Here is a 57,671-nt window from a genome sequence, read left to right on the forward strand (position 1 = left end):
TCTTGCTCGCCGAGATCGCCGTCGACAGCGAGCTCGTTGCCGTCGAACTCGACGTCGACAGCGACGTCACCGAACTGGTCGTGCTCGACAGACCCGTCGACAGCGAGCTCACGCCCGTGGAGAGCGAACTTGCCGTGGTCGACGTCGACGTGGACAGCGACGTAACCGTGCTGTTGGTGCTCGACAGGCCGGTCGACAGCGAGCTGATGCCCGTGGAGAGCGAACTCACGCCAGTGGACAGCGAACTGACCGTCGTCGACGTCGACGTGGACAGCGACGTAACCGAGCTGTTGGTGCTCGACAGACCGGTGGACAGCGAACTGATGCCGGTCGAGGTCGACGTCGAAAGCGAGTTCACGGCCTGGTTGGTCGCATCGAGCTGCGAACCGTTGATCGCATCGGTGCTCGTCGCATCCACACGGCCCGCCGCCACGTTCGTGATCTGACGCTCTGCGCCCGGCGCACCCACGCTCACCACGCTCGACGGCGTCGTGCCCGCGTAGCTGTAGGTGACGCCGCCGATCGTGCCGGTCGCCGTCGGGTTGGCCGCGGCCGTCACCGAACCGCTGCCCAGCGCCACCGAACCCGCGTTCGCAGCCGTCGCGCCCGAGCCGATCGCCACGGTGTTGGCTCCCGCCGCGTTCGAGCTGTTGCCGACCGCTACGCCTGCCGCACCCGCCGCCGTCGCACCCGTGCCCGCCGCCAGCGCGTTCACGCCCGTGGCGCCGTCGTTGTCGTAATTGGCTTGCTGCGTGCCGTTGTCGTTCACGCTGTAGTAATGTGTCGCGCCCGTCGAGAGTGAGGCGACGGCCTGGTTCGTAGCAAAGAGTTGCGAACCGTTGACCGCGTCGGTGCTCGTATCGGTAATACGGCCTGCCGCGACGTTCGTGACTTGACGTTCAGCGCCGACTGTACCCACGCTGACAACGCTCGTCGGATTCGTGCCCGCGAACGAGTAGATCGTGCCGTTGATCGTGCCGGTGGCCGTCGGATTGGCTGCGGCCGTCACCGAGCCGGTTCCCAGCGCGAGGCTATTTGCGTTCGCGGCCGTGGCGCCTTGGCCGAATGCCATCGCGCCAGCACTTGAGGCAGTCGCACCATCACCGATCGCAGTCGTGCCAGCGGCCAATGCGACCGAATTCCCGCCGAGCGCAAGCGAACGGCCACCGACGGCATGCGCGTTGACGCCAAACGCAATATCGTTGATGACGGTGGTGCTGCCTTTTACACCCGCGACCGCATTCGTACCGGCGGCGAAGGAGTCCGTGCCGTTCGTTTGCGCCCCCGTGCCAATGCTGACGGACCGCAGGCCCGCTGCTATCCCGGACGCACCGATTGCAGTTGCGGATGTTCCGGAAGATGTAGCGTTTGTGCCCACGACGACCGCATTCACGCCTGATGCCAGTGCGCCGTTACCCACCACAAGCGCATTCGTGTTGTTGCCAACGGCGCTAGTGCCAATCGCCATTGCACCGACGCCGCTTGCAATCGCGCTCGCACCCAAAGCGTTCGAACTCGCCCCAGAGGATGTGGCGTTTAGGCCCAAGGCAACCGCACTCGCGCCTGATGCCAGTGCGCCGTTACCCACCACAAGCGCATTCGTGTTGTTGCCAACGGCGCTAGTGCCAATCGCCGTTGAACCGACGCCGCTTGACCGTGCGCCCGAGCCGATGGCCGTGCCGTTTTCGCCAGTCGCAACCGCGTGCGGACCGAAAGCTTTCGAATTTGAACCACTCGCGGTCGAATTTACACCGAGCGCCATACTTGCCGTTCCCGATGCCGTCGCCAGTCCGCCAAATGCAACTGCGCCCGTCTCCGTAGCATGCGCTCCGTGACCGTAGGCCGTCGAGTTAACATCCGTAGCACGGGCATCGGACCCCATAGCTGCACCGAAAGCACCTGTGGCGAGCGCCCCAAACCCGATCGCCGAGCTATCCGCTCCGCTCGCCCGCGCACCGGACCCGAGCGCAGAGGCATTCGCGCCGGTTGATCGCGCCGACGTGCCGATAGCCGTCGCACCTTGCACCGACGCGGTCGCGCCGAAGCCGAGCGCTGTGCTATTCATGCCAGACGCGGTACTGACCGCACCCAATGCGGTGGCGCCTGAGGACGACGCAGTAACGCCGCAGCCAACCGCAACAGTATTGAACGCCGACGTTGTCGTTGTATCTTTACATCCGGTGCCCGGAATATTGACAACTTGCGCTTCGGCGTCCTCCGTCAGCATCACAGTGCCGCCAAACAGCATGGTCGTCGCAATTGCCATGACCGTAAGCGGCACATGGTTCACCCGATATCCGGAAATCCCCGATTTGGTTACGACACTGCTGGTACCTTTACCGCGCGCCGAATCCAGTTCGGATACCGCGACATATGCGCCCAGCGACTCGTTCCACACCGTTCGATAGATTGTGTTCATCTAGATCACCTGGTTAAAGTGCTTTTTGTTTTTCCACCCACACTGCTCAGGAATGCAGAATTACGAAGCCGCTTTCTGACAGCGAAGGCAATGCCCTTCTTTTAGTTCTCTACCATCCATGCACGAATACCGCGCCCGTGCATGCAGCCCGCATCGACGAGATGGTCGGTCAAGGAGGCGGCGTTCATCGCGCCCTGCGGATCGGTGGCAGCATGCGCGTCATAGCACCGCCGATACACCTGCGTCGCCGCTGCTTCCCGCCCATGCAGGCCGGACGAAAGGCCGACGTCATATGCGCTGACGGCCAGTTCGTAATGCCGGGATACGTGTTGGGCGATAAGCGCATGTACCGATCGGCGGAACCATTCGATACGCGAGCGCACCGTTTCGGGATCGATATCCCGGTCGCAAGCCGCGTCATGCACGAGCGCGCCGAGGCCGATCAGAATCACGCCCAACGTCTTGCCGGCGGCTTCGGGCCGGTACCCGCGTCCGACAAGCGGGTCCGCCCGCCTCCCGTGCAAAACGGTCATCCGTGCCGATGCGCCCATGCGGCCTCCTCGTTCCCGTTTTCTCGGCCGCCTTGCACACCCGCGCCGGAAAACGCATCCCTGACAAACCACCCCTGCACCCATTTCGCTCCGCATTGCTGCGCACGCGTCATGTCCTCCGGTTGCTCCACGCCTTCCACGACGACGTACTCAGCCAGTTCCGATGCGAGGCGCACGAGTCGCTCGAGACGCGCCAGATGGGCTTCGCCGTATCGCGCGGCAACGACGAACGATGCGTCGATCTTGATGACGTCAGGCGTTCGGATCTCAATGGCGGTCTCGACGCCATAGCCCACGCCAAAATCGTCTATCGCCACCCGGCAACCGGCTTGCTGGAGCCGTTGGGCGAATCGTCGGCCTTGCTCCGGGTCCAGTCGTGCCGTTTCCGTGATTTCCACCACCAGCCGCCTGGCAACCTCCGGCGTGCGTTCGATCAGCTGCAGCACGGCCTCCCACGCAATGTCGACCACCGCACTTCGGCCGGAGAGGTTGATCCCCAGCCGAACATCGGGCGACGCACGCAGCAACGTCACGGCCTGCCTGAGCACATGCCGATCGAAGGCGCGGATGAGTTGAAGCCGCTCGAGCGGCGGAATGAACTGGGCCGGATGCAACAGATTCCCACGGGCATCGACCACCGTTGCAAGACATTCGCAATACAGGACGTCGCCATTCCCCGAAACGTGGCGAATCGGCTCGCGACGCAGCAGCACGCGTGCGTCGCGCATCGCCCCGTACACTTCCCCTGCCCAATCCATATCATTCATCTTCTTCTCCGAATCAGTTTCGACTGGGTAATTCGTTGTATTCGAAACACGACAAGCGACACTCCGGAGGAGCGCAAAAGGGTTCCCTTTTGTCACCCCTTTCAGTGCTCAACATCCTCTTTACTCCACGGGGCTTTCCCGGCGCATCAGGATTTTTTTATCAATTTGGCACAAGGGAACCTAAGGGCACGCTTCAACTCTGCGACCGTTGCCCCAGCTGACGACGCAAGGCATCCCCGCCCCGCTGTATTTATCGGTGAGCCTGCTCAATGTGCGTGGCATGCGCGTCGCCATACGACTGCCTAGGACCGGTCTCGCTGGCTTCCCGGAGTTGCCCGCCAACCTCGTCGACCTCACTTCATCGCTGCACTATGTCGAGGAACCGGCCGTTGCCCCGGCTGTGCTCGCCGGCCCCGCAATCGATGTGGTCTGGAACGCGGTCGGGATCGACCACCGCCAGATCGTTATCTGGAACCCGGCACCGTGAGCGACCTCAACGCCGCCGGACTTAGAAGCTCTAACACAATGAGTTTTGCAGCTGTCGCCAGCAGATGATGCAAGCGGCGATTTTCATGAACGCCTCGTGTATGGCCGCGAGGCGTTCGAACCGGATTCGCAGGCGTCTGAAGTTGTGCAGCCATGCGAAGGTGCGCTCGACGACCCACCGGGTCTTTCCGAGGCCACTGCCGTGCGGCTCACCCCGCCGGGCGATCTGCGTGGCGATGCCGGCAGCGCGTAGTGGCTTGCGATATTTGTCGTGATCGTAGCCGCGATCGGCCTGCACGACGACCAGCTTGGACAGCGGCCGTCCCCGCTTGCCACGAATGGGCGGGATCGCCTTGATGAGGGGCAACAGTTGGGTGACGTCGTTGCGGTTGGCGCCCGTGAGGATCAGCGCGAGCGGGATGCCCTGCGCTTCGGTCACGAGGTGGTGCTTTGAACCGGGTCGCGCCCGATCGGTGGGATTAGGTCCTGTTTTTGACGTGATCCCACTGCACGAATGGAGGACGAATCGATGACCACTCGCGACCAGTCGATGCGATCGGCTGCTCGAAGTTTCGCCAGCAGCACCTCGTGACCCTGACCCAAGAAATAGTCCGGTGCAAAAGTAGAGAAATTCGGCATGATGTGTCCCTACCCACAAACCCACATCGCTACCCATACTTCGTGAGGAAATTGTGCGGGACGTCAACGGCCGTCGCAAGCACGCCGTCACCCATAAACCGCTTTAAAATCAGCGACCTACAGGACATCAACGGAAGAAGCCGGAATGGCCCGGAAGGCCCATGTGGCGGAAGGCAGCAGGAGTCGAACCTACCCAGGAGCGGCTGACGCCCCTAACCGGGTTTGAAGCCCGGCCGTACCACCGGATACGAATGCCTTCCGCAGGGAAAAAACCGAAAAGAACGACGAGCGCCTACGCCTGAATACCCACCCAACCGCTGTCAGGCCGCAGGTAGTGAAGATCGCGGCGGAAGCGAGTATACCCAACCCGATCGAAGAACTCGAGAATCTGGATCGCGCGCTTGCGACCGAGCCCCGTCGCATCGCGGAACGTCGCGGCATCGAGCCCGCCGCCGCGCGACGGTGCGAGATGTGCGACCAGTTCCGCCAGTTCGCGCGCGACGTCCGCATGATAGAACAGGTCGCGCACGACCTGATGCACGTCGCCGCGCCGTGCGAGCTTGCGCAGCAGCGTGCGCACCGCGTCCTCGGCAGCGCCCGTGTCGCGGGCCAGGTCGCGCACCCACGGCGGATCGAAGCGCCCCGCGTGGATCAGCGGCAGCAGTTGCTGCGCCAGCGCTTCCTCGCGCGGCTCGAGGCTCACGGAATGCGACGGCAGATGCAGCCACGGCCCGCTGCGCGCGACTTCGCCGCCCGCCGCCAGCGCATCGACGAGCGCGCGCCACAGCGCATCGCCGACGAGCGGCGCAGCCATCCGCCGCAAGCGTGCGGCGTCGAGCCCCTGCTCGTCGGGCACGCGCTCGTGGTACGCACGCAGCGTATCGACCGCCCGCGTCTGCAACGCACGCCAGTGCGCATGCGAAATCACCGCACCTTCGTTCGACGCGGCATCGCGTTGTCCGATCGCCAGCGCATCGTCGGGCAACACCAGCGCATCGGGTGCGAATCCCGTCAGATGTGTGAGCGTCGCGCGCGCAATGCCGAGCGGCGCCTGCGCGAGCAGCGCATCGAGGCGTCCTTCGTCGAGCCACGCCGCGAGCGCATCGAGCCATGCGCGGCGCGCAGGCGTGCGGCGCTTGCGTGCCGGCCCGAACGGATCGAGCACCCGGCCGCCGCCGACGGTACGCGTCGCCTGCGGATTGCGGACGATGAAACGGTCGCCCGGCAGCGCGAACACCGGCTCGTCGAATACCAGTTGCACGCGCATCCGCTGGCCGGCCGCGAGCGTGTCACCGTCGAGCAGCGCGACATGGGCCACGCGATGCAGCGTGCCGAGATGCACATGCAGCGGCGCCCAGTGAGTCAGCGTCAGCCCCGCGTCCGCGAGCAGCGTCAGGTCGACGTCCAGACGCGGCGACGTCGCGACGAGCCGCGCATCGGCGACGGTGTCGCCGCGCTCGACGTCGGCCTTGTCGACGCCGGCCAGGTTCAGCGCGCAGCGCTCGCCCGCGCACCCGGCCTCGACCGGCCGGTTCTGCGCATGGATGCTGCGCACGCGGGCCGCGTCGCCCGTGCGCACGATCGCGAGCGTGTCGCCCGTCGCGACGCGGCCCGCGAATGCGGTACCGGTCACGACGGTGCCTTGCCCGGCGAGCGTAAACACGCGATCGACCGCGAGCCGGAACAGCCCGTCGTCGCGACGCGCACGCCACGCGGTCGCCGCATCGGCCAAGTGCTGCTTCAACGCGGCGACGCCCGGATCGCCGGCCACCGTGGCACGCGTTTCGAAGATCGGCACGCCGGCCAGCGTCGAATCGTGCAACCACGCGGCGATCTCGTCGCGCGCCTCGGCAACGCGTGCGGCATCGACGCGATCGCATTTCGTCAGCGCAACGGCGCCATGCGTGACGCCGAGCAGTTGCAGGATCGCGAGATGCTCGCGCGTCTGCGGCATCACGCCGTCGTCGGCGGCAATCACGACGAGTGCGAAGTCGATGCCGCATGCACCGGCCGCCATCGTGTGAATCAGTTTCTCGTGGCCCGGCACGTCGATCAGGCCGAGCACGTCGCCGTTGTCGAGCGGCGTATACGCGTAGCCGAGCTCGATGGAGATGCCGCGCGCCTTCTCTTCCTTCAGCCGATCGGTGTCGACGCCCGTCAGCGCCCGCACGAGCGTGGTCTTGCCGTGGTCGATGTGTCCAGCGGTCCCGACGATCATGCGGCCGGCCCCGCGAGCGGCACGCATTGCGCGGCGAACGCCGCTTCGTCGGCCGCTTCGAGGCAGCGCAGATCGAGCCGCAGCGCGTTGTCGCCCACGCGGCCGATCACCGGGCGTGGCCATTCGCGCAGGCGTTTTTCGAGCTGCACGAGCGCGCGGCCGCTGCGCTTGCCGTCCGCGGCGCGAACGACGAGCCCGGCGCTCGGCAATTGATCGACCGGCAGCGCACCGCTGCCGATCTGGCTGAACATCGGCTCGACCGTCACGTCGAAACCGCTGCCGAGCGCCGCCTGCAACACCGGGCGCATGCGTTCGGCGGCTTCGGCGATGTCGCGCTGCGGGCGCGTCAGCAGACGCAGCGTCGTGAGCCTGTCGCGCAGGAATTCAGGCGACTGATACAGGCGCAGCACCGGTTCGAGTGCCGCGAGCGTCAGCTTGCCGACGCGCAGCGCACGTTTGAGCGGATGCTTCTTGATCTTCGCGATGAGCGCCCGATCGCCGACGATCAGGCCGGCTTGCGGGCCACCGAGCAGCTTGTCGCCGCTGAACGTGACGACGTTCGCGCCGGCAGCGACGGTTTCCTGCACGGTCGTCTCGTGCGGCAAGTCCCATTGCGACAGGTCGGCCAGCGTGCCGCTGCCGAGATCGACGGCGACCGGCACCCCGTGCTCGCGCGCGAGCGGCGTGAGCTCGGCGAGCGTCGTCTCCTTCGTGAAGCCGCTGATCGCGTAGTTGCTGCAATGCACCTTCATCAGCAGCGCCGTGCGCGAGCCGATCGCATCCGCGTAGTCGCGCAGATGCGTGCGGTTGGTCGTGCCGACTTCGCGCAGCTTCGCGCCGGCACGGCTCATGATGTCGGGGATGCGAAACGCGCCGCCGATCTCGACCAGCTCGCCGCGCGACACGACCACTTCCCGCTTCGTCGCAAGCGCCGACAGCGTCAGCAGCACGGCCGCCGCATTGTTGTTGACGATGGTCGCGGCTTCCGCGCCCGTCAGCTCGCACAGCAGATCGTCGATCAGGTCGTCGCGGTCGCCGCGGCGGCCGGTGGCGAGATCGAACTCGAGGTTGACGGGCCGCGTGAGGGCGTCGACCACGGCACGCACCGCATCGTCGGGCAGCAACGCTCGCCCGAGGTTCGTATGCAGCACGGTGCCGGTCAGGTTGAACACGGGGCGCACGGCGCCCGCGCTCTGTGCGGCCAATGCGTGCGCGACGGCCGCGGCGATGCGCGGCTCGTCGAGCGGCTCGGCCGCCGCGGGATCGTGCTGTGCCGCCGTGCGCCAGCGTTCCAGTTCGGCGCGCACGGCATTGAGCACGCGCGTGCGGCCATAGTCCGCGACGAGCGGCTGCAGCGGCGCCGACGACAGCACGCGCTCGACCGACGGCACGCGCGCCAGCACGGCATTCAATTCATTCACACCCGGTTCGGTCACGTCGTTGTAGCTCCAGTCTCATGCTCCGCAGTCGGCCGGGGCCGGCGCTCGCGCGCCGCCACGGCCCCGTGCCGTCAATCCGCCTCGCGCGAGACGTCGGGCCACAGCAGCGGGTTCGGCGAACTGCGCTGGTAGCCGGCCTCGTTCATCAGCAGGTCGAGCGTGAGGCTTGCGAGATCGTCCGCCAGCGGCTCGAACTCGTAGTCCTTCTCCTGATAGCCGATCTTGCGATAGGTCTTGCACTCGTCGCACGATTCGGCCTTGATGGCTTCGCTGCCGCCTTCGATCCCGTGATACGCGATGCCCTTCGTCGAATCGCAGTGCGAGCACTTGGTGCGCACCATGTGCCACTCGGTCGTGCACAGCCCGCACTGCAGGAAACGGTAGCCCTGGTACTGGCCGCCGACCCGCACGACGCTCGCGACCGGATGCGTGCCGCACACCGGGCACAGCCCCGGCTGGTCGAGATACGGGACATCGGCCGGCGTCACGCGGCTCGCGAGATCGGTCCACGCGACCTGCAGCGCGGCCATCAGGAACGGCGCGGTGGCCGGATCGACCTCCGCGAAGCGCAGCGCGAGGATCGCATCGGCCTGCGCGTCGAGTTCGGCGGGCGCCGTCAGGCGCAGCCGGTCGAGCAGCTTCGCGAGCTGCGGATTGACGAGCCCGGCGCTTTCGACGCGATCGAGCAGTTCATACAGCACGGCGCGCCACCGCGAATCGCGCTGGCCGTCGAGCGCCGGCACGAGCGGCATCGAATGTTCCTGCGCGCGTGCGATCGCTTCCTTCGACGGCAGCGGCAGCTCCAGCGTCTGCAGCGTCGCGTGCTGCGCGTCGGCGACGGTGGCCATCAGCCGCAGATAGCCGCTGATCGGGTTCAGGTCGGCAAGCTTGCGCAGCCGCGCGGCACGCGCCGCGAACGCGGTCGCACGCTCCGGCAGGCGAAAGCGCGGAATGGCCGAATGATCGAGTGCCGAGATCTCGGTCGGCTCCAGAATGCGTTGTGTCACGAAAATGTCTTCCAAAAAACGAAGCGCCGACGAATCGGCGCTTTCGGGCGATTCCGGCGGTTGGCGGAACGATACGCCGCAATCGGCGTACCGCCCCGCTCCGCTGCGTTACTTCACGCTTTCACGGAACCACTTCGGGTGATGCTTGCGGGCCCAGCCCAGCGTGACGGTGCCCCGCACCATCGCGCCGATCGAACCCTTCACCCACAACGCCGCGTAAATGTGCACGATGATGCTCGCGATCAGCACGAAGGCCGCCACGGCATGCACGACAGCGGCCGCGCGGATGATCCCGATCGGGAAGTAGAACGAGAAATAGCGCCGCCAGATCACGACTCCCGACAGCAGGAGCAGCAGCAGGCACGCCACCAGCGTGAAGAATAGCAGCTTCTGCCCGGCGTTATAGCGCCCGACCGGCGGCAGCTTGTCTTCCTGGTTGGTCAGCACGTCGCCGATCTGCTTCAGCCACTGCCGGTCGTCCGCGTCGAGCGCATTGTGGTGCCAGAAGCGCACGACGAGGATCGCGAACGACACGAACATCACGAGGCCGACGAACGGATGCAGGATCCGCGTCCACTGACCGCCGCCGAACAGCGCGGTGAGCCAGAACATCGACGGATGGAACAGCGCGAGCCCGGACAACGCGAGCAGCACGAACGTGATCGCGGTGATCCAGTGGTTCGTGCGCTCGTTCGGCGTGTAGCGGACGATCAGGTTGGGGTCGTCGTGGTTCATTTCGCGTCCTCCTTGATGCGTCGCGCTTCGTCGCGCGCGGCCGATTCCTCTTCGTCGCTCACCTCGTTCGGACCGACGCGGACGTAGTGGAAGAATCCGGCCAGCGCGGTCAGCGCGAGGCCGGCGACCGCGAGCGGTTTCGCGATGCCTTTCCACAGCTTCACCATCGGGCTGATCGACGGATTGTCGGGCAATCCGTGATACAGCGACGGTTTGTCCGCGTGGTGCAGCACGTACATCACGTGCGTGCCGCCGACGCCCTGCGGGTCGTACAGCCCCGCATGCTCGAAGCCGCGCTCCTTCAGGTCCTCGATGCGCTCGGCCGCGTGCTGCTTCATGTCCTCCTTGGTGCCGAACACGATCGCGCCCGTCGGGCAGGTCTTCACGCAGGCCGGTTCCTGGCCGACCGCGACGCGGTCGGAACAGAGCGTGCACTTGTACGCGCGATGATCCTTCTTCGAGATCCGCGGCACGTTGAACGGGCAACCGGTCACGCAGTAGCCGCAACCGATGCAGTTCTCCTCGTGGAAATCGACGATCCCGTTGTTGTACTGCACGATCGCGCCCGGCGACGGACACGCCTTCAGACAGCCCGGATCCTCGCAGTGCATGCAGCCGTCCTTGCGGATCAGCCACTCGAGGTCGCCCGCCGGGTTCTCGTATTCGGAGAACCGCATGACCGTCCACGAATGCTCGGTCAGGTCGGCCGGGTTGTCGTACACGCCGACGTTGGTGCCGACTTCGTCGCGCAGGTCGTTCCACTCCATGCACGCCGTCTGGCATGCCTTGCAGCCGATGCACTTCGATACGTCGATCAGCTTCGCGACGCTCCCGGTCACCGGTTCGCGCACCGTGGGCGGTGGCGTCGTGGTGGCCGAAACCCGCTTGATATCCAGCGATTGCAATGCCATCTCTCCCCCTTACGCCTTTTCGACCTTCACCAGGAACGACTTGAATTCCGGTGTATAGGAGTTGCCGTCGCCCACGGACGGAGTCAGGGTATTGGCGAGATAGCCGGGCTTCGTCAGGCCCTTGAAGCCCCAGTGCAACGGGACGCCGACCGTCTGGACCTTCCTGCCGTCGATCGTCAGCGGCTTGATCCGCTTCGTGACGAGAGCGACCGCGACGATGTAGCCGCGCTTGGACGACACCTTCACGCGCTCGCCATGCGCGACGCCGACTTCCTTCGCGAGGTCTTCGCCGATCTCGACGAATTGCTCGGGCTGGATGATCGAGTTCAGCCGCGCATGCTTGGTCCAGTAGTGGAAATGCTCGGTCAGCCGGTACGTCGTCGCGACGTGCGGGAACTCGGACACCTTGCCGAACGATGCCCGGTCGTCCGGGAACACGCGGGCGGCCGGGTTGTTCAGCGCCAGCGGGTTGCCTGGGTGCAGCGGGTTCGCGGCGAGCGGCGTCTCGAACGGCTCGTAGTGCTCGGGGAACGGACCTTCGTTCATCCCCGCGCGGGCGAAGAAGCGCGCGACGCCTTCCGGGTTCATGATGAACGGCCCCATCCCGTTTTCGGGCGGTTCGTCCACCTTGAAGTCCGGCACGTCGACGCCCTTCCACGCGCTGCCGTTCCAGCCGATCAGCTTGCGGGTCGGGTCGAACGGCTTGCCGGCGACGTCGCACGATGCGCGGTTGTACAGGATCCGCCGGTTCGCCGGCCATGCCCACGCCCAGTTCAGCGTCTGACCGATGCCGGTCGGGTCGGAGTTGTCGCGGCGCCCCATCTGGTTGCCGGCCTGCGTCCACGCGCCGCAGAAGATCCAGCAGCCGCTCGCGGTCGTGCCGTCGTCCTTCAGTTGCGCGAATGCGGCGAGCTGCTCGCCCTTCTTCACGAGCGTCTTCGCCGGATCCTTCGGATCGGGCAGATCGGCGAGCGCTTTCCCGTTGAACTCCATCGCCAGCTCCTCCGGCGTCGGGCTTTCCGGGTTCGCGTACGGCCAGGTCAGGTTCACGATCGGGTCCGGGTACTTGCCGCCGTCCTTCTGGTACATCTTGCGCATGCGCAGGAACAGCCCCGACATGATCTCGAGGTCGCTCTTCGCTTCGCCCGGCGGCTCGGCGCCCTTCCAGTGCCACTGCAGCACGCGGCTCGAACTCACGAGCGAGCCGTCTTCCTCCGCGAAGCAGGTGGTCGGCAGGCGGAACACCTCGGTCTGGATCTTCGACGCATCGACGTCGTTGTAGTCGCCGTGATGCTTCCAGAACTCGGACGTTTCGGTCGCGAGCGGATCCATGATCACGAGCCACTTCAGCTTCGCGAGACCTGCCGCCGTCTTCACCTTCGACGGCGCCGCCGCGAGCGGATTGAAGCCCTGGCAGATGTAGCCGTTCATCTTGCCGGCATTCATCAGCTCGATCGCCTGCAGCAGGTCGTACTGCTTGTCCAGCTTCGGCAGGTAGTCGTAGGCCCAGTTGTTCTCGGCGGTGGCCGCGTCGCCCCACCACGCCTTCATGAAGCTGACGTGGAACGCCTTGTAGTTCTTCCAGTAGCTCAACTGGTTCGGCCGCAGCGGCAGCTGCACGCGCTTCTTGATGTACGCGTCGAAGTCCTGCTCGGCCTGCATCGGCAGCGTCATGTAGCCCGGCAGCAGGTTCGACATCAGCCCGAGGTCGGTCAGCCCCTGGATGTTCGAGTGGCCGCGCAGCGCGTTCATCCCGCCGCCGGCGATGCCGATGTTGCCGAGCAGCAGCTGCACCATCGCGCCGGTGCGGATGATCTGCGCGCCGATCGAGTGGTGGGTCCAGCCGAGCGCGTACAGCACCGTGCCGGCGCGGTCGGGAACGGCCGTGGTCGCGAGCATCTCGCACACCTTCAGGAACTTGTCCTTCGGCGTGCCGCACGTCTGCTGGACCATGTCCGGCGTATAGCGCGCGTAGTGCTGCTTCAGCAGGTTGTAGACGCAGCGCGGATGCTGCAGCGTCGGGTCGACCTTCACGAAACCGTCGTCGCCGCGCTCGTAATCCCAGCTCGATTTGTCCGGGTACGCGTGCTTCTCCGCGTCGTAGCCGGAATAGATGCCGTCGTTGAACGCGAAATCCTCGCGCACGATGAACGTGAAGTCCGTGTAGTTCTTCACGTACTCATGCTGGATCTTGTCGTTCGTCAGCAGATAATTGATGACGCCGCCCAGGAAGACGATGTCGGTGCCGGTGCGGATCGGCGCGTAGTAATCGGCCACCGAGGCCGTACGCGTGAAGCGCGGGTCGACGACGATCAGCCGCGCCTTGCGGTGCGCCTTCGCCTCCGTTACCCACTTGAAACCGCACGGATGGGCCTCGGCTGCATTGCCGCCCATCACGAGAATCACGTCCGCGTTCTTGATGTCGACCCAATGGTTCGTCATCGCTCCACGGCCAAACGTCGGGGCAAGACCTGCCACCGTCGGGCCATGTCAGACACGCGCCTGATTGTCGAATGCGAGCATCCCGAGACTGCGGATGGTCTTGTGCGTCAGGTAGCCGACCTCGTTGCTGCCCGCCGACGCGGCCAGCATGCCGGTCGTGAGCCAGCGGTTGACCTTTGCGCCGTCTTCGGCCGTCTCGACGAAGTTCGCGTCGCGGTCGGCCTTCATCAGCTTCGCGATGCGGTCGAGCGCGTCGTTCCACGAGATGGGTTCCCACTTGTCCGAGCCGGGCGCCCGATACTCGGGATGCGTGAGGCGGTTCGGGCTGTGGATGAAGTCGATCAGGCTCGCGCCCTTCGGGCACAGCGTGCCGCGATTGACGGGGTGGTCGGGATCGCCTTCGATGTGGATGATGCTCGGCTGCGCATTCTTCGCCCCGTCGCCGAGGCTGTACATCAGGATGCCGCAACCCACTGAGCAGTAAGGACAGGTGTTGCGCGTTTCGACTGTGCGCGCCAGTTTGTACTGTCGGACCTCGGCCAGCGCTTCGGACGGAGAAAAGCCCATCAGGGCAAGACTCGATCCGGCAAGCGACGTGGCCGTCACCTTCAGGAACTGGCGCCGGGACATTTGTAGCATGGCGGTCTCGGCGTTATTGTGGGGTGGGGTGAAACTGAAAGGAATTATAGACAGTTCAGGCAACTATGATCGAATCCTCGGATCAATACCGATTTGTCCGACCAACTCTGCGATGATCCGCGTTCCGCGCGCAACCGAACCGTCATGAAACGACAGATCACTTCCGAAGCCACCCGTCTCGCCCAGCAGCAGGCCAACTGGGCCCTCACCGCGTTCAAGCGCTTCTCGTCCGACCGCTGCTCCGCGATGGCCGCGGGCATCGCGTTTTTCTCCGCGTTCTCGCTCGCGCCGACCCTCGTGATGGTGATCGCGGTGGCCGGCTGGTTCTACGGCGACGACGCCGCGCGCGGCCAGGTGTTCGAACAGGCGCACCAGTTGATCGGCGACGACGCGGCGGCCAGTATCCAGACGATCGTGCAGAACGCGCACCGCGCGGGCGAGCGCGGCGGCCTCGCCACGCTGATCTCGTTCGCCGCGCTCGCGATCGGCGCATCGGCCACGTTCGCGTCGCTCAGCGCGGCGCTCAGCGTGATCTGGCCGGCCACCGAAAGCCGCTGGTCGAGCATGCTCGGGCTGGTGCGGGTGCGGCTGATCTCGTTCGGGCTCGTGCTCGGCGTCGCGTTCCTGCTGATCGTGTCGCTCGTGCTCGACACCGCGATCACCTTCATCGGCACCTGGCTGCTGGGCAATTCGCCGTACGTGGTCGTCACGAACTTCGTGCAGTTCTTCGTCGGCATCGCGGTGCTCGCGGCCGCGTTCGCTTCGTTGATGAAATTCCTGCCCGATGCGCGCGTCGCGTGGCGCGACGCCGCGATCGGCGGCATCGTGTCGGCGATCCTGTTCTCCGGCGGCAAGAAGCTGTTCGCGCTGTATCTCGCGCATGCGGGCACCGCGAGTGCGTTCGGCGCGGCCGGTTCGTTCGCGGTCCTGCTGATGTGGCTGTACTTCTCCGCGATCGTGCTGCTGCTCGGCGCGGAATTCGCGGCAGCCCGCGGCAACGCGCATCGGCCGGCCGAGCCTGCGGCGCCGGCCGCGTCCGCTCAAGCCGCCCATCAAGCCGGTCAAGCCGAGCATCGCCCGCGCGACGACTGATTTGCCCGCCCTCTGAAAACGGCCGTGCGTCGGTCTCGCGCGCCCCGCACACGCGCTCGCGCCTTTGCCATCCCGGCATTCGCCGCGCATTCGTGCAGCGTCGGCGCCATCTCGACACATCGACGCGCACGCACCTGCAACGGCAAACGTTTGCACACCCTCGTTTTCCTGCTGTAACGGGCCGAAACGGGGGGTCTGCCGACATGTGCGTCAACTACTGAAACAATCGCGGCGCAGCAATTGTCAACTGTTTCATAAACAGGAACAGTCGTTGATGTGCTTGATATATATGGACTTTTTCCCGCTGTTACCTTTTCGAGACACTTTATTTTTTAAGCTTTCTTGCGTGTATGGCACTGAGCTATTCTCCAATCCGCAACAAATAACGATGAATCACTTGCGTGGAGAAACTCAACGATGAAGAAACTTGCTCTCTCGACCCTCTCGCTCGCCCTGCTGGGCGCGGCCGGCGCTGCTCAAGCTCAGTCGAGCGTGACGCTGTACGGCGTGATCGACACGTCGATCACCTATGTTCACGGCAACGATGGTCAAGGTAACAATTCGTGGTCGATGGGTAGCGGCAACCTGCAAGGCAGCCGCTTCGGCCTGAAGGGTTCGGAAGACCTCGGTGGCGGCCTGAAGGCGATCTTCCAGTTGGAAAACGGCTTCAACTCGGCATCGGGTGCACTGGGCCAGGGTGGCCGCATGTTCGGTCGCCAGGCTTTCGTCGGTCTGCAAAGCGACCAGTACGGTACGCTGACGCTGGGTCGCCAGTACGACCCGCTCGTCGACCTGGTTCAGGCAGTCACGGCTGACAACTACTTCGGCAGCGTGTTCGCCACGCCGGGCGACGTCGACAACAACGACAACAGCCTGCGCGTCAGCAACGCGATCAAGTACACGTCGCCGGTCTGGGCAGGCCTGCAGGTCGAAGCGATGTACGCGCTCGGCGGCGTCGCCGGCGCAACCGGCAAGGGTCAGACGTGGGCGGCAGCTGCAGCGTACAACAACGGCCCGCTCGGCCTGGCTGCAGGTTACTTCCACGCGAACAACTCGGCTCCGCTGAACGCAACCGGCCAGCGCACCGGCTGGGCCGGCACGTCGGACGCGATCTTCGACGGCTCGGGCAGCTTCATCAACAACGCGTACACGTCGGCATCGTCGATCGGCATCGCGCAAGTCGCTGGCCAGTATGCATTCGGTCCGGTGACGTTCGGCCTCGGCTACAGCAACGCGCAGTACAAGGCGGATGCGAACTCGGGCTTCGGCACGAACCAGAAGTACAACACGGGCCGCGCGTTCGTCACGTACCAGGCATCGGCACCGCTGCTGCTGGGCGTCGGCTACATCTACACGAAGGGTAGCGGCCAGACGGACGCCAAGTACCACCAGGTTTCGCTCGGCGCGGACTACTCGCTGTCGAAGCGTACGGACATCTACCTGGTTGGCGCGTACCAGCACGCAAGCGGCCACAACGCCGACGGCAGCGATGCGCAAGCGTCGGTCGGTTCGTACGGCATCGCCGGCAAGAGCTCGCAGGAAATCGTCGCACTCGGCCTGCGTCACAAGTTCTAAAAACGAAGTATCCGGCGTGCATGGCGTCTTCGACGCCTTGTCGCCGACCTGGAAAGCCAGCCCCGGTTTCGGCCGCGGCTGGCTTTTTTTCGTCCGTCTCCTGCAGGCGCGGCCGGCACCGCCCGCAGGACCTCCGCGCCAAAGGCGAGGCCGACATAGGTCGGCGCGCCGGCAGCGGCGCCTGGCGGCTGCAATGCATCTGCAACACCGTTTCCGATGTCCGGAGAGGTCGCCGTTTCTCCGTTCAGCGACTACCATCCGCATAGCCGGCGTCGCCCGGCTCGACCGATGCGAAATTTGTGCGCGCCGCGCGTCGATTCCGGCGGGCGTCGTCCGTCGTATCGATGGCGGCACACGGTTTGCCCCGGACCCATACAGACAGGAGACTCGTCATGACGATTCAGAAAATCACGCCTTTTCTCTGGTATTCGACGCAAGCCGAAGAAGCAGCGGCCTTCTATGCCGGCATCTTTCCGGATTCGCGCATCGTGCGCGTCACGGCGGTGCCCGGCACCGACGGCACGCGGATGGTCGAATTCGAGCTGTTCGGGCAGCCATTCTTCGCGATGAGCCACCCGAGCACGGAGGCGTTCAACCACGCGATCTCGCTGCTCGTCAGTTGCGCGGACCAGGCGGAACTCGACCGCTACTGGAGCGCCCTGCTCGACAACGGCGGCACGGCCGACGGCTGCGGCTGGCTGAGGGATCGTTATGGCGTGTCGTGGCAGATCGTTCCGGAAGCGCTCATTCCGATGATGGCCGACCGCGACGCGGTCAAGGCGGGGCGCGTGGCCGCCGCGATGATGCAGATGACCAAGTTCGACGACGCCGCGCTGAAGGCCGCCTTTGCGGGCACGGCGGGCTGACGACAGGGGCGGCCGGCGCTCGCGTGACGCCGCGTGCTGTCGCGCCTTCGTCAGCAGGATGGCGATCGTGATCGACCACCAGCGGCTCGACGATGCCGGGCTTCCAGATCGCGGCGCAGCTAGTCGCCTAACTGCAGTTCGCGTCGCGCCCGATGACGCCACGGCACCACGTCGCCGAGCGCGATGACGGTGATCTCCAGCGCACGCACACCGTCTCGACCGGGCAACGCCGACGCGCCGAGCAGGTCCGACATCAGCGCGCCGCTTCGTCCGGGCGCACCGCGACCGTCGCCAGCAAATCGATGTCGCCGCGCAATTTCAGGCCGCCGTCGAGCGTCGATCCGAACGGGTGGATCGCTTGCGGCATCGCACCGGGCTGCCGTTCGATCGCGGCGCGCGGCGGCGACCTGGCCGGCGATGTCGTACGGGAAGAGGTCCGTCACGATGACGAACCTGGCGACGCGCTCGCTACGGAACGCGACGAAACAGCGCCTCGCGCGCAAGAAGGTCGTCGCCCGGCGATGCGCATATGCGGCATACGATCCGCCGCCCCTCGTGCGTCGGGCCGCCCGTCATTGCCACGCCGGCCGTTCGCTGCCGCGCGATTTGCGCGGCGCAATAAAAATCCCCGCACGCTGTCGCGTACGGGGATCGCGGGACATCGCAACGGCTGCCGACTTGCATTCGGCAGTCGTTGCGCGGCATTACGCTGCCGCGTCCTTCAGCTTCTTCAGCGCACGTGCCTTCACGCGCACGCTGGCCGGCTTCGCCGGGAACCAACGCTCTTCGCCCGTGAACGGATCCTTGCCGAAGCGCTTCTTCTTCGCCGGCACGACTTGTGCCGTGATCTTCAGCAGACCCGGCAGCGTGAACTCGCCTGCGCCCTTCTTGTGAACCGAGCCCAGCACGACGTTCTCGAGTGCGACGAGCACTGCCTTGACCGCCTTCACTTCGACAGCTGCGCGCTCAGCGATGTGCGTTGCGAGCGATGCCTTCGTGAACTTGTCCTTCAGCGGCGTCGGAGCAGCCGGTGCTGCCTTCGCGACAGCCTTCTTGGCCACTACTTTCTTCGCGGGCGCAGCCTTTTTGGCAGCCACTTTCTTGGTGGCCGGTGCGGCAGCCTTCTTGGCCACCTTTTTTGCGGAAGTCGCCATGTTTCTCCTACCAGGTGTGGTCGTTGGATACACGAAGCGTGCAACGCGCGCGCTTCAACGCCGGATTCTACAAGCGCCTTGACGCTTCGTGCAGTACTTTTATGCGTTTTCACGGGGTTTCCCGCAGGTTTTGTTGCGCGCGACCGACTTCGTCGACGCTCGAGCGTGAAAAAACGCCTTCACGTATACGTCCGAACGCGAATTACGTTCGATATTTGCGCACCTATACTGGGCTCGCTCAATGCCCGGATGCCTCCATGCGCGAAGTCAGATACGTCAAAGGACTCGACGGCCTGCGAGCCCTCGCCGTCATCCTCGTTTTCCTGTCCCACAAGGGCCATGTCCTTGCCGTCGACGTCGGCAAGCTTGGCGTGTGGACGTTTTTCCTCATCAGCGGATTCCTGATCGTCGGCGAGCTGCATCGCAACCGCCAGGCGGTCGAGCGCGGCACCATGACGCGTCGCCACGCGCTGGCGCTGTTCCTGGCGAAGCGCGCGCTACGGATCTTTCCCGTGTATTACCTGCTGCTCGCGGCGCTCGCGATCGCGCACGCGCTGTTCTACCAGCGCGGCGTCAACCTCGGGCTCGCGTGGCACGCGGTGTTCCTGTCGAATTACTGGATCGGCGTCGTCAAGGACGGTTGGCCGGGCTCCACGTCGCACTTCTGGAGCCTCGCCGTTGAACAGCAGTTCTATCTGATCGCCCCGCTCGCGCTGCTCGCGCTGCCCGCCGCGCGACACGTCGCGCTCGGCGTCGCGGTCGTCGCGCTGTGCGCGCTCGCGCATCTCGCGCTCTACCTGTCGGACGCGTCGCCGGTGCTGATCTACGCGTTTTCCCCGTGGAATTTCGCGTTGATCGCGCTCGGCGGCGTCGGCGCGATGGCGCTCGCCGATCGCACCGACGCCACGCGCCGCGTGCCGCCCGCCTGGCTCGGCGCGGCCGGCGTCGCGTTCTTCCTCGTGCTGCCCGCCTGCACGGCGTTGCCCGATGCGGTCGCGGGGCTCGCGGATCTCGGCCTGTCCGTGTCGCTCGGCGCGCTGATGCTGTGGATCGTCAGCGAGCCCGAGCATCCCGTCGTCGCGCTGCTCGACTGGGCGCCGCTCGCCTATCTCGGCACGATCAGCTACGGCTTCTACCTGTTCCACAACCTGATTCCGGCGCGCTTCGGCGTGCTGCCCGCGTCGTTCGCGCACGTGCCGATGCCGGACATCGTCCGCGACGCGCTGCCGGAAATGCTGCAATTCGCGCTCGCCGTGCTGCTCGCGCACCTGTCCTGGCGCTATCTCGAAAAGCGGCTGCTCGACTTCAAGAAACCCATCGCCGCGATGCTGGCCCGGCACTTCGCCGCGCAGCCGAGCGCGTCGCCGCGTTGAGCGGCACACGAACGCGGCACTCGGCGGACGCCGGATCGCAACGCCGCGATACCGGCAACGAAGCCCGACGGCCGATGGCATCGCAGCCGATGTTGCGTCGTCGGGCGCCACCCGCGCGAGCGTCGTGCATACCGCGCAACCTATCCGCCGATCCGGTCACGCGGCGAATACTTCGGCACCGGTTTCACGCGCGACGTCCCGCGTCATCGACACACTTCGCGCGTCGCGCGACGCCGCCCTCCGCACATTCCCGGCACCGCATGCAGACGTCGCGCACCGGGCTCGTGCGCCCGCAAAAACAAAAAAGCCCCGGCGCGCGAGCGGCCGGGGCCAACGGAACAACCACCACCTGAAACGACGGAGCGCGCGGCCGCTTAAGCGACGGCAGCCAGCGCGGGCAAACAGGTACGCAGGTACGCCTCGAATTCGCGGCTCACTTCCGGATGCTGGAGCGCGAGCTCGACGGTAGCCTTCAGATAGCCGATCTTGCTGCCGCAGTCGAAACGCGTGCCGTAGTAGCGATACGCGAGCACCTGCTCGTTCGCGAGCAGCGACTGGATGGCGTCGGTGAGCTGCAGTTCGCCGCCTGCACCCGGCTTGAGCTTGCGCAGGTGATCGAAGATCGTCGGCATGAACACGTAGCGGCCGACCACGCCGAGATTCGACGGTGCATCCTCGGGCGCCGGCTTCTCGATGATGCCCGACAGCTTGATGATGTCCTCTTCCCACTCCCGGCCTTCGACGACGCCGTACGAGCGGCTGTCCTCGCGCGGGATCGTCTCGACCCCGATCACCGAGCTGTGATAGTGGTCGAACACGTCGACGAGCTGCTTGAGCACCGGCTGTTCGCCATGCAGCAGGTCGTCGGCGAGGATCACCGCGAACGGCTCGCCGTGCACGAGCTTCTCCGCGCATTGCACCGCGTGGCCGAGACCGAGCGCTTCCGGCTGGCGCACGTAGAAGCAGTTGACGTGGCTCGGCTTGATGCCGCGCACGAGTTCGAGCAGCTTTTCCTTGCCGCGCGCCTCGAGTTCGGCCTCGATCTCGTACGACTTGTCGAAGTGATCCTCGATCGCGCGCTTGCTGCGCCCGGTCACGAAGATCATCTCGGTGATACCGGCGTTGATCGCTTCCTCGACCGCGTACTGGATCAGCGGCTTGTCGACGACGGGCAACATTTCCTTCGGGCTCGCCTTCGTTGCCGGGAGGAACCGCGTGCCGAGACCGGCAACGGGGAACACGGCCTTGGTGACTTTCAACATGTTCGCATCCTGATAGCGTTGACTGCGCCGCGTCGACCCGCGACCCGGCGCGATTGTGTTCCGAACGGCATATCGAGAATCGACGGTACTGCCAATTCCACTCCGCTCATTTTCGATATGGACTGATCGCCCAATTATTTCGGAAAAAATATAATCGTTTCAGTTCGGTCGATATTGCCGAACCGATTGCCGAAGCAGAAACAAATTACCGATTTCCCGGATACAAATTCTTACGATTCGAACTCCTCGATATAGGGCACGCCGCCCCGCTCGAGGCCGGGGCGGATCGGTTCGTTCTTCAGCGCCTCGCGGTACGCCGACAGCACGGCCATGACCAGCAGTACTGCAGCGCTCGCGATCCAATGCATGTCCATCTTGCCGCTCCTTGCATCAATCAACCGGAGCTTCAAACTATCAGAAAAAAATCGGCAAATAATTGGAGCTCCTCGATGGCCCTCTTTCATCCCTGAATAAACCCATGATGCGGAATACCGGAATTTCCGGGCGAGATTTTTTTATTCATTGACCGAATTCTTGCGCATTACGATTGGATGAAACTTCCCGTCCATCCGTCGCAAGGAATCGAATCGCATGCAAGCTTTCAGCGGATCGTCTCTGGCCGCGCCGCCCGTCGCCGATCACAAGGAGCACGTGATCGACGCGATGCGCGGCTTCGCGGCGCTGCTCGTCGCCTATTTCCACTGCCGCCAGGTCGTCTGGGTCGGCATGCAGAGCTTCCATCATGCTTACGGTCATGCACTGAGCCCGGGCGCGATCGCCGGCTACCTGACCTTCCCGTTCGCGTGGGGCTCCGCCGGCGTCCCGATCTTCTTCGTGATCAGCGGCTACTGCATCCATCGCAATGCGGCACTCAAGCTCGCGGCCAACCCCGCGTACCGGCTCGACGCGCCGAACTTCTGGGTGCGCCGCTTCGCGCGCATCTATCCGGTGCTGCTCGCCGCGCTGCTGTTCACGCTCGCGCTCGACGCGGTCAGCCTGCAGATCGAGCCCGTCAGCCACAAGATCCGCGACGTCGGCCTCGTCGCGTTCCTCGTGAACCTGTTCTCGCTGCAGGGCGTCGCCGGCTACACGTACGGGTCGAACGGCGCGTTGTGGACGCTGTCGCTGGAAGTGCAGTTCTACGCGATCTACCCGCTGCTGTTCGCGCTGCGCCGGCGCATCGGCATGCCGGCCGTCGTGGCCGCGGTCGCGCTCGTCAACGTCGCGTCGGCCTGGCTGCTCGAACGGCACGACCTGCAGTTCTTCACGTCGTACTGGCTGTCCTGGACGATCGGTGCATGGATCGCGGACGTGCGCGCGCAGCAGTCTCGCGGCACGGCCGTCGTGCCGTCGCGCGCGTGGTACGTCGCGGCCGCCGTGCTGCTGGCCGCCGGCTGCGGCGCATTCCACTTCGGCCAGTACGGCGCGTTCCAGCTGTGGTCGGCCGGCTTCGCGTGCTTCCTGTATCGCGCGCTCGCCCGCCCGCCGCGCCCGACGCCGCCGCTGCGCGTGCTCAGCTGGTTCGGCGACTTCAGCTACTCGCTGTACCTGGTCCACCTGCCGCTGTTCGTCTGCCTCGGCTCGGTGCTGTTCCACTCCGAACTGCAACTGTCGATCTGGCCGTCGTTCGCGTTCATGGCCGTCGCGATTCCAGTGGCGTACCTGTTCTACCGGATGTTCGAACGGCCGGCGATGATGTGGTCGGCCAGCTTCAAGCCGACCCGCGCGGCCCGCGTCGTCGCGTCGTCGCCCGAACAGGCCGTCTGACCCGAGGCGGCCAGCTCGGTCCGGAGCCCTCGCGCGGTATCTCGCCGCGCGGGGGCTTTTTCATGGCCGTTACGCGGTTGCGGGCCAGGTCGAGAGGAACCGGGCTGCCTGGTCCGTCCGACCGCGCTACGGCCCGCGTGGGCGGCTCCCTGGCGATATCCATGGCTGCGGCGGCAGCGCCTGATCGCCCGACGCTCCCGACGGCCCGGTTCCGTTCCAGAATGACGACCGGCCACGCCCGCGCCCGACTCGGCCCCGGGGGCGCAAACCCGCCTCTCCGCCGCAACCACACGCGTCGCCAGCCGAAAAGCAAAGCCCCCGCGCAGCGCAACGCCGCATGGGGGCCCGTTTCCCGCCGGCTCGCACCGACCGCTACTTCTTCGCGTTCGCGGCCTTGGCCGCCTTGGCGGTATCCGCGAGGATCTTCTCGACCCGCTCCACGTAGGTTTCGGTGCCGAACCGGCGCACCGCGGTCGCACGCCCGCTCGCGACGAGCCGCTCGCGCAGCGCGCCGTCGCGCTTGAGCGCCGCCAGCGCATCGGCCAGCGCGGCCGCGTTGCCCGGCTCGCAGAGCAGCCCGTTGTCGCCGTCCTCGATGATCTCGACGACGCCGCCCGCGCGGGCCGCGACGACCGGCCGCCGCGCGAGCATCCCCTCGACGATCACGCGCCCGAACGGCTCCGGCGTGATCGACGTGTGCGCGACGACGTCGACCGCCGTCATGCATGCGGCCACGTCGCGCTGAAACCCGAGGAAATGCACGCGTTCGTCCATCCCGTGCTGCGCGACGTATTCGTGCAGTTGCGCCGCATACTCGTCCTCGCCGAACAGCGGCGCGCCGACCAGCACCACATGCATGTCGGGATGCCGCTCGGCGGCCTCCAGCAGCACGTGCTGCCCCTTCCAGCGCGCGAGACGGCTGAACGAGCCGACCAGCCAGGCGTCCTCGGGCAACCCGAGGCGCGCGCGCAGCGCGGCCTGGCTCACGCCTTTCAGCGCATCGAACGGTTCGGCCGAAATGCCGTTGAACACGACGTCGACGTGCTGCGGCGTGAAGCCCGTCAGCGCGCGGAACGCCTGCGCGGAGGCGTCGGAGTTCGCGATCACGCGCGTGACGCCGAGCCGCGCGCAATACTTGATCGCCTGCAGCTGCTTGCCGCCGAAATGGTCGGTGCTGACGATGTCGCGCAGGTGCCAGACCACCGGCTTGCGCGCGAGCCGCCCGGCGAGCGCGGCCACCACCATCGCGCGTTGCGTGTTCGCGTAGATCACCTCGGCGCGGCGCGCGCGCCGGGCGACGTCGCGGACCAGCCGCACGAGCTGCTTCACCGCGCCGAACGACACGCCGCCCTGCTTGCGCACGCCCGCGAGCGCGCCCTGCTCGACCACGTCGACGCGCGCGCCGATCTCGTCGAGCGCCGCACGGAACGGGCCGTCGTCGAACAGCAGCACGTCGGCGTTCGCGCGCATGTGCTTCATGATCTCGAGCAGCGACAGCTCGGCGCCGCCGAGCACGCCGCTCTGATCGAGCACGAGCGTCGCCGGGCCGCGTGCGGCCGGCATCGGTGCGGCCGTGCCGCGCTGCGCGGTCGAGCCGGGCAGCGCTTGCTCCACGTAGTCGAGAAAGCGCCGCCGGAACGTATCGGCGGAAAACCGCTCCGCGTTCGCGCGGCAGGCGTCCGGCGTGAAGCGCTGCGGTGCGCGCTCGAAGTCGTCGACGGCCGCGACGATCGCGTGCGCCGTCTGTTCGTCGAAGAAGAGACCGGTCGGATTCAGGTTCGATTGCGGGTCGAGCACCGTTTCGAGCGCACCGCCCTTGCCGTATGCGATGACCGGCGTGCCGCACGCCTGCGCCTCGACGACCGAGATTCCGAAATCCTCCTCGGCCGCGAACACGAACGCCTTCGCGCGCCGCATCCGGTCATGCAGCACCGCGAACGGCTGGTAGCCCATGATCTCGACGTTCGGGCCAGCCTTCGCACGAATCTTCTGCATCTCGGGGCCGTCGCCGATGACGACGAGCTTGCGCTCGGGCGTGCGCGAAAACGCCTCGACGATCAGGTCGATCTTCTTGTACGGCACCATCCGCGACGCGGTCAGGTAGAAATCCTCCTTCACCGCGTTCAGCGAGAACGCGTCGACGTCGACCGGCGGGAAGATCACCGCCGCGTCGCGGTGATAGACCTTCTTGATGCGCCGGGCGATGAACGCGGAGTTCGCGACGAAGCCGTCCACCGCGTTCGCGGTACGCGTATCCCAGTTGCGGATGTAGTGCAGGATCATCCGCGCGAGCAGCGATTTCGGCCCGTGCGTGAGGTTCGACTGCTCCAGATACTGATGCTGCAGGTCCCACGCATAGCGGATCGGCGAATGCACGTAGCTGATGTGCACCTGGTCCGGCCCGGTCAGCACGCCCTTCGCGACCGCGTGGCTGCTCGAGATCACGAGGTCGTACTCGGACACGTCGAGCTGCTCGATCGCGAGCGGCATCAGCGGCAGGTAGCTGCGGTACTTGGTGCGTGCGAACGGCAGTTTCTGGATGAACGACGTCGTCACCCGCTTGCCGCGCACGAACGCGCGGTCGTCGAGGAAATCGACGAGGCTGAACAGGTCCGCGTCGGGAAAGCACGCGACGATCTGTTCGAGCACGCGCTCGGCGCCCGCATAGGTGACGAGCCAGTCGTGGACGATCGCCACGCGCAGCGCGCGCGCCGGCTGCCGCGCGCCGGCGCGCTCGGCCGGCACCGCGCGGTGCAGCGCGGCGGCATCGCCCGCGTGGGCCACGGCGGCATCGGCCGTGGCAAGATTCAGGACGGCGTGTTCCGCCAGATCGCGATTCATATGGTTTTCCTCGCATTGAGACGGACAAACAGGTCGCGCACGAGCGCGCGCAGTCCCGGGGTCATCGTGAGCGACCACGCGACGTTCAGCACCAGCACGACCGCGCACATGCCGATCGACTCGCCGAGCCCCGACCACGCCTGCGCCAGAAACAGGCTGGCGAGCAGGAAGGCGAGATGGGCCAGCATGTCGAGCACGATCGCGCGCATCCGGATCGCCGACAGGTACAGCAGCACGCCGTAATCGACGAGCGCGCGCGCCGCGACGACCACCGCCGCACCGATCAGCCCGAAGTGATGAATGCCGAGCCACAGGCCGCCGACGAAGAACGGCATCTCGACGAGCCCGGCGAATGCCGCGCGGGCCGGGTTGACCTGCGACTGGATCAGGATGCGCGTGACGCTCGCCTGACCGACGAGCCAGACGCTGATCACCAGCACGCGGCCCACCGGCGCCGAATGCGCGGCGAGATCGGCGCCCACCCACAGCGTGAGGAACGGCGCGAGCGCGAAGATCGCGACGATGCCGACCGGCGTGAACACGCCGTTCAGGAATTCGAGCGACTGGCGTGCGAGCGTGTCGGCATGGTCGCGGCCGACTGCCGACAGGCGCGGGAACAGCGTGCGCACCAGCGCGTTCGGCAGCATGTTCAGGCGCGTGACGAGGTTCTGCGGCACCGTGTAGTAGGTGACGAACTTCGCGCCCATGCCGGCGCCGAGCATCACGCGATCGAGCGTGTCGGCGATCATGCTCGTCATGCTCGCGATCAGCATCCAGCCGCCGAAGTTGAACAGCCCTTTCGCGGTGCCCCACTGCGGCGGGTCGATGCGCCGGATCCCGAGCACCTTGATGCTCGCGTGACCGAGCATCGCCGCGGCGATCAGCCGCGCGACGACGGCCGCGGCGAGCACCGTCTGCAGGTTCGGCGCGATCCACCACGCGGCGCCGAGCGGCAGCAGCTGGAACAGGAACGTGCCGATCGTCTGGTTCGTGTTGAACACGCCGAACCGTTCGGCGCCGTTGATCGCGCCGGCGAACACCCACGACACGTTCGCGAGCGGAATCGCGAGCGCGAGCCACGGCAGCGCCAGATACACCTCGTGCTGCATCGCGGCCGACACCTTCGTGAAATACGCGGTGTAGACGAATGCGCCGAAGTAGATCAGCAGCCCGCCCGCGATGCCGGTGCCGAGATTCAGCCAGAACGCGCTCCAGAACACCCGCGCGCTTTCGTCGGCGTTGCCGCTCGCGAGCGCCTTCGAGATGTGGTTCTGTGCGGCCATGCTCATCCCGAGATCGAGGATCCCGAAATAGCCGATCAGCGTCCACACGAGGCTGACGACGCCGTAGCGTTCGACGCCGAGCGCATGGATATAGGCGGGCACCGTCACCAGCGACACGAAGGTCGGCAGGATCAGCCCGATGAAGTTGATCGAAACGTTCTTGAGTATGCCTTTGTCCATGCTTGTGCCTTGTGTGACGGCGACGACGTCGTGGGCGGCGCGCCGCCCGTCACGGTTTCCAGCGATACATCAGCACCTTGCCGCGCGCGTCTTCCTCGACGAACACCAGGTACTCGCCGTTCTCGCGCCGGAATGCGCTGATGCCGAACGGCACGTCGACCCAGCCGGACGCCTTGCCGACCTCCGCGCCCGGGCTCATCACGCCCACTTCCTTGCCGGTGTCCTTGTCGTACACGTGGATCTTGCCGACCGGCTCCACGGTGAAGATGTAGCGGCCCTCGACCGTGATCCCGATCAGGTCGAAGATCGGCTTCGCATCGAGCTTCCACGGCAGCGCCACCTGGTAGCGCACGACCGGCGAGCCCGTCGACCACTTGTCGAAGCGGATCAGCACGCGCCCCACTTCCTTGTTGATGCCCGGCTGCGGCGGCGCGTCGGCCGTGTAGCCGGTCGCGTACAGCGTGTCGGTCTGCGGCTCGTAGATCGCACGGCGCAGCTGCGTGAACGGCTGCGGCATCGGGTAGGTCGTGACCTTGTCGTACGAATAGATCGGGTTGCCGGCCTTGTCGACACCGCCGTACTGGAAGCGGTGGATGCCGCGCACGTCGCTCGTGCGCCAGATGTCGCCCTTCGTGTCGACCCACCAGCCCCAGCCGCCCGCCTTCGCCTTGCCGGTCGTGTTGATCTCGAACTCGTCGGCGTCGATCCGGCCGTTGCCGTTCGCGTCGCGCCACAGCCAGTCGCCGCCCGGCGGTTTGTTCGGCACCTTGTCGACCGGCCGCGCGCGGCCCGCGATCAGGCCGGACGGGATCGCCACCTCGCCGTCGCGCTTCGCGTCGAAGCGGTAGATCTTCAGGTGATCGGCGTACATGTCGGTCAGGTACAGGAACGTACGGCCGTCGACGCGCCGCGCGATCGGCATGCCCGGATACTGGTCCGTGTGGAACACCGGATCGTCCGGATACTTGAAGCGGTTCGACAGGAAGCCGACGTATTTCCAGTCCTGGCCCGGCGGCTTCGACAGGTCGAGCTCGAAGCGCTTGTTGCCCGTGTACACGCTGTCCGGCCGCGCGGGGTCGAGCCATGCGCCATCGACGAACAGCAGCCCCTGCACCTGCCAGCGCAGCTTGCCGTCCGGCGTGTAGCTTTCCAGCACCGCGCCGAGCCCCGCGCCGATCGTGTCGTGGCGCGGCCCGATCCCGTTCATCGACACATAGATGTTGCCGGCACGGTCGACGCCGACGCCCGTCAGCCCGTTGAAGCGCTGCGGTCCGGGCCGGCCCGGCACCGGGCCCGCGAAGATGCCGCCGCGCTCGCCGAGCGTGCCCGACTGCGCATAGCCCTTGCCGCCTTTCGAGAAGATCAGGATCTGCTGGCGCGGCCCGTTGTCCGCGACCAGCACGCGCCCTTTCGCATCGACCGCGACGTCCACCGCGTCGGTGCCTTCCGGCAACGCCGGCGCGTCGTCGAGCTTGCTGCCGTCGGCCCGCACGTGCACCAGATGCGCCGGCCCGCCCAGCGTATCGGTCAGCAGCCACAGCGTGCCGTCGCCCGCGAGCGCGATGCGGCCCGGCTCGTGCGCGCTCCACGTGCCCTTCCGCTGCATCGTCTCCGCGTCATACACCTCCACCGCGTCGCGCGACGGATTGGTCGCGAACAATGTCTTGTCGTCGGCCGCGAGGCCGCCCACTTCCGCCTTCGCGTCGCCCACTTCCGAGCGCGCGGGCGCCGGCACCTCGTTCATCACCATGAAGCTCGCAGCCATCCGCGCGCGGCCGGCGTCGGCACGCCCGCCCGGCGCGACTTGCGGCGACGCGCGAAACGGTGCCGGCTGCTTCATGTCGCCGATCGTGCGCCGCGAGATGCCGAACCATTGCTTGCCCTTGTCCGGCCAGATGCCGGGCGACTGCAGATGGCCGCGCTCGTTGCCGACGCCGATCGCGACGTACGCATATTTGCTGTTGACGGCGATCGCGTTGCCGCCGAGATTGCCCCAGCCGTGCGTGCCGCCGGCGAAGCCGAGCATCTTCCCGTCCTGATAGACGCTCGCCTCGGCGCCGCTCTCGTCCCACGGCGCATTCGTATACACCTTGCCCTCGGGCGTCACCGCGATCGCGCGGATGTCGATCTGCGTCCACGCGCCGTCGCCATAGCCGAACGTATTGCCAATCCACGACGTCGTCGCGGGCAACACCGTTTCGGCCGGCACGGCGCTCGTCAGCAGTGCCGCGCATACCGTCATGCCAACCAGAATCAGACGTCGCAATGCGCTTCTCCAGACTCGATACGACAGCGACCGGCGCCGCCACGGATCGCCCGCGGCCGCGCCCTGTCGCTAAATGGGTTTCAAACGTCGCGATGCAGGTTACAAGCAAAAATAATCACAAGAAATTTGGAAATATTTGGGGATGTTTCTGCCTGAAATATCGAACCGGAACAGCGTGTAAATGGCGCCCGAAAACGGCAATAACGACCGCCCTTCGGCCGCCGCCGTGTAGAAAATTCCGCTCCACGCCGCCTGTCGCGCCCGCCCGGCCGCCAACCTTTCATCTCGTGATCGTAATAACCGGCATTTGGATGTTGATCGGCAGATAAATGTCGCTCGTTTTTTTACCGATTTCTTTTCCCTAGAATCGATTTCGATTTCATATTCCATTTAAAGGCATGCAATACGTACACGCATCGGATGCGGGTCGTGAAGGAGCCGCGCGATGACGGCCCTGTCGCGCACCGCCGACCTCGCCCCGCCGCAACACGGCCGCATCGTCCAGCTCGACGGGCTGCGCGCGATCGCGGTCGGCGCCGTGTTCCTGCAGCACGCGCTGAAGGCGCCGCTGTGGATGGGCGTCGATCTGTTCTTCGTGCTGAGCGGCCTGCTGATCACCGGCATCCTGCTCGATCGCAAGGCGCGCGGGCAGTCGTACTTCAGCCACTTCTATGCACGCCGCGTGCGCCGCATCCTGCCGCCGTACGTGCTGCTGCTGGCGGTGTCGACGCTGCTGTTCGGCGCGAGCTGGCTGCCGCACTGGCCGTGGTTCGCGTTCTTCTCGACCAATATCGGGCTGTCGCTCGGCAGCATCGGCCATGACAGCCTGAACGTGCTGTGGTCGCTCGCGGTCGAGGAGCAGTTCTACATCTTCTGGCCGTTCGTCGTGCTCTGGTGCTCGGAGCGCGCGCTGCTGTGGGTCGCCGCCGCGCTGATCGTCGCGGCGCCGGTGCTGCGCGCGATCGCGACGCCGTGGTTCGATTCGTTCTGGCCGATCTACTACCTGACGCCGTTCCGGATGGACCTGCTCGCGGCCGGCGCATTGCTCGCGATCGTGCTGCGCCGCGACCGGCGCGCGCTGGAGCCGTTCTATCCGCTGGCGATCGTCGGCGCGCTCGTATCGCTGGCGATTCTCGGCTGGCTGCACCTGTCGTTCCCGCGCTTTCGCGCCGCGAACACGCCGATGTCGAATGCGGCGCTCTACAGCATCTCGCTGCTGCTGTGCACGTCGATCGTCGTGATCGCGCTGCGCGGCCGCGGCCTCGTGCAGCGCGTGCTGACGAACCCGTTGCTCGTCTACGTCGGCACCGTCAGCTACACCGTCTACCTGATCCACCTGAGCGTGCTGTACGCGCTGTGGCCGCTGCACCTGAACCGCTTCGTCACGGCCGCGCTCGCGCTCGCGATCACGCTCGCTTACGCAACGCTGAGCTGGTACGGCTTCGAACGGCGCCTGACGCGCGGGCCTGCGCGCCGTGCGTTGCCGGCTGCCGCCGGCACGACCGCCTGAATTTCTCTATCTATCGATTTCGACAAGGACAACGCCATGAGCCAAACTCGCAAGAAGGCAATCATCACGGGGATCACGGGACAAGACGGCGCCTACCTGACCAAGCTGCTGCTCGACAAGGGCTACCAGGTCACCGGGACCTATCGCCGCACCAGCTCGGTCAACCTGTGGCGCATCGCCGAGCTCGGCGTCAACACGCACCCGAACCTCACGCTCGTCGAGCACGACCTGACGGACGCCGGTTCGAGCATGCGGCTGCTGGAGCGCACGCAGCCTGACGAGTTGTACAACCTGGCCGCGCAAAGCTTCGTCGGCGTGTCGTTCGAGCAACCGTCCACGACTGCCGACGTCACCGGCCTCGGTCCACTGCATCTGCTCGAGGCGATTCGCGTCGTAAGCCCGAAGACACGCTTCTACCAGGCGTCGACCTCCGAGATGTTCGGCAAGGTGCAGTCGATTCCGCAAACAGAAACGACCTCGTTCTACCCGCGCAGCCCGTACGGCGTCGCGAAGCTGTTCGCACACTGGATGACCGTGAACTACCGCGAGTCGTACGGCCTGTTCGGCAGCAGCGGGATTCTGTTCAACCACGAATCGCCGCTGCGCGGCCGTGAATTTGTCACCCGCAAGATCACGGACACCGTCGCGAAGATCAAGCTCGGCAAGGCGACGCGCCTCGAACTCGGCAACCTCGACGCGAAACGCGATTGGGGTTTTGCGCTCGAATACGTCGAAGGGATGTGGCGGATGCTGCAGGCCGATGAGCCCGACACCTACGTACTTGCAACCAACCGGACCGAGACCGTGCGCGACTTCGTGCGGATGGCCTTCGCGGCGGCCGGCTACCAGATCGAATGGAGCGGCAAGGGCGAGCAGGAGCGCGGCCTCGATGTGGCGACGGGCAACGTGCTCGTCGAAGTGAACCCCAAGTTCTACCGCCCCGCGGAAGTCGATCTGCTGATTGGTTGCGCGGACAAGGCAAAAAGCAAATTGGGCTGGGCGCCGAAAACGACGCTCGAACAGCTTTGCCAGATGATGGTCGAGGCGGACCTGACGCGGAACCAACACCATGACACGTTCTGACATCGAACACGCAAAGCGCCGTGCATTCGTTACGGGACTAACAGGTTTCACCGGGCGCTACATGGCGCAGCATCTCGAAGCCGCCGGCTACGAAGTTTGGGGAACAGTTGCGCCCGGCTCGCCGCCCACCGAGGATCCGGTGTTCGCGAACTGCACGCTGCTGCCCGTCGACCTGCTCGACGCGGATGCGGTACGCGCGGCGGCCGCCGACGCACGACCCGACTCGGTCGTGCATCTGGCTGCACGCGCGCATGTCGCACAGGACGAGCCGTCGCAGACCTACGCGGTCAACGTCGTCGGCACACGCAACCTGCTTGCGGCACTGGCGGGTCTCGACCGCCGCCCGTCGGCCGTATTGCTCGCGAGCAGCGCGAACATCTACGGCAATTCGACCGCCGGCGTACTCGACGAAACTGTCCCGCCCGCCCCGGCAAATGATTACGCAATCAGCAAGCTCGCGATGGAATATGCAGCGAAGCTGTGGGCCGACCGGCTGCCGATTATCATCGCGCGGCCATTCAACTACACGGGTGTCGGTCAGAGCGACGCATTTCTGCTGCCGAAACTCGTCGCGCACTATGCGCGCAACGAACCGCGGATTTCGCTCGGCAATCTCGACGTGCGCCGCGATTTCTCCGACGTGCGCGACGTGACCGCTGCGTACCTGAAACTGATCGAGACAGCGCCGGCCGGCGAAATTCTCAACGTTTGCTCGGAGCGTGCCTATTCGTTGAAGGAAGTGCTGGCGATCTTGTCCCGCATCGCGGGCTACGTGATCGACGTGACGATCGATCCTCGTTTCGTGCGGGATAACGAGGTGAAGAGCCTGAGCGGGTCGCGCGACAAACTGCGGCGCGCGGTGGGCGAACTGCCCGTCACACCGCTCGACGAAACGCTGCGATGGATGGTAAGTGCGGTGCGTGCCGACGCGCCGGCAGCCTCTGCGCGGCCGCTGAACGGCTCGCGCACGGGCGAAGGCGGGCACCGCGACTACACTGTCGACGGCGACAGGCCGTCCGCACAGGAACGCCCCGTCGCATCGCTGTGAGGGTACCTGCCGTAGCGCTCAGCCGTCCAGACCGCGCGCCAGATCGTTGCGAATGTCGCCCGCGTGCTCGAGGCCGACCGCGAGGCGGATCAGCCCTTCGGTGATTCCCGCCGCCGCGCGCGCTTCCGGCGTGATGCGGCCGTGCGTCGTGGTGGCCGGATGCGTGATCGTCGTGCGCGTGTCGCCGAGGTTGCCGGTGATCGACACCAGCCTGGTGCCATCGATCACGCGCCATGCGTTCGCGCGCTGCTGCTCGGGCGTGTCGCCCTTCAGCTCGAACGACACGATCGCGCCGCCCGCCTTCTGCTGGCGCTTCGCGAGTTCATGCTGCGGATGCGATTCGAGCCCCGGATAGAACACCCGCGCCACCGCCGGATGCGAGTCGAGCCAGCGCGCGATCTCCAGCGCATTCGCCGATTGCTTCTCGACGCGCAGCGACAGCGTCTCCATCCCCTTCAGCAGCACCCACGCGTTGAAGGCCGACAGCGTCGGACCGGCGCTGCGCACGAACGGGAACACCTTGCCCATGATGAATTCCTTCGAGCCGACCAGCGCGCCGCCGAGCACGCGCCCCTGCCCGTCGAGGAATTTCGTCGCCGAGTGCATCACGACGTCCGCGCCGAGCTTCAGCGGCTGCTGCAGCACCGGGCTGCAGAAACAGTTGTCGACGACGAACAATGCGTTCGCGGCCTTCGCGATCCTGCCGATCGCCTCGATGTCGGCGAGCTCGGTCAGCGGGTTCGACGGCGTCTCGAGGAAGAACATCTTCGTTTCCGGCCGCACGGCTTCCTGCCACGCGTTCAGGTCGGTCGGGTCGACGAAGGTAGTCGTAATCCCGAACTTGCTGAAGATCTGCGAGAACATCCCGAGCGTCGAGCCGAACAGGCTGCGCGAGCTGACGAGGTGGTCGCCCGCCTGCAGCGCGGACATCACGACCGACATGATCGCGGCCATGCCCGACGCCGTCGCGATGCACGCCTCGCCGCCCTCGAGCGCGGCGAGACGCTCCTGGAACATGGTGACGGTCGGATTCGTGAAGCGCGAGTACGTGAAATAGTCTTCCGAATTCGCGAAGCGCTCGGCCGCGTCGGCGGCGCTCGAGAAGCAGAAGCTCGACGTGAGGAACAGCGCTTCCGAATGTTCGTTGAAGTCGCTGCGCAGCGTGCCCGCGCGCACCGCAAGCGTGTCGAAGTTGAGGGAGTCGTCCATGTTCCGTTTTCCGTATTCGATGGCCGCGCCGACGGTCGTGCATATGGCGCGGACCCGGTCAAAACCGAGGCCAAAAACAAAAAGCCCGCTATGCGTCGGCATCAGCGGGCTTCGGTGCGGTACGACAGCGATCGACTCGGGCCGGCTGCCGCCGGCCTTCGCTTTAGCTGTTTTGGGAAGTGGCCCCGCGTCCGCAAGCTGATATCAAATCGACGCAAGGCCACATCCTATCACGCCTCGATAAAAGCGTGCGCCGGCGTTACTCGACCGACAGTTGCAGGTTCATCTGCGAACGCTCGGTGTCGCCGGCCGTGTCGCGATCGGCCTGCGACGCCGGCGTGAGGCGCGCGCGCTCGATCGCATCGAGATACTCGGGCGTCACATCGCCGGTGATGTAGTTGCCGTCGAAGCACGACGCCTCGAAGCGTTCGAGCTTCGGGTTGATGTCGCGCACCGCGCGGCGCAGGTCGTCGACGTCCTGGTAGATCAGGTGGTCGGCGCCGATGATCTTCGCGACTTCCTCGTCGGTACGGCCGTGCGCGACGAGCTCGCCACGCGTCGGCATGTCGATGCCGTACACGTTCGGGAACTTCACGGGCGGCGCCGCCGACGCGAAGATCACCGACTTCGCGCCCGCATCGCGCGCCATCTGCACGATTTCGTGCGAGGTCGTGCCGCGCACGATCGAATCGTCGACGATCAGCACGTGCTTGTCCTTGAACTCGATGCTCATCGCGTTGAGCTTCTGGCGCACCGACTTCTTGCGCACGGCCTGGCCCGGCATGATGAACGTCCGGCCGACGTAGCGGTTCTTGAAGAAGCCTTCGCGATACTCGACGCCAAGCTTCGCGGCGACCTGCATCGCAGCCGGACGCGACGAATCGGGAATCGGCATCACGACGTCGATCGGCACGTTCGGCAGCTCGCGCTTGATCTTCTCGGCGAGATAGTCGCCCATGCGCAGGCGCACGTTGTAGACCGGCACGCCGTCGAGGCACGAATCCGGACGCGCGAGATACACGTATTCGAACATGCACGGATTCAGCGTCGGGTTCTCCGCGCACTGCTGGCTGTGGAAGTTGCCGGCCTTGTCGATGAAGATCGCTTCGCCCGGCTCCAGGTCGCGCACGAATTCGAAACCGATGCCTTCGACCGCCACCGATTCCGACGCAACCATCCATTCGGTGCCGTGTTCGGTCTCGAGCTTGCCGATGCACAGCGGACGGATGCCGAACGGGTCACGGAATGCGAGCAGGCCGTAGCCGGCGATCAGCGACACGATCGCGTACGAACCCTGCAGGCGGCGATGCACGCCCGACACCGCCTTGAACACCGACGCCGGATCGAGCTCGAGGCCCGTGGTCGACAGTTGCAGCTCGTGCGCGAACACGTTGAGCAGCACTTCGCTGTCGGAATTGGTGTTGATGTGCCGGCGGTCGATCCGGAACATTTCGTCCTTCAGTTGCTGCCAGTTCGTCAGGTTGCCGTTGTGCGCGAGGATGATCCCGAACGGCGCGTTCACGTAGAACGGTTGCGCCTCGGCCTCGCTCGACGCCGAGCCGGCCGTCGGGTAGCGCACCTGGCCGATGCCGTAGGTGCCGGGCAGGCTGCGCATGTTGCGCGTGCGGAACACGTCGCGCACCATGCCGTTCGCCTTGTACATGTGGAAATTGCTGCCGTCCGCCGTCGCAATGCCCGCTGCGTCCTGACCGCGATGCTGCAGCAGCAGCAGGCTGTCATAGATCAGCTGATTGACCGGGGATTGGGAGATAACACCTACGATGCCGCACATGGCATGTCCTTCAAGATGACAAAATCGGTTCCGTCCTGCCCGGCCGCGTCGTCACACGCGTACGTACTGGGCCATGCCGTCGGGCAGGAGCTGCTTCAGCTCGTGCACGCCCTGTTCGGCAAAAGGACGCAATAGCGCATTGCGCCAGAAATCCTGTTTGGGCAGTTCGGTCAGCCCGGCCGCCGCGACCAGCAGCACCACCAGCACGCAGCCGCGCACCAGCCCGAACATCATGCCCAGCGAGCGGTCGACGCCGCCCAGGCCACTCGCCTGCGCGATCCGCGACAGCAGCGCGTTCGCCACGCCGGCGACCAGCACGACGCCGATCACGAGCAACGCGAAGGCGATCACCCACTGCGTCAGCGCGCCGCCCGGCCAGTTCGCCGGGATATACGGCACGACCAGCCCGACGTAGCGGCTCGCGATCACGATCGCCGCGATCCAGCCGATCAGCCCGAAAATCTCGGACACGAAGCCGCGCCACGCGCCGCGCAGCGCCGACAACACGATCACCGCCAATACAGCGTAGTCGAAAGCCGTCAGCATCGTGGCATTACTGCGTCAGACCGGCTTCGCGGACCTTCGCGATCGCGGCGGAGGCCGCCGAGCGATCCGCGAACGGGCCGGCACGCAACAGTGTAGCCGTGCTGCCGTCTGCCTGCTTGCGATGCTCGACATATGCGGGCACACCCGCCGATTTCAATTTGGCCGCCCACGAACGGGCCGTCGCGTCATCCTTGAACGAACCGAGCTGCACCGCGAAGCGCGCACCGGCCGGCGATGCCGGCGACGACGCGTCGCCACTGTCCGGGCTCGCCGCGTCGGTATTCGCGACGGTTGCGGGCGCAGGCTTCGGCGTGGCCGGTTTCGCCACGGGAGCAGCCGGCTTCGGCGCGGGCTTCGGCGGCGTCACGCTCGCGGTGGTGGTCGTATCGGGTTTCGCGACCGGCTTGGCGGCATCCTTCGGCGCGGGTGCCGGTGCGGCCACAACGGCCGTGTCGGAGGCCGGCGGTTCGTCGTGCGCGACGCCCGCCTGCACGTCGGACACATCGTCGTCGCGCGGCGCGACCGCCTGGTGCGCGGGCCGGTTCGGGATGTCGATCGCGATGTCGTCGGTAACCGGCTTCGGATGCGAATCGAGCACCATCGGCAGTACGATCACCGCGGCCACGACGAGCGCGATCGCGCCGACGAGGCGACGGCGCGCACGTTGCTTTTCTGGAAGGGTCGGATCGAGGAGCAGTGCGTCCGATTCCGGACGCTCGGTGCGGCGCGAGCGTCGCTCGACGCGTTCAGTGCGCTCCGTGCGCACGTTCCGGGAGGCCCCGGTACGACCGCCGCGCCGCGGGGGCGCGTCGTCGTCTTTTTTGCCGAACGAGAAAATTCCCATGAATGGCTGAGTCCGAAACTGCCCGTCAGTCAGTGTTGCTGCGATTTACGGTAGGCCAGCACGCCGGCAACCGTATGGAAACTGCCGAAAACCACGATTCTATCATTCTCGGATGCTCTTTTTAGTGCATCGCGAAACGCTTCCGCGGGCGACGCGTAACGCGTCACGCTCGAATCGGGCCCCTCCTCCACGCCGGCCTTGCGCAGCGCGGCTTCGAGCTGCTCCGCGGAGGCCGCGCGCGGCAGCGGCAGATCGGTCACGCACCAGTGGTCGATCTCGCCCTTCAGATGCTGCAGCACGCCGTCGATGTCCTTGTCGTGCATCGCGCCGAACACCGCGTACGTGTACGGGAAGAAGCCCATGTTGCCCAGGTTCTGCTCGAGCACGGCCGACGCATGCGGATTGTGCGCGACGTCGAGCACGATCGCCGGTTTGCCGGGCAGCACCTGGAAGCGCCCCGGCAGCTCGACGTTCGCCAGCCCGAGCCGGATGTCCTGCGCGGACACCGGCAGCACCGGGCGCAGCGCCTCGAGCGCGGCGAGCGCGGCCGACGCGTTGATCAGCTGGTTCGCGCCGCGCAGCGCCGGATACGCGAGCGCCGGATAGCGCTTCTCCCGGCCGAGGTAGCTCCATTGCTGGCGCTCGGCGCCCGCCTGCGCCTCGTAGCGGAAATCGCGGCCGACCAGCCACAGATCGGCGCCGATCGCTTCGGCGTGGTCGATCAGCGTCTGCGGCGCGGCCGGATCGCCGCAGATCGCCGGCTTGCCCGCGCGGAAGATCCCGGCCTTCTCGAACGCGATCTTCTCGCGCGTGTCACCGAGGTATTCGGTGTGGTCGATGTCGATGCTCGTGACGATCGCGCAATCGGTATCGATGATGTTGACCGCATCGAGCCGGCCGCCGAGGCCGACTTCGAGAATCACCGCGTCGAGCCCGCGCGACGCGAACAGATGGAGGATCGCGAGCGTCGTGAATTCGAAATACGTGAGCGACACGGGCTCGGCCAGCGACGTGCGCGCGGCTTCGACGGCCTCGAAGTGCGGCAGCAGTTCGTCGTCGGTCACGTTCTGCCCGTTCACGCGCGCGCGCTCGTTGAATTCGAGCAGGTGCGGCGACGTGTGGCAACCGACCTTGTAGCCCGCGCGCACGAGAATCGTCTCGAGGAATGCGCAGGTCGAGCCCTTGCCGTTCGTGCCGCCGACGGTGATCACGGGGCACGCGAATTCGAGCTGCAGCGCCGCCTTGACCTGCCCGATGCGGGTGAGGCCCATGTCGATGCCGACCGGGTGCGCGCGCTCGAGATGCGAAAGCCACGCGTCGAGAGTGGGAAAAGTGCTCATCGGATCAAATCTGAATCGGTACGGCCACACTACGCCAAAAAACGAAGCGCGCCGCCCGACGCTGAAGCCGGGCGACGCGCGCGGTTCACAGCCCCTGCGCTCAGGCCAGCGCGTCGGCCGGCTGACGCTGCAGCAGTGCGAGCAGCTGCGCGATCTCGTCGCGCATCTTGCGGCGGTCGACGATCATGTCGATCGCGCCCGTCTTCAGCAGGAATTCGGCGCGCTGGAAGCCTTCCGGCAGCTTCTCGCGAACCGTCTGCTCGATCACGCGCGGGCCCGCGAAACCGATCAGCGCCTTCGGCTCGGCGATCACGACGTCGCCGAGGAACGCGAAGCTTGCCGACACGCCGCCCATCGTCGGATCGGTCAGCACCGAGATGAACGGCAGCTTCGCTTCGGCGAGCTTCGTCAGCATCGCGGTGGTCTTGGCCATCTGCATCAGCGACAGCAGGCTTTCCTGCATCCGTGCGCCGCCCGATGCGGTGAAGCAGATGAACGGCACGTGCTGTTCCAGCGCGTTCTGCGCGCCGCGCGCGAAGCGCTCGCCGACGACCGAACCCATCGAGCCGCCCATGAACGAAAACTCGAAGCAGGCAGCCACGACCGGCAGCGTGTGGATCGCTCCGCCCATCACGACCATCGCGTCGGTCTCGCCGGTTTCGTCCATCGCTTCCTTCAGACGATCGGGGTACTTGCGGCTGTCCTTGAACTTCAGCGAGTCGACCGGCACGACTTCCTGGCCGATCTCGTAGCGGCCTTCCGGATCGAGCAGCCCGTCGAGACGCTCGCGCGCGCCGATGCGCATGTGGTGATCGCACTTCGGGCACACGTGCAGGTTCGCGTCCACGTCGTTGCGATAGAGAACGGCCTCGCAGGACGGGCACTTGACCCACAGGCCTTCCGGAATGCCCTTGCGGCTTTTCGGGTCGGTCTGCTTGATCTTCGGCGGCAACAGTTTGTCGAGCCAGCTCATCGTATGGTTTCCTGTTCCGTGGCGGGGCGGGCCGATCGGCTCGTTCCCGCTTCCTGTGTTGTGTTTATCACGCCGCCTTGACGGCGCCGTCCAGCGCGGCGCGCAGCTCGGCGATGAACGCCTTCAGCGCGGCGGCGGCGCCTTCCGGCGCGGCGCTTTCGAGCAGCTGCACCAGGCGGCTGCCGATCACGACGGCGTCCGACACTTCGGCCACCGCGCGCGCCGTTTCGGCGTCGCGGATACCGAAGCCGACGCCCACCGGAACCGGCACGCGCGACTTGATGGCCGGGATTTTACCTGCAATGCTCGAAACATCCAGATTTCCGGCGCCGGTCACGCCCTTGAGCGACACGTAATACACGTAGCCGCTCGCGATCTTGCCGACGTCGGCGATGCGCTCGTCGGTCGACGTGGGCGCGAGCAGGAAGATCGGATCGATCTGCGCGGCCCGCATCTTTTCCGCGAACACGCCCGCCTCTTCAGGCGGATAGTCGACCACCAGCACGCCGTCGACGCCGGCCGCATGCGCTTGCGCCGCGAACGCATCGACGCCCATCCGTTCGATCGGGTTCGCATAGCCCATCAGCACGACGGGGGTTTTGGCGTCGGTTTCGCGAAAACGCTTCACGTCGGCGAGCACGCTCGTGAGCGTGACGCCGCGCGCGAGCGCGCGTTCCGACGACCGCTGGATCACGGGGCCGTCGGCCATCGGGTCCGAGAACGGCACGCCGAGTTCGATCACGTCCGCGCCGCCTGCGGCGAGCGCGTGCATGAATTCGACGGTTTTCGCGGGATCGGGGTCGCCGGCCGTGATGAACGGGATCAGGCCCTTACGGCCTTGTTCGGCGAGCGCGGCAAAGGTCTGCTGAATACGGGACATGGCAATTTTCCTTGTGTCGATCGGAGTTGGCGCTTCAGCGCTTACTCCGATCCCATGGCGTGGTTGGCCAGAGTTAGCGCTTCAGCGCTTATTCTGGCCCCGCGGCGGTCGATCGGAGTTGGCGCTTCAGCGCCTACTCCGATCCCATGCAAAGCAAGCATTCGGCGACGCGGCGGCGCGATTCACGCGCACGCCGGCGCGGCGAGCGCGCTCACGCGCTCGTGCGCGATCGCACAATAGCTTTCGTTGATCTCGTAGCCGACGAAGTCGCGCCCCTGCCGTGCGCAGGCCACCGCGGTCGTGCCGCTGCCCATGAACGGATCGAGCACGCGGCCGCCCGGCGGGCAGCTTGCGAGCACCATCCGCTCGATGATTTCCAGCGGCTTCTGGGTCGGATGATCGACGCGCTCCGCGTGCTGCCGGTGCAGGCGCGAGACCGACCAGACGTCCTTCGGGTTGTAGCCCATCTCCAGCCACTTGCTGCCTTCGAACAGCTTGCGCGAGCGGGCCTTCTTCGTGTCGGCGTCGTACGGGATGCGGACCGGATCGAGATCGAAGTAATACGCTTTGGAAACCGCGAAAAAGCCGATGTTGTCGTGCACCGACGTGAAACGGCGCGTCGTGCCGCCCATGCTCGGCACGCGCCGGTCCCAGATGATCTCGTTGACCATCGTGAGCTGCGTCTTCAGGAAACTGAAGATTTCCGGCGCGTACTGCCACGTGCAGAAGATGTACATCGACCCGCTCGGCTTCAGCTTCGGAATCGCGAGCTCGAGCCACTCGCGCGTCCACGCGAGGAAATCGTCGCCCGAACGCTTGTCCGAGTCGTTGCCGTAGTCCTTGCCGAGCCCGTACGGCGGATCGGCGACGATCAGGTCGATCGACGCCTCCGGCAGGTGCGCGGCATCGGTCAGGAAATCGCGGTTGTGCAGTTCGATACCGTGCGGCAGCACGCGCGGCACGGCAGCGGCGGGCTGGGCCGCCTCCGCCTCGCTCGCGGCGCCGCCGCCCGGCTCTTCGATCAGGTCACGCATCGGTCGGGTCAGAGCTCGATGCCCGATCGCTCGGCGACCGTGTGCATGTCCTTGTCGCCGCGGCCCGACAGGTTGACGAGCAGGATCTTGTCCTTCGGCAACGTCGGCGCGAGCTTCACGCCATACGCGATCGCGTGGCTCGACTCGAGCGCGGGGATGATCCCCTCGATCCGGCAACAGTCGTGGAATGCCTTCAGCGCCTCGTCGTCGGTGATCGGCACGTACTGCGCGCGGCCGCTGTCCTTCAGCCATGCGTGTTCGGGGCCGACGCCCGGATAGTCGAGGCCCGCCGACACCGAATGCGTCTCGATGATCTGGCCGTTGTCGTCCTGCAGCAGATACGTGCGGTTGCCGTGCAGCACGCCAGGGCTGCCGGCGATCAGCGATGCCGCGTGATGACCCGTGTCGATGCCGTCGCCGGCCGCTTCGACGCCGATCAGCTGCACCGATCGATCGTCGATGTACGGATAGAAGATGCCCATCGCGTTCGACCCGCCACCGACGCAGGCAATCACCGCGTCCGGCTGCCGGCCCGCGAGCTCGGGCATCTGCACCTTGCACTCGTCGCCGATCACGCGCTGGAAGTCGCGCACCATCATCGGGTACGGGTGCGGGCCCGCGACCGTGCCGATGATGTAGAACGTGCTTTCGATGTTCGTGACCCAATCGCGCATCGCTTCGTTCAGCGCGTCCTTCAGCGTGCGCGAACCCGATTCGACCGGCACGACCGTCGCTCCAAGCAGCTTCATCCGGTAGACGTTCGCGGCCTGCCGGCGCACGTCCTCCGCGCCCATGTAGACCACGCACTCCATCCCGAAGCGCGCGCAGATCGTCGCGGTCGCGACGCCGTGCTGGCCGGCGCCGGTTTCCGCGATCACGCGCTTCTTGCCCATGCGCTTCGCGAGCAGCGCCTGGCCGATCACGTTGTTGATCTTGTGCGCACCGGTGTGGTTCAGGTCTTCGCGCTTCAGGTAGATCTGCGCGCCGCCGAGCATCTCGCTCCAGCGCTGCGCGTGATAGATCGGCGACGGACGGCCGACGAAATACTTCAGCTCGCGCTCGAATTCGGCGACGAAGTCGGGATCGTTCTGGAACTTTTCATACGCCGCGCGCAGTTCGTCCAGCGCGTGAATCAGCGTCTCGGCGACGAACACGCCGCCATACGGGCCGAAATGGCCGCGATCATCGGGAAGGTTGTACATGGTGTCTCTCTCGATCGGTCGGTGCGCCCCGCTTGTCGGGCCGCACCGGCTTGCCTCATCCGGCGTCCGCTTCGCGCACCGCGCGTACGAACGCCGCCATCCGGGCGTGATCCTTCACGCCCTTCGCGCCCTCCACTTCGATGCCACTCGAGACATCGACAGCGAACGGACGCAACTGGCGGATCGCATCACCGACGTTTTGCGCGTTCAAGCCACCACTCAAAACGGCCCGACGCGCGAGCTCTGCGGGAATAAGAGACCAATCGAAGACCTTGCCGCTACCGCCGTAATCCGGCACCAGGGTGTCGAACAGGAGGCCGCGCGCTTTCGAATAATGAAGAGCCGATTCTACCAAATCGGACGGCTGCGTCGAGGGCCCGACGCGCACCGCGCGCAACCACGGCAGGCGCGCCGCGCGGCCGAGCGCATCGCACTGCTCCGGCGTCTCGTCGCCGTGGAACTGCAGCACCGTGAGCGGCACGTCGCGCACGATGGCCTCGATCTCGGCTTCGGTCGCATTCACGAACAGCCCGACCACGGACACGAACGGCGGCGCGAGACTCGCCAGCTCGGCCGCCTGCGCGATCGTCACGGCGCGCGGGCTCTTCGGGTAGAACACCAGGCCGATCGCATCGGCGCCGAGCGCCGCCGCGTGCAGCACGTCCTCGCGGCGCGACAGCCCGCACAGCTTGATGCGCGTGCGCGGCGGCAGGCCCGCCGCGGCGGAATTCGAAGAAGGCACGTCGTGATCCGTCATGATAGTGGGTCCAGATCGGCCCAGACGCTGCTCCACGGCACGCTGCCGAGCTGCGCGGGCGGGACGGCGAATTCCGCCGGGTAGCCGACGTGGGCGAGGTACAGCCCGTCGGCCATGAACGTGGGCGCCGCGAGGTTGCGGTCGCGCCCGGCCAGCACGTCGGCGAGCCAGTCGGCCGGGTAGCGGCCGCGTCCGACCGCGACGAGGCAGCCCATCAGGTTGCGCACCATGTGATGCAGGAACGCGTTCGCGCGGAAGCGGAAATGGATGAAATGCCCCGCGCGCCGCACGTCGATCTGATACAGGTGTTTGACCGGCGTCTTCGACTGGCATTCCGACGACCGGAACGACGAAAAGTCGTGCTCGCCGATCAGGTGCGCGGCGGCGGCGCGCATCGCGTCGTCGTCGAGCGGCGTGTGGATCCAGCCCGCACGGCCGGCCAGCATCGGCGAGCGCACGGGGTGCACGTACAGCGCGTAGTAGTAAGTGCGCTCGAACGCCGAGAAACGCGCGTGGAACGTGTCCGGCATCGGCTTCGCCCATTGCACCGACACGGTCGGCGGCAGGAACGCGTTGGTGCCGCGCACCCACGAGAACGCTTCGCGCTCGAGGTCGGTGTCGAAATGCACGACTTGCCCGAGCCCGTGCACGCCGGTGTCGGTCCGCCCGGCGACCGTCGTGTGCAGCGGCACCCGCGCGAACTCGGCCAGCGCGTGTTCGAGCCGGTCCTGCACGGTCTTGCCGTGCGGCTGCGCCTGCCAGCCGCAGAACGCCGCGCCGTCGTACTGGATGCCAAGCGCGATCCGCATCACGCCTCGTCCGCCAGTTTCGCGAGCAGTGCGCGTGCGTCGTCGCGCGTCGCGGCGTCGTTCGCGTCGACCACTTCCTGCAGCAGCGTCCGCGCGCCGGACAGATCGCCCAGTTCGACGTATTCGGCCGCGAGGTCCAGCTTGTTGCGGGCGATGCGCGCGAGCTCGTCGGGGGTGAGCGCAGGCAGCGCAGCGCCCGGCGTGGACGGCAGGTCGAGATCGAAGTCGAGCTTCAGCGCGCCGAACTGCGCGCCGCCGAGCGGCGGCAGAGACGACGTCGCGGGCGGGTTGCCCGCGTGGCCGGCAGGCGTCGCCGCATCCGGATCCCAGTCGAACTCGTCTTCCTGGTCGGCCGAAGGTTCCGGTGCCGCTTCACCCGAACCCATTGCCGGGCGCTGGGTGGATTGACCGTTAGTTGCGATTTTATCGGCGTCGATCTGCGTCGCCCCCGCAGACGGTTCCTCCTCCGCCGCCGATGGTTCGCCTGCCGCCCGCGGCGGCAACGGCATGTCGAGACTATTGAGCGCGCTGATCGCGTTCTGCATCAGCGTCGCGTGCTGCGCTTCGGTCGTCGAAGGTGCAGCGGATGCGGCGGCCGGCTCGGCTGGCTCGTCGGCGGCAGCGGCTTTTTCGGCCGGTTCCGCGTCGTGCGACGCTGCGGTCGAAACCGGGGTCGCCGCGCTCGCGGCCGGCTCCGCAGCGTGCGCAGGCAGCGATTCAGGCGACTCGTCGCGCGGCGCCGTCAGGTCGGGCGCGAACGATGTGTCCGCGACGGGCGGCTCGACCGTCTCCACCGCAGCGGCGGCCGCTGCGGCGAGATTCATGTCGGACGCCGCATCGCGTGCGACCGGCATCTCGGGCGTGATCGGCAGTTCGCGTTCGACGGACGGCGCGGCTTCCGCTTCTGCAACCGCAGCACCGCCTGCCGCGGCCGCAGTCGCAGCCGTCCCCGCATCGTCCGCGCGGCGACCCTTCCTGCGCTTGCGCCATGCGAAGCCGGCCGCGAGCACGATCACGGCAGCGCCGGCCGCAGCGGCCGGGCGCCAGTCCATCTGCTCGGTACGACGTGCAGGTGTCGCGACGGGTGCGGCCGGTTGTACCGAAGCCGATGCCGGTTGCGGCGCACTGGCTGCCACACCCGACGCGACCTCGTCCGCCGTCGATGCAGCGGCCGACGCACCGGCGTCATTCGCGGCCGGACGCGGCGCGGCGGGTGCCGGAGCGGGCGCAGGCGCAACGCCGGTCGTCGTTGCCGGTTTGCCGATGCCGTGCTTCTGCAACTCCATCAGCACGCGATTCTTCAATGCCAGCAATTGCTGCAGGCTCGACGGCCGCGGTTGCGATGCACCGACGGCGGGCGCCGCGCCGGCCGGTTCATGCACGCCGAAGACCGGGCTGCCCGGCGCCGACGGCCCCGCGGCCTCGCTCGCGGACGACGGCGCCGACTGGATCGCACCGGTCCATACGTGCGGGCCGCTTGCACCTGCGGTGGGCGCCGCCGGCTGCATGCCATCGACAGCCGACGCGCCGCTCGAAGCCGAAGCACCGCTCGAAGCCGAAGCACCGCTCGAAGCCGACGCCCCCGCCGCCGCCGCGGCGCTCGCCCCGCTCACCGGCGCTGCATGCACGACCGGCGCCATCGGCGCGGGCTGCACGGCCGAGCCGGCATGCGGCGCGGATGCGCCGTGCTGCGCGCTCGCCGCCCCGCCCGATGCGGCGGGTGCGGAAGCGGCCGCCGTACCCGACGCAGCGGACGCGCCGGCCGGCGCCAGCGCCGCGCCGGTGGCGTCGAGCGGGGGCAAGGTCAACGTCGCGCCGACTTTCAGGCGGCTCGCGTCGCGCTTCATGAACGCCTGCGGATTGGCGTCGAACAGCGCACGGCCCGCGCGCGCGAGCACGGCCGGATCGTGCGATTGCGTGGCCGCTTTCGCGATGTCGTTCAGCGACTGGCCCGGCTGGACCGTCACGGTAAGCGGAGCGGCGCCGCCGGCGGCGGACGCCGGCAGTTCGCCGGTGCCGACCGCCCACGCCGATGCGGCTGCGCCGAGCGCCAGGATCGCCAGCGCGCCACGCACGGCGCGCGACAGACGGGACTGACGCGGAAACAAGGAAATTCGGGACATCGTTGGCTCTATCGCCGCGCGCGGGCGCGGCTCGGATTCACGGTTGGAAGCGTCAATAAAGTGGCTGCAGAAATGCAAAAGCGTCGCGCGGAACGCGACGCTTTCGGCGGGTCTGTGCGTCGTAACCGCGTAGTTTACTTCACACGATCGGGTTCCGGCCGAATTCGTCGCCCGTAGATGCAACGGCTGCGGGCGGGCGCTCGTGTCGCGCGGGTCCACCTGCGTCAGCCCATGCATCCGATCGATCGAAGCCAACCTGCGCGCGCAGTCGAAAACCATCTCGCAGCGGCATCGCCCCACCGTTCGAATGGCTGCTTTCTGGCGCGTTCATCGCGTGTTCACCTCGTGTACGCCGCAAGATCGCGGCGACAGAAACGCCAACGTCCCCTCGGCAATCCGCCCCGGCCGCCGTTAATGAATTGACAGCCGAAAATCAAAACAAATCGCGACCGGCGATCAAGCTCGCTCCAATTACATCCAATTCTTCGATAAGAAGGCAATTTCCCGCTCTTATCGAAGAAATGAAAATCCACACTCCCGAAGCTCCACCCCACAAGGTTTTCAGCGCCTTCCTCATGCTCCATCGTTCATATGAAAGTGACTACTTTCACATCAATTCAATTTCATTACACAAAATTACACAGATCGATTAATTACCGCCGATACGATCGCCCCTAAACAGGAATCGGCGCATTTCGGCCTCGCGCCTGCCCATGCCGGAAAGGCGGGAGCCCGCTCGGCCAGGCTGCTGCCGTGAAGTGCCGGAGGGCCATCGCGCAGTCGCACGACTGCATTCACTCACCAGCTCGTTACGGGGACCGAACATGGGCTATCAGCAGGGTTTGAGCGGGTTGGCCGGCGCGTCGAGCAAGCTCGACGTGATCGGCAACAACATCGCGAACGCAAACACGGTTGGCTTCAAACAGGGGCGCGCGAATTTCGCCGACATGTACGCGAATTCGGTCGCGACGTCGGTCAACACGCAGATCGGCATCGGCACGCGGCTCGCGTCGGTGCAGCAGAATTTCGGCCAGGGGACGATCGATTCGACGAAGTCGGCGCTCGACGTCGCGATCAACGGCAACGGCTTCTTCCAGATGTCGAGCAACGGCGTGATCACTTATTCGCGCGACGGCACGTTCCACCGCGACAAGAACGGTGCGATCGTCGACGCGCACGGCCGCAACCTGATGGGCTATGCGGCAGGCGCCGTCGGCGCGATCAACACAGCGCAAACGGTGCCGCTGCAAGCGCCGACCGGCAACCTCGCGCCGCGCGCGACGAACAGGATCACCGGCCAGTTCAACCTGAACGCGCAGGACAAGGTGCCGACCAGGACGCCGTTCAACGCGACCGACAACACGACGTACAACTACAACGCGTCGATCCAGGTCTACGACACGCTCGGCGGCTCGCAACAGGTCGCGATGTACTTCGCGAAGCGCGCGGCCGGCACGTGGCAGGCCTACGCGGGCGTGCCGAGCCAGACGCCGACGCATCTCGGCACCGTCACGTTCGACGCATCGGGCCGGATCAGCTCGACGACGTCGGCCGCGACCGGCCAGCCGACGCCGAGCCTCGGCCAGTTCGCGTTCTCGATCCCGAACACGACGGGCGGCGCCAACCCGCAGAACCTGACGCTCGATCTCGGCGGCACGACGCAGTATGGCGGCAAGGACGGCGTGAACAATCTCGCGCAGGACGGCTTCGCGAGCGGCACGTTGACGACGTTCTCGATCGGTGCCCACGGCACGCTGACCGGCAACTACTCGAACGGCCAGAGCGCAGTGCTCGGCCTGATCGCGCTCGCGAACTTCAACAACCCGAACGGGCTCGTGAACATCGGCGGCAACCAGTATGCGGAAACCGCCGCGTCGGGCGTGCCGCAGATCTCCGCGCCGGGCAGCACGAACCACGGCACGCTGCAGGGCAGCGCGCTGGAAAACTCGAACGTCAACCTCACGAACGAGCTCGTGAACCTGATCACCGCGCAGCGCAATTATCAGGCGAATGCGCAGACGATCAAGACCCAGCAGGCCGTCGATCAGACGCTGCTGAACCTGCGCTGAGTCTGCGCTGAACCGCGCATGAAAAACGCGCCGCGCCGGCCCTGAATCTCGAGGCCGACGCGGCGCGTCGTGTCGTGCAGCCCGGCCCGCGGGCCGGACAGCGTGCGGGCTTACTTGTCGAGCAGGATGCGCAGCATGCGGCGCAGCGGCTCGGCCGCACCCCACAGCAGTTGATCGCCGACCGTGAACGCCGACAGGTATTCGCCGCCCATCGCGAGCTTGCGCAGGCGGCCGACCGGCACCGACAGCGTGCCGGTGATCTTCGCCGGCGACAGGTCGCGCATCGACGCTTCACGCTCGTTCGGCACGACCTTCACCCAGTCGTTCGACGACGCGAGGATGCCGTTGATCTCGTCGAGCGGCACGTCCTTCTTGAGCTTGATCGTCAGCGCCTGCGAGTGGCAGCGCATCGCGCCAATCCGCACGCACAGGCCGTCGACCGGGATCGAACCCGGCTCGCCCATCGCCGGCTTGCCGAGGATCTTGTTGGTTTCCGCGCCGCCCTTCCACTCTTCCTTCGACATCCCGTTGCCGAGATCCTTGTCGATCCACGGAATCAGCGAACCGGCGAGCGGCACGCCGAAGTGGCTCGTCGGCATCGCATCGCTGTTCATCGCGGCCAGCACGCGGCGGTCGATGTCGAGAATCGCGGAAGCCGGATCGGCGAGCTGCTCCTGCACCGCGCCGTTCAGCGTGCCCATCTGCGACAGCAGCTCGCGCATGTTCTGCGCGCCCGCGCCCGACGCGGCCTGGTACGTCATCGCCGTCATCCAGTCGACGAGGTTCTCGCGGAACAGGCCGCCGAGCGCCATCAGCATCAGGCTGACCGTGCAGTTGCCGCCGATGAAGTTCTTCGTGCCCTTGACCAGCGCGTCCTTGATCACGTCGAGGTTGACCGGATCGAGAATGATGACCGCGTCGTCCTTCATCCGCAGCGACGATGCCGCGTCGATCCAGTAGCCGTTCCAGCCGGCCGCGCGCAGCTTCGGAAACACGTCGTTCGTGTAGTCGCCGCCCTGGCACGTGATGATCACGTCGCACTTCTTCAGCTCGTCGACGTTGGTCGCGTCCTTGAGCGTGGTCTCGTTTTTCGCGAACGACGGCGCCTTGCCGCCCGTGTTGCTGGTGCTGAAGAACACCGGTTCGATCAGGTCGAAATCGCCCTCTTCCTGCATGCGCTGCATCAGGACGCTGCCGACCATGCCGCGCCAACCTACGAGACCTACGTTCATGACTAACCCTTTGCTTTGAATGGAGCTTCCCCGCCATTTCCGTCCCCGCGTGACCGCGCGGGGAAACAGGCGGGCACGACGGCGATCAGCGTTTAATGATCGTTTTCGTGGTAATGGTTTTCGTGATGACGATGGCGCGCGCACCCGCACGGGCAGTGTTGCCGTGGAGTTTCAGGACCGGGGAGATCAGGGAAATCAGCGCCATCGTTCGAGTCTACACAAAGCCGGTGGCCCGCACAACGGCCAACCGCGCGCGAACCGGCCGATTTTTACGGCCCGTTCGCGCCCTTTTCATCTTAATTGCCGGACTTCATTTCCGTCCGCTTACAGCGCGGCGACCACCGCGTCGCCCATCGCAGCCGTGCCGACCTGCTTGCAGCCCGGCGTCGCGATGTCGCCCGTACGGTAGCCCTGTTCGAGCACCGTTTTCACCGCGCGTTCGATGCGATCGGCCTGCTCCGCGCGATTCAGCGAGTAGCGCAGCAGCATCGCGGCCGACAGGATCGTCGCGAGCGGGTTCGCGATGCCCTTGCCCGCGATGTCCGGCGCCGAACCGTGCGACGGCTCGTACAGACCCTTGTTGTGCTTGTCGAGCGAAGCCGACGGCAGCATGCCGATCGAGCCCGTCAGCATCGACGCCTCATCCGACAGGATGTCGCCGAACATGTTGCCGGTGACGATCACGTCGAACTGCTTCGGCGCCTTCGCGAGCTGCATCGCCGCGTTGTCGACGTACATGTGCGACAGCTCGACGTCCGCGTACTCCTTCGACACGTCGATCATGATGTCGCGCCAGAACTGCGACGTCTCCAGCACGTTCGACTTGTCGACCGACAGCAGCTTCTTCGCGCGTTTTTGCGCGGCCTGGAACGCGACGTGCGCGATGCGGCGCACTTCCGGCTCCGAATAGCGCATCGTGTCGAAGCCCTCGCGCTCGCCGGCGAACGGGCCGTCCGGCGCCGCACGCACGCCGCGCGGCTGGCCGAAGTAGATGTCGCCGTTCAGTTCGCGCACGATCAGGATGTCGAGGCCCGCGACGAGCTCGGGCTTCAGCGGCGACGCATCGACGAGCTGCGGATAGCAGATCGCCGGACGGAAGTTCGCGAACAGCTCAAGGTGCTTGCGCAGCCCGAGGATCGCCTGCTCGGGGCGCAGCGCGCGCTCCAGCGAGTCGTACTTCCAGTCGCCGACCGCGCCGAACAGGATCGCATCGGCCTGCTTCGCGAGCGCCAGCGTCGCGTCGGGCAGCGGATGGCCGCTCGCCTCGTAGCCCGCGCCGCCGACCGGCGCCTGTTCGAGTTCGAACTTCTCGTCGAGTGCGTTCAGCACCTTCACCGCTTCATTGACGATTTCCGGACCGATGCCGTCGCCCGGCAGCACTGCAATCTTCATGCGAAATTCCTGACTGGATAGGGTATTGGGGAAGCAGGCAGGCGGGCGCACGCGCGGCGCGCCCGCAACGCACGATCAGCCGACCAGCTTGGTGTCGAGCCACGGCTGCTTCACGAGCCGCTCCGCTTCGAACTGGCGGATCTTGTCCGCGTAGCGCAGCGTGAGGCCGATGTCGTCGAAGCCGTTCAGCAGGCAGTACTTGCGGAACGCGGCGATCTCGAACGGATACTCGCGGCCGTCGGCCGCGCGCACGACCTGCGCGTCGAGGTCGATCGTCAGTTGATAGCCGTTGAACGCGACCGTCTCGTTGAACAGGTGATCGACCTGCTGCTCGGTCAGCACGATCGGCAGCAGACCGTTCTTGTAGCAGTTGTTGAAGAAGATGTCCGCGAAGCTCGGCGCGATGATCGCGCGGAAGCCGTACTGCTGCAGCGCCCACGGCGCGTGCTCGCGCGAGCTGCCGCAGCCGAAGTTCTTGCGGGCGAGCAGCACCGATGCGCCCTGATAGCGCGGCTGGTTCAGCACGAAATCCGGGTTCAGCGGACGCTTCGAGTTGTCCTGGCCCGGCTCGCCGTGATCGAGATAGCGCCATTCGTCGAACGCGTTCGGACCGAAGCCCGTGCGCTTGATCGACTTCAGGAACTGCTTCGGGATGATCGCGTCGGTGTCGACGTTCTCGCGATCGAGCGGCGCCACGACGCCGGTATGTACAGTGAATTTTTCCATGATCCGTCTATCCGGTTGAAGGGCCGGCACGCGGCCGGCACCCATCGACAAATTCTCGGGTGGCGTCAGTCCGCGGCGCGCTGCAGCGCGTTGCCGGCGGCATGGACGTCCTCGCCGAAGCCTCGGACGGTATTGCAGCCGGCCAGGCCGACGCCCAGCCCCGCGAGCGCCAGCGCGGCGACCAGCCGCGCGATGAGCTTCGATGCCGTCACGCGTTACCCCAGCTGGCGAATGTCGACGAAGTGACCTTCGATCGCCGCGGCCGCCGCCATCGCGGGGCTCACGAGGTGCGTGCGACCGCCCGCGCCCTGCCGGCCTTCGAAGTTGCGGTTCGACGTCGACGCGCAGCGCTCGCCCGGATCGAGCCGGTCGGCGTTCATCGCGAGGCACATCGAGCAGCCCGGCTCGCGCCATTCGAAGCCCGCATCGGTGAACACCTTGTCGAGCCCTTCGCGCTCTGCCTGCGCCTTCACGAGGCCCGAGCCCGGCACGACCATCGCGAGCCGCACGTTCGGGGCGACGCGGCGGTTCAGCTTCTTCACGACGTACGCGGCCGCGCGGATGTCCTCGATCCGTGCGTTCGTGCACGAGCCGATGAAGATCTTGTCGACCTTGATCGATTCGATCGGCGTGTTCGGCTCGAGCGCCATGTAGGCCAGCGCACGCTCCATCGCGTCGCGCTTGACCGGATCCTTTTCGCGCTCGGGATCGGGCACGCGACCGTCGATCGACGTGACCATTTCCGGCGACGTGCCCCACGTGACCTGCGGGACGATCTCGGCCGCATTCAGCTCGACCACGCGGTCGAACTGCGCGCCTTCGTCCGACTTGAACTGGCGCCAGTATTCGACGGCCTGATCCCATTCCGCGCCGGTCGGCACGAACGGACGGCCCTTCAGGTAATCGATCGTCGTATCGTCGACGGCGACCATGCCCGCGCGCGCGCCGGCCTCGATCGCCATGTTGCAGACGGTCATGCGGCCTTCCATCGTCAGCGCGCGAATGGTCGAGCCGCCGAATTCGATCGCATAGCCCGTGCCGCCCGCGGTGCCGATCTTGCCGATGATCGCGAGCACGATGTCCTTCGCGGTACAGCCGCGCGGCAGCGCACCCTCGACCTTCACGAGCATGTTCTTGCTCTTCTTCTGCAGGAGCGTTTGCGTCGCGAGCACGTGCTCGACTTCCGACGTGCCGATGCCGTGCGCGAGCGCGCCGAACGCGCCGTGCGTCGACGTATGCGAATCGCCGCACACGATCGTCATGCCCGGCAGCGTCGCGCCCTGCTCCGGCCCGATGATGTGGACGATGCCCTGGCGCACGTCGTTCATCTTGAACTGCGTGATGCCGAAGGCGTCGCAGTTCGCGTCGAGCGTGTCGACCTGCAGCTTCGAGACGGGATCGGCGATGCCGTGGCTGCGGTCCGTCGTCGGCACGTTGTGGTCCGACACGGCCAGGTTCGCGCTGATGCGCCACACCGGGCGCTGCGCGATCTTCAGCCCTTCGAATGCCTGCGGGCTCGTGACTTCATGCAGCAGTTGACGGTCGATGTAGAGCAGGGTCGTGCCGTCTTCCTCGGTGTGGACCACGTGGGTGTTCCACAGTTTGTCGTAGAGAGTCTGTGCCATGGGTATGCGGGGTCGTTGTGACTACAAGCCTTGCGGATGCGGTCGATTATGCCACGCGCAACGCGCCACGGCGCAGGCCGGACGCGAAAAAACCCATTAAAAACAGTGGTTTGGCTGGTAGTGCCAATACCTGTATCGGCATTACCAGCCAAAACGGGGCACGCACGAGCCGGCGCGCGGCGAGCGCGCGTGCGGCGCCCGTATCCGTGCCCTCGCCTAGCCGTTCGGATATTCGCGATTGATCAGATCGAGCCGCAGCATCGCGAGCTGCATGCCGGCATTGCTCATCAGGTAAAGATCGCGCCGCCGCATCGCCGCCTGCTGCGCCGATGCGTCGTAGACGCCCGGCAGCGACAGTCCCGCCGGCACCGCCGCCTGCATCCCCGCCGCGTTCGATACGCGCACGGCAATCGACGCCTGATCGCGATGGGTGACCACGCCGACCTTGCCGAGCGCCGCGGCCGACCCCGCCCGCCTGACGATCGCGGCGGCCACGCCATCGGGCGTCGGTATCGGGCTGCCCGCGACCGCGGCGGGCGTCGCGATCGACGTCACGCCGGCCGTCAGTCCGTACTTCGACGCGAGCACGCTCGCGACTTCCTGCTGCGCGAAGATCGGCGCCGCGACTTTCTGCCGAAGCTGGAACACGGCATCGGCGATCGCCTCGTTCACGGGCCCCGGCACCGGCGCGGCGGCCGATGCCCCGGCGCGATTCCCGAAGGCGAACGCGACGATCGTGTCGATCGCGGTGGCGTCGACGGTCGGCGGCGTCCACGAGAAAAACGTGTCGAGCAGGTAACCGGTTTCGTCGGCGGCGGTCGCGCGATCGTTCAGTTCGTCGGTCAGCTTGCCGAGCATCTGGCGCTGCAGTTCCGCATCGGAAACGGGGGCGTCGCTCGCGAAAGCGGGTGCGGCGGCGGCACACGATGCGGCGAGCAATGAGGTAGAGGCCAGGAAATGGCGGCGGTTCGTCATGGTCACGGGATTCGAATGAAAAACAACGGGGAGCATCAGCCCTTCGGGAAAGCCTGCATCGTCGCGGTCATCGCGTGCGTCAGCATCTGCGCATACATGTCGTGTACGAGATAGAGGCTGCGGTTGCGCGTCCACGGCTGGCCCGACTGCGGGTCGTACGTCGTCGGCAGCGGCACCTCGGCAACCGCCGCCGCCTGCATGCCCGCCTGCTGCGAGGTCTGGATGCAGCGCTTCGCATGATCGCGATGGCCGACCACCGCGACCGTGCCCATCGCCGCCGCACCGCCCGCGCGCGATACGGCCACGGCCGCGACACCCGAGGTGCTCAGGTACACGATCGAACCGTCGCTCGCGATCACCGGCTCGATCGACGACAGCACGTCGGCGCCCAGCCCGTATTTCGATACGAGAAAGCGCGCGATTTCCCACTGCGCGTAGACCTTGACGGGTTTCAACTGGCGGATGCGGTACACGGCGTCCGCGAGCGCTTCGTTCACCGGCCCCGGATCGGGCAGCGCCGACTGGTTGCCGCCGGTGCTCGATGTATTGCCGCTCGCCGCGTTAGGACGATTGCCGAAGCTGTACGCGACGATCACGCCGATCCGTGCGGCCGGCACCGTCGGCAGCGCCCACGTGAAGCCGACATCGGTGATCGCCGGCACGATCGCATCGACCGTCGCCGCATCGCCGAGCTGGGCGTTCAGTTTCGCGGACATCTGCGCGGCGAGCGCGCTATCGGTCACGGGTGCCGACGTGACGTCGTCGCCGCCGCATGCGCTCAGCAACGGAGCTGCCGCAACGGCGGGTGCGGCAGCAAGAAATTTTCTTCGTGAAGAAACCGACGCATTCAGATTCATAAGAGACAGGAAACGATGCGAACGACGCCGGCAGCAAGTCGCGGCGTTGCAAATCGCGGGTTCAGGGAAATGACCATCGGGCACGTCGCCCGGCTGGAAAACGGGCGACAGGATCGACGCGCGGAGCGGATCGCGGCACCCCGTCGATCGACGATGCTGGATCGTAGTGGGCGTTTATTAAATGGCGGTGAACCTGTCGATCGAAGGCTGACGATCGTCATGCCGTTTCATCGACGGACGCGTGCGTTTCATCCGTGGCGAGCGAACGCAGCCGCCGTTTCACCGGTGGCAAGCACGCGATGCGCGGGCATCGTCGCGCACGGCACGGCCCTCTCCGGATTTCGCGATACGACGACGCAACGCACGTTCCCACGATCCGATCCGGAGCACACGACGATGGCGTTCGGGCTGAACGAATCGCTTGCTCGGCTCGATGAAGAAGGCACGCGGTGCACGACGCCGTTTCGGCACGGCACGCGCGACGTCGAGCGATACCGGCCGCGCATCGAGGACGAGCAGAAGCCGCATCCGCGCGGCGAGGTCGACGTGATCGCCGCCGGCACGTCGTGCTTCGTCGTCGACGGACGCGCATGCGACGTCGTGATCGGCGACGCGCTGTTCGTGCCCGCGCACGCCGAGCATCGCTTCACCGGCTTCTCCGACGATTTCTCGACATGGGTGTTCTTCTACGGCCCCGAAGGCGGCGAACGCGGCGCGTGACGCACGACGCGCACGGCACTTTTCCGGCGATCTCCTAGACTGTCTATTCGCAGCGGGCGCCGCATGGCCGCCCCACCGTCAAGCAGCCGGCAGCATCCGGTGCAACGAACAGGAGAACAGCATGCGATACGAACTCTATTACTGGCCCGAGATCCAGGGACGCGGCGAATACGTGCGGCTCGCGCTCGAGGCGGCCGAAGCCGACTATGTCGACGTCGCGCGCGAATCGGGGCGCGGCATGGGCGTGTCGGCGATGATGCGCATGATGGACAGCACGAAAGCGGAATGCGTGCCGTTCGCGCCGCCGTTCCTGAAGGCGGGCGACGTGGTCGTCGGGCAGACCGCGAACATCCTGCTGTTTCTCGGCACGCGGCTCGGGCTCGCGCCCGACGACGAAGCCGGCCGGCTGTGGGTCCACCAGATCCAGCTGACCGCCGCCGATTTCATCACCGAGATCCACGACACGCACCATCCGATCGGCAGCGGCCTGTACTACGAGGACCAGAAAGCGGAAGCGGCCGAGCGCGCGGCCGATTTCCTCGAGAACCGGCTGCCGAAATTCCTCGGCTACTTCGATCGCGTGCTCGAACAGAATCCGCACAAGAACGGCTATATCGCGGGTAACGCGCTCAGCTATGCGGATCTGACGATGTTCCAGTTGATCGAGGGCCTGCGCTATGCGTTTCCGAAAGCGATGAAGCGCGCGGAGCGCAAGATCGCGGCGCTCGTCGCGCTGCACGATCGCGTCGCGCAGCACCCGCCCGTCGCGCGCTACCTGGAATCGGAGCGCCGCATTCCGTTCAACGACATGGGGATCTTCCGGCACTATCCCGAGCTCGACAAGTAACGGCCCCGCGGGCGCGCAGCGCGCCGTCTACGCGGCGACCGGCGTCTCGTGCAGGTGGCGCCATACGATCACGCCGTCCGCTTCGCGCCGGAACAACGCCGTCGAGCGGCGCACCGTGCGCCGCCCTTCCATGTCGGTCTGCGTCTCGCGATAGCCGATCACCGCG

At 66.3% G+C, this 57,671-nt stretch carries 48 protein-coding genes, 1 tRNA gene and 3 pseudogenes (1 of these 52 running past the window's edge); 12 read left to right on the forward strand and 40 right to left on the reverse strand.

Annotation, left to right across the window (positions count from 1 at the left end):
- The 3 genes from WS61_RS33425 to WS61_RS14715 all read right to left on the reverse strand — a co-directional run.
- A partial coding sequence (locus WS61_RS33425) for an ESPR-type extended signal peptide-containing protein (RefSeq protein WP_257127265.1) occupies positions 1–2,419 on the reverse strand: 2,419 nt, incomplete at its 3' end.
- Positions 2,420–2,520: 101 nt separating this feature from the next.
- Positions 2,521–2,970 (reverse strand): hypothetical protein, encoded by a 450-nt coding sequence (locus WS61_RS14710; RefSeq protein WP_157692734.1) that lies wholly within the window; start codon positions 2,968–2,970, stop codon positions 2,521–2,523.
- A complete protein-coding gene (locus tag WS61_RS14715; protein ID WP_095211737.1) occupies positions 2,949–3,737 on the reverse strand; it encodes an EAL domain-containing protein in 789 nt (262 codons plus the stop codon). The genes WS61_RS14710 and WS61_RS14715 overlap by 22 nt, the downstream gene beginning before the upstream one ends.
- A gap of 256 nt (positions 3,738–3,993) precedes the next feature.
- Here WS61_RS14715 and WS61_RS14720 point away from each other — a divergent pair, with 256 nt between their 5' ends.
- A complete protein-coding gene (locus tag WS61_RS14720; protein ID WP_257127266.1) occupies positions 3,994–4,224 on the forward strand; it encodes a hypothetical protein in 231 nt (76 codons plus the stop codon).
- A 30-nt stretch (positions 4,225–4,254) separates the two neighbouring features.
- Here WS61_RS14720 and WS61_RS14725 read toward each other — a convergent pair.
- The 8 genes and pseudogenes from WS61_RS14725 to fdnG all read right to left on the reverse strand — a co-directional run.
- Positions 4,255–4,814, reverse strand: a pseudogene (locus WS61_RS14725) (IS5 family transposase); the annotation flags it as partial.
- A gap of 212 nt (positions 4,815–5,026) precedes the next feature.
- Positions 5,027–5,122, reverse strand: a tRNA-Sec gene (locus tag WS61_RS14730).
- A 32-nt stretch (positions 5,123–5,154) separates the two neighbouring features.
- Positions 5,155–7,080: a selenocysteine-specific translation elongation factor gene (gene selB / locus WS61_RS14735; protein WP_059501363.1), complete on the reverse strand. Its 1,926-nt coding sequence runs from the start codon at positions 7,078–7,080 to the stop codon at positions 5,155–5,157.
- Positions 7,077–8,516 carry an L-seryl-tRNA(Sec) selenium transferase gene (gene selA, locus WS61_RS14740; RefSeq protein ID WP_059501128.1) on the reverse strand — a complete coding sequence of 480 codons (1,440 nt, stop codon included), beginning with the start codon at positions 8,514–8,516 and terminating at the stop codon, positions 7,077–7,079. Before selA ends, selB begins: the two co-directional genes overlap by 4 nt.
- A 74-nt stretch (positions 8,517–8,590) precedes the next feature.
- Positions 8,591–9,526: a formate dehydrogenase accessory protein FdhE gene (gene fdhE / locus WS61_RS14745; protein ID WP_179949379.1), complete on the reverse strand. Its 936-nt coding sequence runs from the start codon at positions 9,524–9,526 to the stop codon at positions 8,591–8,593.
- A gap of 108 nt (positions 9,527–9,634) precedes the next feature.
- Entirely contained in the window at positions 9,635–10,261 is a 627-nt protein-coding gene (locus WS61_RS14750) for a formate dehydrogenase subunit gamma (protein ID WP_059501130.1), read from the reverse strand.
- On the reverse strand, positions 10,258–11,172 hold the full coding sequence (fdxH, locus tag WS61_RS14755) for a formate dehydrogenase subunit beta (protein WP_027782651.1): 915 nt from the start codon (positions 11,170–11,172) through the stop codon (positions 10,258–10,260). Before fdxH ends, WS61_RS14750 begins: the two co-directional genes overlap by 4 nt.
- 9 nt (positions 11,173–11,181) lie before the next feature.
- Entirely contained in the window at positions 11,182–14,253 is a 3,072-nt protein-coding gene (gene fdnG / locus WS61_RS14760) for a formate dehydrogenase-N subunit alpha (RefSeq protein WP_095211738.1), read from the reverse strand.
- A gap of 144 nt (positions 14,254–14,397) precedes the next feature.
- Here fdnG and WS61_RS14770 point away from each other — a divergent pair, with 144 nt between their 5' ends.
- The 3 genes from WS61_RS14770 to WS61_RS14780 all read left to right on the forward strand — a co-directional run bounded on the left by WS61_RS14770 (position 14,398) and on the right by WS61_RS14780 (position 17,786).
- Positions 14,398–15,345 carry a YihY/virulence factor BrkB family protein gene (locus WS61_RS14770; RefSeq protein ID WP_059501366.1) on the forward strand — a complete coding sequence of 316 codons (948 nt, stop codon included), beginning with the start codon at positions 14,398–14,400 and terminating at the stop codon, positions 15,343–15,345.
- A gap of 417 nt (positions 15,346–15,762) precedes the next feature.
- On the forward strand, positions 15,763–16,920 hold the full coding sequence (locus WS61_RS14775; RefSeq protein ID WP_059501132.1) for a porin: 1,158 nt from the start codon (positions 15,763–15,765) through the stop codon (positions 16,918–16,920).
- 392 nt (positions 16,921–17,312) lie between these two features.
- Positions 17,313–17,786: a VOC family protein gene (locus tag WS61_RS14780; RefSeq protein ID WP_059501133.1), complete on the forward strand. Its 474-nt coding sequence runs from the start codon at positions 17,313–17,315 to the stop codon at positions 17,784–17,786.
- 24 nt (positions 17,787–17,810) lie between these two features.
- On the opposite strand, the pseudogene WS61_RS36065 reads toward WS61_RS14780, so the two are convergent.
- Positions 17,811–18,147: pseudogene (locus WS61_RS36065) on the reverse strand (aminoglycoside resistance protein); the annotation flags it as partial.
- Positions 18,148–18,490: 343 nt separating this feature from the next.
- Positions 18,491–18,940, reverse strand: coding sequence for an HU family DNA-binding protein (locus WS61_RS14785; RefSeq protein WP_011548077.1), 450 nt, complete (start codon positions 18,938–18,940; stop codon positions 18,491–18,493).
- Between the two features lie 257 nt (positions 18,941–19,197).
- On the opposite strand from WS61_RS14785, the gene WS61_RS14790 reads away from it, so the two are divergent.
- Positions 19,198–20,313 carry an acyltransferase gene (locus WS61_RS14790; RefSeq protein ID WP_059501134.1) on the forward strand — a complete coding sequence of 372 codons (1,116 nt, stop codon included), beginning with the start codon at positions 19,198–19,200 and terminating at the stop codon, positions 20,311–20,313.
- 374 nt (positions 20,314–20,687) lie between these two features.
- Here the strand turns inward: WS61_RS14790 and galU are convergent, their stop codons facing one another.
- Positions 20,688–21,575 (reverse strand): UTP--glucose-1-phosphate uridylyltransferase GalU, encoded by an 888-nt coding sequence (gene galU / locus WS61_RS14795; protein WP_059501135.1) that lies wholly within the window; start codon positions 21,573–21,575, stop codon positions 20,688–20,690.
- A 230-nt stretch (positions 21,576–21,805) separates the two neighbouring features.
- Positions 21,806–21,949 carry a hypothetical protein gene (locus tag WS61_RS35210; protein WP_006479318.1) on the reverse strand — a complete coding sequence of 48 codons (144 nt, stop codon included), beginning with the start codon at positions 21,947–21,949 and terminating at the stop codon, positions 21,806–21,808.
- A 217-nt stretch (positions 21,950–22,166) separates the two neighbouring features.
- Here WS61_RS35210 and WS61_RS14800 point away from each other — a divergent pair, with 217 nt between their 5' ends.
- A complete protein-coding gene (locus WS61_RS14800) occupies positions 22,167–23,342 on the forward strand; it encodes an acyltransferase (RefSeq protein WP_034205151.1) in 1,176 nt (391 codons plus the stop codon).
- A 372-nt stretch (positions 23,343–23,714) separates the two neighbouring features.
- Here WS61_RS14800 and WS61_RS14805 read toward each other — a convergent pair whose 3' ends face one another.
- From WS61_RS14805 to WS61_RS34865, 4 genes are all read right to left on the reverse strand, one after another.
- Positions 23,715–26,183, reverse strand: a complete 2,469-nt coding sequence (locus WS61_RS14805) for a glycosyltransferase family 4 protein (RefSeq protein ID WP_059501136.1) — start codon at positions 26,181–26,183, stop codon at positions 23,715–23,717.
- Complete coding sequence (locus tag WS61_RS14810) at positions 26,180–27,646, reverse strand: flippase (protein WP_059501137.1); 1,467 nt, start codon at positions 27,644–27,646, stop codon at positions 26,180–26,182. The genes WS61_RS14805 and WS61_RS14810 overlap by 4 nt, the downstream gene beginning before the upstream one ends.
- 49 nt (positions 27,647–27,695) lie before the next feature.
- Positions 27,696–29,888 carry a hypothetical protein gene (locus tag WS61_RS14815; protein WP_059501138.1) on the reverse strand — a complete coding sequence of 731 codons (2,193 nt, stop codon included), beginning with the start codon at positions 29,886–29,888 and terminating at the stop codon, positions 27,696–27,698.
- Between the two features lie 123 nt (positions 29,889–30,011).
- Positions 30,012–30,302, reverse strand: a complete 291-nt coding sequence (locus WS61_RS34865) for a hypothetical protein (protein ID WP_157692735.1) — start codon at positions 30,300–30,302, stop codon at positions 30,012–30,014.
- A gap of 55 nt (positions 30,303–30,357) precedes the next feature.
- On the opposite strand from WS61_RS34865, the gene WS61_RS14820 reads away from it, so the two are divergent.
- The 3 genes and pseudogenes from WS61_RS14820 to WS61_RS14830 all read left to right on the forward strand — a co-directional run.
- On the forward strand, positions 30,358–31,422 hold the full coding sequence (locus tag WS61_RS14820; RefSeq protein WP_059501139.1) for an acyltransferase: 1,065 nt from the start codon (positions 30,358–30,360) through the stop codon (positions 31,420–31,422).
- A gap of 36 nt (positions 31,423–31,458) precedes the next feature.
- The gene (gene gmd / locus WS61_RS14825) at positions 31,459–32,505 is read left to right on the forward strand and encodes a GDP-mannose 4,6-dehydratase (RefSeq protein ID WP_059501140.1); all 1,047 of its coding nucleotides are present in this window, start codon (positions 31,459–31,461) and stop codon (positions 32,503–32,505) included.
- Positions 32,492–33,451: pseudogene (locus WS61_RS14830) on the forward strand (NAD-dependent epimerase/dehydratase family protein); the annotation flags it as partial. The gene gmd and the pseudogene WS61_RS14830, both read left to right, overlap by 14 nt.
- Before the next feature lie 120 nt (positions 33,452–33,571).
- On the opposite strand, the gene WS61_RS14835 reads toward WS61_RS14830, so the two are convergent.
- From WS61_RS14835 to WS61_RS14890, 12 genes are all read right to left on the reverse strand, one after another.
- On the reverse strand, positions 33,572–34,762 hold the full coding sequence (locus tag WS61_RS14835; RefSeq protein WP_059501141.1) for an O-succinylhomoserine sulfhydrylase: 1,191 nt from the start codon (positions 34,760–34,762) through the stop codon (positions 33,572–33,574).
- 259 nt (positions 34,763–35,021) lie between these two features.
- Positions 35,022–36,554 carry an amidophosphoribosyltransferase gene (gene purF / locus WS61_RS14840; RefSeq protein ID WP_006495945.1) on the reverse strand — a complete coding sequence of 511 codons (1,533 nt, stop codon included), beginning with the start codon at positions 36,552–36,554 and terminating at the stop codon, positions 35,022–35,024.
- Positions 36,555–36,605: 51 nt separating this feature from the next.
- Positions 36,606–37,100: a CvpA family protein gene (locus WS61_RS14845; RefSeq protein ID WP_006479328.1), complete on the reverse strand. Its 495-nt coding sequence runs from the start codon at positions 37,098–37,100 to the stop codon at positions 36,606–36,608.
- Positions 37,101–37,107: 7 nt separating this feature from the next.
- Positions 37,108–37,944: an SPOR domain-containing protein gene (locus WS61_RS14850; protein WP_059501142.1), complete on the reverse strand. Its 837-nt coding sequence runs from the start codon at positions 37,942–37,944 to the stop codon at positions 37,108–37,110.
- 29 nt (positions 37,945–37,973) lie between these two features.
- The gene (gene folC, locus WS61_RS14855; RefSeq protein WP_006479330.1) at positions 37,974–39,284 is read right to left on the reverse strand and encodes a bifunctional tetrahydrofolate synthase/dihydrofolate synthase; all 1,311 of its coding nucleotides are present in this window, start codon (positions 39,282–39,284) and stop codon (positions 37,974–37,976) included.
- A gap of 100 nt (positions 39,285–39,384) precedes the next feature.
- Positions 39,385–40,257 (reverse strand): acetyl-CoA carboxylase, carboxyltransferase subunit beta, encoded by an 873-nt coding sequence (accD, locus tag WS61_RS14860; protein WP_040139428.1) that lies wholly within the window; start codon positions 40,255–40,257, stop codon positions 39,385–39,387.
- A 67-nt stretch (positions 40,258–40,324) separates the two neighbouring features.
- A complete protein-coding gene (gene trpA, locus WS61_RS14865) occupies positions 40,325–41,137 on the reverse strand; it encodes a tryptophan synthase subunit alpha (protein WP_059501143.1) in 813 nt (270 codons plus the stop codon).
- Positions 41,138–41,319: 182 nt separating this feature from the next.
- A complete protein-coding gene (locus WS61_RS14870) occupies positions 41,320–42,171 on the reverse strand; it encodes a site-specific DNA-methyltransferase (protein ID WP_059501144.1) in 852 nt (283 codons plus the stop codon).
- A gap of 8 nt (positions 42,172–42,179) precedes the next feature.
- Entirely contained in the window at positions 42,180–43,373 is a 1,194-nt protein-coding gene (gene trpB, locus WS61_RS14875) for a tryptophan synthase subunit beta (RefSeq protein WP_059501145.1), read from the reverse strand.
- A gap of 55 nt (positions 43,374–43,428) precedes the next feature.
- Positions 43,429–44,130, reverse strand: coding sequence for a phosphoribosylanthranilate isomerase (locus WS61_RS14880; RefSeq protein WP_059501146.1), 702 nt, complete (start codon positions 44,128–44,130; stop codon positions 43,429–43,431).
- Complete coding sequence (gene truA, locus WS61_RS14885) at positions 44,127–44,939, reverse strand: tRNA pseudouridine(38-40) synthase TruA (RefSeq protein ID WP_034205167.1); 813 nt, start codon at positions 44,937–44,939, stop codon at positions 44,127–44,129. Before truA ends, WS61_RS14880 begins: the two co-directional genes overlap by 4 nt.
- The gene (locus tag WS61_RS14890; RefSeq protein ID WP_059501147.1) at positions 44,939–47,062 is read right to left on the reverse strand and encodes a FimV/HubP family polar landmark protein; all 2,124 of its coding nucleotides are present in this window, start codon (positions 47,060–47,062) and stop codon (positions 44,939–44,941) included. The genes truA and WS61_RS14890 overlap by 1 nt, the downstream gene beginning before the upstream one ends.
- An 824-nt stretch (positions 47,063–47,886) precedes the next feature.
- On the opposite strand from WS61_RS14890, the gene flgE reads away from it, so the two are divergent.
- Complete coding sequence (gene flgE, locus WS61_RS14895) at positions 47,887–49,131, forward strand: flagellar hook protein FlgE (RefSeq protein ID WP_059501148.1); 1,245 nt, start codon at positions 47,887–47,889, stop codon at positions 49,129–49,131.
- A 110-nt stretch (positions 49,132–49,241) separates the two neighbouring features.
- Here the strand turns inward: flgE and asd are convergent, their stop codons facing one another.
- The 8 genes from asd to WS61_RS14935 all read right to left on the reverse strand — a co-directional run bounded on the left by asd (position 49,242) and on the right by WS61_RS14935 (position 55,938).
- Positions 49,242–50,363 carry an aspartate-semialdehyde dehydrogenase gene (asd, locus tag WS61_RS14900; protein ID WP_059501149.1) on the reverse strand — a complete coding sequence of 374 codons (1,122 nt, stop codon included), beginning with the start codon at positions 50,361–50,363 and terminating at the stop codon, positions 49,242–49,244.
- Between the two features lie 85 nt (positions 50,364–50,448).
- Complete coding sequence (locus tag WS61_RS14905; protein ID WP_006756675.1) at positions 50,449–50,568, reverse strand: hypothetical protein; 120 nt, start codon at positions 50,566–50,568, stop codon at positions 50,449–50,451.
- Between the two features lie 119 nt (positions 50,569–50,687).
- A complete protein-coding gene (gene leuB / locus WS61_RS14910; RefSeq protein ID WP_011548096.1) occupies positions 50,688–51,755 on the reverse strand; it encodes a 3-isopropylmalate dehydrogenase in 1,068 nt (355 codons plus the stop codon).
- Positions 51,756–51,830: 75 nt separating this feature from the next.
- The gene (leuD, locus tag WS61_RS14915) at positions 51,831–52,481 is read right to left on the reverse strand and encodes a 3-isopropylmalate dehydratase small subunit (RefSeq protein WP_059501150.1); all 651 of its coding nucleotides are present in this window, start codon (positions 52,479–52,481) and stop codon (positions 51,831–51,833) included.
- Between the two features lie 65 nt (positions 52,482–52,546).
- Positions 52,547–52,693: an entericidin A/B family lipoprotein gene (locus tag WS61_RS14920; protein WP_034205173.1), complete on the reverse strand. Its 147-nt coding sequence runs from the start codon at positions 52,691–52,693 to the stop codon at positions 52,547–52,549.
- Positions 52,694–52,696: 3 nt separating this feature from the next.
- On the reverse strand, positions 52,697–54,106 hold the full coding sequence (gene leuC, locus WS61_RS14925) for a 3-isopropylmalate dehydratase large subunit (RefSeq protein ID WP_059501151.1): 1,410 nt from the start codon (positions 54,104–54,106) through the stop codon (positions 52,697–52,699).
- Positions 54,107–54,322: 216 nt separating this feature from the next.
- Positions 54,323–55,081, reverse strand: a complete 759-nt coding sequence (locus WS61_RS14930; protein ID WP_059501152.1) for a hypothetical protein — start codon at positions 55,079–55,081, stop codon at positions 54,323–54,325.
- Between the two features lie 35 nt (positions 55,082–55,116).
- Positions 55,117–55,938 carry a hypothetical protein gene (locus WS61_RS14935; RefSeq protein ID WP_059501153.1) on the reverse strand — a complete coding sequence of 274 codons (822 nt, stop codon included), beginning with the start codon at positions 55,936–55,938 and terminating at the stop codon, positions 55,117–55,119.
- 285 nt (positions 55,939–56,223) lie between these two features.
- On the opposite strand from WS61_RS14935, the gene WS61_RS14940 reads away from it, so the two are divergent.
- Positions 56,224–56,658 carry a cupin domain-containing protein gene (locus WS61_RS14940; protein WP_257127268.1) on the forward strand — a complete coding sequence of 145 codons (435 nt, stop codon included), beginning with the start codon at positions 56,224–56,226 and terminating at the stop codon, positions 56,656–56,658.
- Positions 56,659–56,779: 121 nt separating this feature from the next.
- A complete protein-coding gene (locus tag WS61_RS14945; RefSeq protein WP_059501154.1) occupies positions 56,780–57,505 on the forward strand; it encodes a glutathione S-transferase in 726 nt (241 codons plus the stop codon).
- A 27-nt stretch (positions 57,506–57,532) separates the two neighbouring features.
- On the opposite strand, the gene WS61_RS14950 is transcribed toward WS61_RS14945, so the two are convergent.
- Positions 57,533–57,671 carry the 3' end of a hypothetical protein gene (locus tag WS61_RS14950; protein ID WP_059501155.1) on the reverse strand. 260 nt of this gene lie beyond the right edge of the window, so 139 of the gene's 399 nt are visible here — the last part of the coding sequence; its start codon lies off the right edge, out of view; it ends in the stop codon at positions 57,533–57,535.

Source organism: Burkholderia sp. ABCPW 11 (assembly GCF_001523445.1).
In the GTDB taxonomy this organism is placed as follows: Bacteria; Pseudomonadota; Gammaproteobacteria; order Burkholderiales; family Burkholderiaceae; genus Burkholderia.

Bases quoted from the DNA above. Each gene is read 5' to 3' on its own strand.
- WS61_RS35210 (WP_006479318.1), bottom strand. From the start codon at position 21,949: ATGGACATGCATTGGATCGCGAGCGCTGCAGTACTGCTGGTCATGGCC.
- fdxH (WP_027782651.1), bottom strand. From the start codon at position 11,172: ATGGCATTGCAATCGCTGGATATCAAGCGGGTTTCGGCCACCACGACG.
- trpA (WP_059501143.1), bottom strand. From the start codon at position 41,137: ATGTCCCGTATTCAGCAGACCTTTGCCGCGCTCGCCGAACAAGGCCGT.
- leuD (WP_059501150.1), bottom strand. From the start codon at position 52,481: ATGGAAAAATTCACTGTACATACCGGCGTCGTGGCGCCGCTCGATCGC.
- WS61_RS14930 (WP_059501152.1), bottom strand. From the start codon at position 55,081: ATGACGAACCGCCGCCATTTCCTGGCCTCTACCTCATTGCTCGCCGCA.
- WS61_RS14815 (WP_059501138.1), bottom strand. From the start codon at position 29,888: ATGACGGTATGCGCGGCACTGCTGACGAGCGCCGTGCCGGCCGAAACG.
- flgE (WP_059501148.1), top strand. From the start codon at position 47,887: ATGGGCTATCAGCAGGGTTTGAGCGGGTTGGCCGGCGCGTCGAGCAAG.
- WS61_RS14800 (WP_034205151.1), top strand. From the start codon at position 22,167: ATGCAAGCTTTCAGCGGATCGTCTCTGGCCGCGCCGCCCGTCGCCGAT.
- WS61_RS14850 (WP_059501142.1), bottom strand. From the start codon at position 37,944: ATGGGAATTTTCTCGTTCGGCAAAAAAGACGACGACGCGCCCCCGCGG.
- folC (WP_006479330.1), bottom strand. From the start codon at position 39,284: ATGAGCACTTTTCCCACTCTCGACGCGTGGCTTTCGCATCTCGAGCGC.
- WS61_RS14945 (WP_059501154.1), top strand. From the start codon at position 56,780: ATGCGATACGAACTCTATTACTGGCCCGAGATCCAGGGACGCGGCGAA.
- WS61_RS14935 (WP_059501153.1), bottom strand. From the start codon at position 55,938: ATGAATCTGAATGCGTCGGTTTCTTCACGAAGAAAATTTCTTGCTGCC.
- WS61_RS14845 (WP_006479328.1), bottom strand. From the start codon at position 37,100: ATGCTGACGGCTTTCGACTACGCTGTATTGGCGGTGATCGTGTTGTCG.
- WS61_RS14835 (WP_059501141.1), bottom strand. From the start codon at position 34,762: ATGGACGACTCCCTCAACTTCGACACGCTTGCGGTGCGCGCGGGCACG.
- WS61_RS14775 (WP_059501132.1), top strand. From the start codon at position 15,763: ATGAAGAAACTTGCTCTCTCGACCCTCTCGCTCGCCCTGCTGGGCGCG.
- leuC (WP_059501151.1), bottom strand. From the start codon at position 54,106: ATGGCACAGACTCTCTACGACAAACTGTGGAACACCCACGTGGTCCAC.
- gmd (WP_059501140.1), top strand. From the start codon at position 31,459: ATGAGCCAAACTCGCAAGAAGGCAATCATCACGGGGATCACGGGACAA.
- WS61_RS14715 (WP_095211737.1), bottom strand. From the start codon at position 3,737: ATGAATGATATGGATTGGGCAGGGGAAGTGTACGGGGCGATGCGCGAC.
- WS61_RS14805 (WP_059501136.1), bottom strand. From the start codon at position 26,183: ATGAATCGCGATCTGGCGGAACACGCCGTCCTGAATCTTGCCACGGCC.
- purF (WP_006495945.1), bottom strand. From the start codon at position 36,554: ATGTGCGGCATCGTAGGTGTTATCTCCCAATCCCCGGTCAATCAGCTG.
- WS61_RS14780 (WP_059501133.1), top strand. From the start codon at position 17,313: ATGACGATTCAGAAAATCACGCCTTTTCTCTGGTATTCGACGCAAGCC.
- asd (WP_059501149.1), bottom strand. From the start codon at position 50,363: ATGAACGTAGGTCTCGTAGGTTGGCGCGGCATGGTCGGCAGCGTCCTG.
- WS61_RS14820 (WP_059501139.1), top strand. From the start codon at position 30,358: ATGACGGCCCTGTCGCGCACCGCCGACCTCGCCCCGCCGCAACACGGC.
- trpB (WP_059501145.1), bottom strand. From the start codon at position 43,373: ATGTACAACCTTCCCGATGATCGCGGCCATTTCGGCCCGTATGGCGGC.
- WS61_RS14710 (WP_157692734.1), bottom strand. From the start codon at position 2,970: ATGGGCGCATCGGCACGGATGACCGTTTTGCACGGGAGGCGGGCGGAC.
- leuB (WP_011548096.1), bottom strand. From the start codon at position 51,755: ATGAAGATTGCAGTGCTGCCGGGCGACGGCATCGGTCCGGAAATCGTC.
- galU (WP_059501135.1), bottom strand. From the start codon at position 21,575: ATGTTGAAAGTCACCAAGGCCGTGTTCCCCGTTGCCGGTCTCGGCACG.
- WS61_RS14905 (WP_006756675.1), bottom strand. From the start codon at position 50,568: ATGGCGCTGATTTCCCTGATCTCCCCGGTCCTGAAACTCCACGGCAAC.
- WS61_RS14790 (WP_059501134.1), top strand. From the start codon at position 19,198: ATGCGCGAAGTCAGATACGTCAAAGGACTCGACGGCCTGCGAGCCCTC.
- accD (WP_040139428.1), bottom strand. From the start codon at position 40,257: ATGAGCTGGCTCGACAAACTGTTGCCGCCGAAGATCAAGCAGACCGAC.
- WS61_RS14880 (WP_059501146.1), bottom strand. From the start codon at position 44,130: ATGACGGATCACGACGTGCCTTCTTCGAATTCCGCCGCGGCGGGCCTG.
- WS61_RS14750 (WP_059501130.1), bottom strand. From the start codon at position 10,261: ATGAACCACGACGACCCCAACCTGATCGTCCGCTACACGCCGAACGAG.
- WS61_RS14870 (WP_059501144.1), bottom strand. From the start codon at position 42,171: ATGCGTGACCTGATCGAAGAGCCGGGCGGCGGCGCCGCGAGCGAGGCG.
- selB (WP_059501363.1), bottom strand. From the start codon at position 7,080: ATGATCGTCGGGACCGCTGGACACATCGACCACGGCAAGACCACGCTC.
- WS61_RS34865 (WP_157692735.1), bottom strand. From the start codon at position 30,302: ATGGAATATGAAATCGAAATCGATTCTAGGGAAAAGAAATCGGTAAAA.
- WS61_RS14890 (WP_059501147.1), bottom strand. From the start codon at position 47,062: ATGTCCCGAATTTCCTTGTTTCCGCGTCAGTCCCGTCTGTCGCGCGCC.
- truA (WP_034205167.1), bottom strand. From the start codon at position 44,939: ATGCGGATCGCGCTTGGCATCCAGTACGACGGCGCGGCGTTCTGCGGC.
- WS61_RS14770 (WP_059501366.1), top strand. From the start codon at position 14,398: ATGAAACGACAGATCACTTCCGAAGCCACCCGTCTCGCCCAGCAGCAG.
- WS61_RS14810 (WP_059501137.1), bottom strand. From the start codon at position 27,646: ATGGACAAAGGCATACTCAAGAACGTTTCGATCAACTTCATCGGGCTG.
- WS61_RS14785 (WP_011548077.1), bottom strand. From the start codon at position 18,940: ATGGCGACTTCCGCAAAAAAGGTGGCCAAGAAGGCTGCCGCACCGGCC.